Below are 44387 nucleotides of genomic sequence, written 5' to 3'. Positions count from 1 at the left end.
GGCCGATGTCGCAAATCCAAGATTCCAGACGATGAATGTCTGGATCAACGACCCAGACGATGAATGTCTGGACTGTAAGCCCGACATTTATCGTTCCCCGTGCTGGCCGTCAGCGCCAGTAGGTGGCCACTTCGTATTGCGTATAGCTTACTCAGTAGCCAGCCGCATTCCTCCTTAGCAGGCGCCACCTGTATGTCCGCTTTGAATTGAACCCTGCAGTCTTTATCGCCTTCCGGCAAATGGAGGAGCCGCCGGGTGAACAGCAATAAAGCCTGATAGTGAGACCGGTGATAGCCCATTCCTTTTTGGCGGCGGACGAAGGCTTCAAAGCTGTCCAAAAACGCAAAAAGCGCATCGTATTCTTCCTGTTCATAGTAAGTACGGAGCAGCATCGCCCGGGCATTGAGCCAAATGGGCATGGGTTAAGCATTCTTCGAAAGCAGTTGGTACGTGGAATGGATTTTCGTAAGTTTGGTACCGAATCAAAAACCTCAATTACTATGCAAACCCGAAAACTGATTTTCCCGCTTATTTTCCTGGCGGCTGGCCTTCTAACTTCCTGCGGTGGCAGCGAAAATACTTCCGCAACTACAGAATCAACGGAGACCTCCTCCTCTTCTGAAGGCACCTCTTCCGATGACCCGGCAGCTACCATGGAAAAAGCCATGAGCGATGCCATGAAGCAATTAGGCGGCGACGGAGAAACCAAAGAAGTGGTGGACTTCCGAGAGCTAAAAGCCCTTCTGCCTGAGCGCATTGCGGGCATGGACCGGACTTCGCATACCGGGGAGAAAGTGGGGGCTATGGGCTTCAAAATGTCAACGGCACAGGCAGAATATGAAAACGGAGACCAATCTCTGGACGTTTCTGTAGTCGATTTTGCAGGCGTTTCCATGATTTTGGCCAGTACTGCGGCCTGGGCCTCAGTAGAAATTGACAAGGAAACAGAGAGCGGATACGAGCGTACCACAACGATTGACGGCTACAAAGCCTTTGAAGAATACGACAGCAAGCGGAAGGCAGGGCAGATCAGCATCATTGCCGAAGACCGCTATATTATTACAATTGAAGGACGGAATATTGAAGAAGGTGCCCTGCGTGAAGCCCTCGATGCCGTAAGCATCGATAAGCTGAAAGGGCTGGAATAGAGGTGTTATTCGGACTTCGCCGCTTCCACCCGTTCCAGAATGCGGTGGAATTTTAGCAAGTGCTGCGGGTCAGCCTCATTGTAAATACAAAGGATCAACGTACTCCTCTTCCGGCGGTCTTGCGGGAAGAGGATTTTTATGGGGTTATGCACGTAGCCATTGTCTTCAAACATTAGGATTTGCTTGTTGCGCGTTGGCAGGCGGAATAACCTGAGCTCCTCGGCATCTTTAGGCAGGGGCACGTCTTCATACCCTTCTTCCGCCAGAAATTGCCGCACCATCTCATAGGTGCTTTCGAGGCGGGAGCCCCCGAAAACCGTCCGGTACTCGTATCCATCACTCTCGCCGCCCAGGTAATCGCTGCCTGACGGCGGAAAATCATCGCGCAAAGGCATGGTCGTGGCTTCTGATTGAAGTATGTTCATTGCAAAAGTACCGCTCGTAGTTGAAAGTTTCTTCAAAAAAACGAAATTTCTAACAAATTGTGTGGAATTTGTCGAGAAATAAAATTTTATGAACACGAACACCATTTTTCCCCACTTTTTAAACCTCCTCCTCGGTACCTTCTTCATCGCCATTATGGCCAGAGTCGCCATACCTGTCCCGGAAGCCCTTGGAGGCATCCCCATTACCGGTCAGAGCCTGGCTGTACTTTTGGTTGGGCTGTTACTGCCCTTCCCGTGGGGTGGGGGAGCCGTACTGTTCTACCTGCTGCTCGGTGGGGTGGGGCTGCCGGTCTTTGCAGAAGGGGGCAGCGGATGGTCTTCCTTTTCAGGTGGTAGCGGGGGCTTTCTTATCGGCTTTTTTATAGCAGCAATAGGCATGGGATTGTTGCGCCGCCTTGGATGGGGGCAGCATTTGGGCTACAGCCTTCTGGCTAATGGGCTGGGTACTGCCGTTATTGTGGGAAGCGGGTTGCTATGGCTGGCGCACCTGTATGGCTGGGGCAAGGCGCTGGAATACGGCTTTTATCCATTCTGGCCGGGCGCTATCGTGAAGATACTGCTGGGCGGCTTTATCGCCTGGAGTATGTTGCGGAATCGCAATGCCGTTTAGGCCAGGCATGAACCACATCGCCGCTCATTTGTCGATAATAAAAGGAATGAGCTATGAAATGGAAACCCCTGACTGTTGCATTGTGCTGCCTGATGTCGCTTTGCCTTTCCGCGCAGACTTTTTCGCTCAAAGGTACTATACAAGACTCGAAAACAGAGGAAGGCATCCCTTTCGCTAACCTGCTTCTCCTTACGGAAAAGACCGGCACTGCAGCTGATGCAGACGGGCATTTTCAGCTTTCCGTCGGGAAATGGCCCGCCCGGATTCGTATTTCTGCAATCGGCTACCTTACAGATACAGTGGTGGTGGAACAGGCAGATGCGCTTCAGATTACTCTTCAACCCGTACCCGCTGATCTACCCCTGGTAGAAGTTCTTGCACAGAAAAAACTCCGGCAGCTTAGCCCGGAAGACCGCCTGCCCTTTGCCTTTGCCATTTGGGATGATTACCTCTTCACCCTTAGCCGGAAACGTACGGGGAGCAATGCCTGGATTGAGGTCCGCTCCCCGGACGGGATCTTGCTCTTTGAGCAGCAACTCGATCTGCGCCGGGTCATGGATATTGAGGTCAATTGCCGCAACCGCCTCTACCTGCTGGCCAACTACCGCTACATCAACCTGGGGTATACCCGCGCGCAAATTGTACCCATGGAAACCATGAAGTACACAGATTATATCGGGGCTTACCGCGACTGCCAGTGCAGTACCGAGGAGGCGATGTACTATGAGAATGTGGCTTATCAGGGCCTGCTCAAGCGGTACTTGCGTGCCAGCCTGACCAATGGCGCGCTCGATAACTTCCGGCAAGTCCTTTATGCGGAGCAGCTGGACAATTACATGGCAGACCTCGGCCTGATTATGGAGGGCCAGTCGATCTCGAATACAGGTGATGTGTCCAGAGCGGAAAACGATTACATCCGTACCCGCCAAACAGACGCAGATTTCCTACAGCGGGTGTTTTACAAGAACCCTCAGGACAACTTCCTCTTTCTGGCCGGCGGGGAGTTAATCCTGTTCAACCACGATGAACAGCGGATTGAATATTTCGATGCTGATGGCCGGTCAAAACAGGTAATACCAGCCTATTATGTACAACACAAAGATTGGAACGGCCGGGTCATTCAGGATATAAAAACGGAAGCATTCTATGCGCTGCTGCGCGATGAGTCCGGCTATCTGCTGGCGCTCATTGACCTGAGCACGGGGCAAATAGGGGAGCCGGTGCCCCTTAATATCCTGTATTACGATGAAATAGCTATTTACAACAGCACGGCGTTCGTACTGGGTACGCCTACTGCTCATGCCTTTTCTGACGTTAAACGTCTGTATACCAAACCACTTTGGTAGCCTTCTAGTAAAACCGCACCCCAAATTCCAGCCCCAATTGCATATACCCGAGCTCAAAGGCATTGGGCCCGGTTAGTGACTCTGATTCACCGGTGAGTTGCTGGAATTGAATGCGGGGCCCTGCGAAAAAGGTCGTTCCGCTCAGGTTCATTTCCACACCTGCGCTGCCCAGTATGCTGAACTGCAGACGGTCGAAATCCACTAAAGAAATGGGCGCACTATCGCGCTCTACACCTCCATTGTCTGGTAGCTCATGACGAGACCGGTTTACAGATTGAATGTGGATTCGGGGAGCGATACCACCGGACAAGTAAAAACGGACCTGCTCACCGGGTGAAAGGTAGGTTAGCCTGAAGGGCACTTCTACAAAGCGATGCACGGTATTCTGGGTTACTGTACCAATATTTGGTGCTGGGATATCCGGATTGAAGCCACCTTGCCCGTCATGTTGATTGCCCCATCGAAGGTCGTCACCGTCAAACTTGAACCGGCGCCCGATCTCGGTATAAGCCAACCCGGACTGCAGCCGGAAATTCTGCCCCAACTGATAGCCCACCTGCATACCGGCGTGTTTGGAAAACCTCGGCCCGAAATCGTCAATAACCGGATCCTGTTCCCAGGATGCATGTGGGAATAGCTCCAGACCGAAAGAAAAACGGCTTTGTGCAGTTCCGGAAAAGCTAAAAAACAGGATACAAACAACAGGAAGGAAGGTTACAGGTCTCATATCTAGGGTATTTGATTCACTTTCAGAACCCGGCGTTTAAGACTAACGCTGCATTCAAATAAATATTTTTTGCTGTTCCACCTGTTAAAGTGGGGTGTTCTTCCAATTCATTGAGCAGATATGCGTCATAGATTTAACAAATCATAAAATCTATGCCCGCTCCGGTTACTTCGCGCAAATTTTTGCTCCTCATCCTTTTTTCAGCCACTGTTGTGCTTCATTCCCAAGCTCAGGATACCCTTCAAACGGATAGCCTGCTGCTCCATGAGCGCTATAGTTCCGTCTACAGAAAGACTGCAGAGGTTATTCCCTTGCCCTATGGTATGGAAACCAATGAAGCAATCAGCCCGCTACCAGTTGCCCATTTACAGGCGGAGGATTTTAATCAGGGCAACATACAGGATCCCATGCATTTACTGCAGGGCAGGATCGCCGGCCTCACCATTGCCCGCGCCGGCAATGACCCTAACCAGCCATTCGATGTGCGCCTGCGGGGTATTGCTGCCCTCAACGGACCCCGCTCACCGCTGATCGTCGTGGACGGTTTTCCGGCTGCGGACCTGCTCACTATTGACCCTCAGGATATTGCCTCGGTGACTGTGCTGCGGGGCAGCGCTGCCACAGCTATCTATGGGCTTAGAGGCCTGCCGGGCGTAATTCAGATTGAAACCAGGCAAGGGGAAGCTGGCAAACCGGTCATCCGCTATCAAGGCTCAGTCAGTACAGAGCTGCTGTCGCGGCAGGCAGAAATGGCAGACGTACCGACCTTCCTGGAGCTGGGAGGAGAAAACTTGGGTCATCGCACTGATTGGGTGGATGAAATCACACGTACCGGCCTGGCCCACATACACAGCTTGTCCTTATCGGGTGGAAATGGCGGCACCTCCTACCGGGCCTCGGGGCACTACCGCAATGCATCGGGCATACTGCGGGGCTCCGGCTTTCAGCGCTTTAACGGGCGGGCCAGTATACAGCAAACGGCTTTGGATGACCGGCTAAAGGTCTCGGCTACCGTAAATACGGCCAGTCAGGACAGCGATTTGGGCTTTCCGGAAGCGTTCCGGTATGCGCACATTTTTAACCCTACTGCACCGGTATTTGATCCGGCAGCGGTAGATTATGGTGGGTATTTCGAAACAGGGAAAGTGGAGGTCTTCAATCCGCTTTCTATAACAGAACAAGCTGTTCGTGAAGCAGAGCAGACGGTATGGGCCACCAACCTACATGCTGAGTTTGAGGTGGCAAGGGGACTAAGCCTGTCTGGTCGATATGCCGTGCAGCAATCGAATCGGACATTAGGAGAGGCCTATCAGAAAACAGCCTGGTACCGTGGATTTTTCGAGAATGGATTTGCGGCAAAGTCGACACAGTCCCAACGCAGTGCCCTTACAGAAGCATTGCTGAGGTATGAACGTCGGGTGTGGCAAGGTAGCGGTCTGCAAATAATTGCCGGGTACTCCCGGCAATATCTGCGGGGTGATGGTATTTTAATTGAGGGAGGAGATTTCGCAGAAGATGAAGTCGATTACAATAACCTGTCCGAATCGATAGATTTCTTTCAGGGGCTGGGTGAGGTCCGGTCCTTTGCTGGTGAGACTGCCCTGGAAGCGGGGTTCGCTATGGTGCACCTTACAGTTAAAAAGCCACTGGCTATATATGGAGCTTTGCGCTATGAGCGGTTACCATTGTTCGACCGGGAAAACGATTGGAATGCTTTTCCTTCCGTAGGAGCGTCTTACAACTTCGAAGGCCTGTTTTGGAAATCAAAGAATATAGATGCCCTGAGCTTGCGTGCAAGCTATGGTCTGACAGGAGGAACGCCCTCTGGCACACCTTTAATAACAGTGCCGAATGGGGGGTATAGTGTTGCTCCAAGTCCCTTACGCCCGGAGCGGGGCGAGACTTTCGACCTGGGGATGCATTTTAGTGTATACAGGCGCAGACTGGTGGGCAGTATCAATGCTTATCGTTCAGTCACGAGCAACTTTCTGGATTTTGTATATGCCAACGCTCCGGTGCTTTCGGGGCGTGGCAACTTATGGGAGCGCGATGCCCGGTTTGTCACTCAGGGTACCGAGGTGACACTCGAGTGGGAGGCTAAACAAAGTGGGGCAATTAGATGGCAGATGGCGGTCGTGGCAGCTACTGGTCGTACCAAGTTGGAAAACGGGCTCAACCGGGCTACCAAGGCTGGTTATTTGGGCCCGCCATTGACGTTTGGTCTTTCTTATCAAGAGCCTATACGCTTCCAAAGTGGAGCGTTGATGGGACAGATATGGGGGCCAGTCTACGCAGGCGTGGATGATGATGGTGAATATATATTTGAAGATCAAAATGGGGACGGTTCCTTTATGAATGAAGAGGAAGACTTTGCCGTATTGGGCAATGCCCAGCCCTCGTTTACATTGGGTTTAGGCAATACATTTCAGTGGGGCCGCTTTGATGTCCAGGTATTCTTCAGGGGTGTTTTCGGGCACGACTTGCTCAATGCGACCCGGGCATCTTACGGTAGCGGTGCAGTGACGAACTTGTATAATGTCGCGGTTGGAGAACCTTTTAATCGGTTCCTCAAAGAGCGGCCAATTATCAATAGCCAGCATGTGGAGTCGGCCTCTTTTCTGAGTCTTGACAACCTAACGCTTAGTTACCGGCCCGGCTTGAGACGTGCTGACGGCCGGCTTGAAGATCAGGCCTTACGGGTTTTTCTAAATACTCAGAATCTATTTACCCTAACCCGGTATACCGGTGTTGACCCCGAAGTGCGCTACGGACCACTCCGCAGTACCGGCTTTGGGAGGCATTATAGCGATGAGAATATACTGTCTTGGGGCATCGACTGGCGCAATACTTACCTGCCCGCCCGTACCTTTACGTTTGGGGTGGAATTGACGCTCTAAAAAGGCGTGCCTCACCGGGCGATGATAAACCGCTTAGCCGCACTTTCCCCTTCCGCAGTTTGAAAGGACAGGATATACACGCCCGCCGGATACGGACTGATGTTTACCTGGAGCGGGTTGTTGCCTTGTACAGGCAGTACAAATTGTTCCATGATTTGCCCCGTGGGATGAAGAATAAGGCAGGTGGCAGCCCCGGAACCACCCCAGTCAACGAATAGCTGATCCTGAGCGGGGTTAGGAAAGACCTTAAGTCGCATAGCTTTAGGTGCAGTGGACGTGCTGACTACAAAATCAGCACAAGTGCCATCATTCCCTGAATTGGCATCGGTCTTGTCGTCGGGGTGTGAGGTCCAGAAGCAAACGGGCTCCAGGTCTCCCGCATTGCCCTCGGTGTGGATCCAGAAATTGCTCAGCGTCACCTGTAAAGTGTCTCCGGGGAGAAGGTCCTGCCCTTCGAAATCATAGGCAAAGCGTGCGGGACGATTACCGGACCGAATTTTGAACCGGCTGACAGCTTCGTCACCGAAGTTTTGTACCTGGACTACAACCGAGTCAAAGTAAGTCCGGCTAAACCCTGGAAAAGCCGGATCGCCCTGCGTGTAAAGCACCGCTCCCAATTGGTACCCAACGATGCCCAGGTCCCGGTCGAGCCCAAAGTCTTCGCCTTCAAAGGTGTAGGAGGTGGAGAAAAAGGCTTCTGTGCCTCCCGTTGGCATATCGGAGCCAAATGTTTCCAGCCCGGCAAGCCCCAGGTATTCAGCCCCCACATCCACGCGCCAAAAGTCACTATCCTCATTCAGAGAGAAGCTGCCCTGCAATTGAAGGCTGTCATTGAAAATATAGGCTTGCTGGCTTTGCGTAAGCACGGCTACCTTGCCGTGTCCGGTTGAGAAATCCAAAATAGAGTCGGCTGTGAAATCAGCGGCCTGCAGGATTTCAAAATCAGGTGAAAGGGCAAAAAGAGAATCGTGCCGGTAGCCGATGATGCCGTTGTATTGATTGGGCTCGATGCGGCTGAAATGCCACTGCGGAAAGTGAGCGGTTGGAACTCCCTGTGCGGAAATCGTGTACAAGCCAGTAGGCCCGGTATAAATCAAGCGCCCATCCGAGGTGATCGTTTGATCCTGCACCTGGAATTCAAAGTAGGATTCCCATAAGGGCTGACAGGATTCCACAAAAAACGAACCACTGTTCGCATAATTGAAGCCGAAGTGAGCCTCTGTCCCAAGCAGGGCTATTTCACCGGTTGGGAAAACATCTCCTTTAGGACCGGTTAGATTATGAGAAAGATTGTGGTCACAGCGTGGTACAGAATCTTCCCATAAAGTATTGTAATGTTGGAAATACCTTACAAAAGTCACCCAACCCTGACTATCCATCCAAGCTGTGATGTGAGGGATAACGAAAGTGGAGTCTGGCAGTTCGATAATATCTGAAATATCAAGAGTACTACTACCGTTTCCGTTGCTCTCGTGTACAGCCAGAAAGAATACCTCTGGCTCTTCTGCATTTCCTACTACCAGTTTTGGACTATTAAACCCGTAGGTGGAATTAAGCAAGTGCTCCCCCCGCTGAGACACCACAAAGGTCTTAATGCTATCCGGGAATAGCTCATCGAGCGCCCATTCGACCTGAGCATTGGCTGAGGAGGCGCCAAGTGAAATGATAATGCACAGTATTAATGGCTTCATAAGATTTACCTTTGCTTTTTAAAGTAAGCCATTGTTTTCAAAATCGCTACACGAGAGTCAAGGTATGTCAGATAAGAGACCCACTATTTTTGAGCGGTTAGGTTGTTTCAACATAAAGTAAGTCTATGTAGGATGGAGCTAAATGATTGAAGTCTTTATCCATAGTGACAAGTTGCAAATCGAAAGCACTTGCTGTCGCAGCTATCCACAAATCATTTTTACCCATGTTTCTGGAGGAAAACTTAGCAGTGGGGGGTTGATCTTACCCTGGCTGTAGGCGTCAATCTCGGCGTATTTTTGAATGATCTTATCGAAGTTGATCCCGAAAATGGTTAAACGGTTCATCAGGTACTGAATTCTTCTTTTTCTTCCTTCTCCAAGGCCCACTAAAGAATAGCAGCTTCAATTTCTCCTTTAGAGACTACGGATAACGCAATTCGGTTTTGACCGTCAAAGATTTTATAATTAGCTTCGAGTCGGCGGGTTATTTTATCACTCCGGCTGTAGGTCAGGATGATGTTGAAGTCCAATAAATAGTCCATATTTCCTAGTCGAGTTGATCTAGCATTTCTTCTAGAGAGACTTCCCAAGGTTCGCTATCGGCAACAATTTCCTGTAATTCCTGGAAGTTGATCGATTTGTTACCCTGTTCTTCAAACACCTGGTCTTTAGTTACACCCATTCTGACTTGGACTTGACCCTTCAAAAACGGATCCTCTGTTTCATTGCTTTCGGGCGACTTTTCTTGCATAGAGACAGCCGTCTGATAAATCGACCATAAATGATCTATATCAGATATCTTGGTAACCAGCTTTATCAAGTCTAGCTTAATATCATTGATTTGCCCCATTGTGAAACTTTTGGTAAAATAGCATTTAACAAGATAACAAAATATGGTTACTTCTGGTTCCTGTTTGTCTACGCCTTTAGTTCATCACCTATCTTAACCTTGTAAATATGAATACATCTCGCTCCTTTTTCTTAATCCTTCTTTTTTTCGCAGTTGCTGTAACAAGTCCCGCCCAACCCGTCCCCCTAACCTTCCGGGTAGACATGAGCCAGGAAACCCTGTCGCCCAATGGCGTGCACGTTGCCGGCAACTTTCAGGCCGCTGCAGGGTACGGCGGCGACTGGATGCCTGGCGCTTCTCCTCTGGCAGACCCGGATGGAGACCAGGTGTATGAACTGACCGTAGAGGTGCCCCCCGGCACTTACCTGTACAAATTTGTCAATGGCAGCAGCTGGAATGAAAAACCGGAGCTGCCTTCCGCAGATTGCGCGATTGGCGATGGTGGCGGCAACTTCAACCGGCAGGTGACAGTAGGAGAGGCCGGGCTAAGTCTTCCGGCATTAACTTTCGACTCCTGCAATGCCACGCTGCGCCTCGCCGTCAATATGGAAATGGAAACGGTTGCTCCCGAAGGCGTCTTCGTGATGGGCGATTTCCAGGAAGCAGCTGGGCTGCCGGCGAACTGGGCCCCCACTGCTATCCCCTTACAGGATGAGGACGGGGACGGCGTATTCGAAACCCGTTTGAGCGTACCTCCCGGTGACTATCAGTATGTATTTCTCAATGGCAGCACCGTGGAGACACCTCCTTTGGATTGTACGGTGGAAGGACCGGATGGGCAGCGGGTACGTACGGTACAGGCGGAGGCTGGTGGCATCGGGCCTTTGGTGTATTGCTTCAACAGCTGCACCCTCTGTGACCCGGCTTTCTCCCTTGACTTCGAGACACACTGGTGGAACGATGCCGTCTTCTACGAAATCTTCGTCCGCAGTTTTTACGATAGCGACGGAGATGGCATAGGCGATTTTCAGGGCATTATTGAGAAACTCGACTACCTAAATGATGGCGACCCGGATACTGATTCCGACCTGGGCATTACCGGCATATGGCTGATGCCGATGATGGAATCGCCTTCCTACCACGGCTATGACGTCACAGACTACTACGCTACCGAGCCGGACTACGGCACTATGGAGGACTTCGAAGCCCTGCTGGAAGCTGCCCACGACCGGGGCATCAAAATCATCATCGACTTTGTGATGAACCATACCTCCGATCAGCACCCCTGGTTTCAGCAATCGGTCAACAGCCTGGGCGGCTACCGGGACTGGTACGTGTGGTCGGACTCAAATCCCGGCTTTATCGGCCCGTGGGGACAGACGGTCTGGCACCCGCGCAACGGCGATTACTACTATGGCCTGTTTTGGGGCGGCATGCCAGACCTCAACTACAGCCACCCCCCGGTGAAAGAGGAAATCTTTGACATCGCTGAGTTCTGGCTCAACAAAGGCGTGGATGGCTTCCGCCTGGATGCCATCAAGTACCTCGATGAGGATGGGACAATTTTGGAGAATACACCTGAAACCTTCGAGCTGCTGGAGGATTTCAGAACGTTGTACAAAAACGCAAATGCGGACGCCGTAACGGTAGGAGAGGTGTGGTCTAATACCGCTTCCATTCTTCCTTACGTCACGGAGGAGCGGCTGGATCTTTGTTTCGATTTCGACCTGGCTTACGGGATTATTGCGGGGGTCAACGGGGGTACAGCTTCGCCCATCCGACAGCAACTGGCGGTTATTCAAGAGGGGTACCCGAAGCTTCAGTACGCTACTTTTCTGACCAACCACGATATCGACCGCATCTACAGTCAGTTTGAGGCACTGGACTACAAAATGAAGCAGGCGGCATTTATTTATTTGACGCTGCCTGGCGTTCCCTTTATCTATTATGGAGAAGAAGTAGGCATGTTGGGCACCGGTGCCCATGAGAACATCCGCCGCCCTATGCAATGGACAGGAGGCGCCCATGCCGGGTTCACCAACGGAAACCCGTGGATCGGAGTGGGAGGGGGCTACACGGCCAATAACGTAGCGAATATGGAGAATAACCCTTCTTCCCTGCTCAGTACCTACCGGGAACTTGTGCACCTGCGCAATGAAGAAGAAGCCCTGCGCCGCGGCTACCTGCTGGATGTACAGTCCAGCTCAGAAGAAATTCTAAGTTATGCCCGCATTCTGGAAGAGGAGGCCCTGGTGATGGTCGCTAATATGGACTTCAATAGCTTTTTCAACACCACCTTCAATCTTCCGGTTTCTTCTCTGCCCGCCGGGGAATATCGTATTACAGAAATCCGGTCGGATACAGACATGGGTACGCTCACTGTAAACGCCACCGGGGGCATAGAAAACTGGGTGATAAGCAATGCGGTCCTTGATGCCTTGGAAACCTGGATATTCCGATTGTCGCTGGAAACGCCATCGGGTACGGCATCGATGCCCACTCCAGTTATGGATGCTAAGGTCTTTCCTAACCCGGCGGCTGAAAGGGCTACGGTCAGGTTGGACGGAAACCTGGGAACTGGACCGGTACATTTATCCCTGTTGCGGTCTAACGGGCAAGTTTTGGAAACGGCAACGTTTTCAGGAGCTTCGTACAGCCTGGACCTCAGCAGTTATCCTGCAGGCTTGTACTTCGTCCGGCTGCAGCGGGAAGGGCATACACAGGTATTGAAACTGATGGTCAGCCGCCCCTGATGTATGCCTGCGAGGCAGATTTGAGGTTGGCCAATGCGGCAAAGCCAATCGGATAGAGTATATTCGCCCAAAATTTCGCCCAAATCTGCCTATGGACAGCCCGCTTTATATCATTCGTGATCGCGGCCGTTATGGTTTCATCGACCGTATCGGGGATGTGGTTATTGAGCCGCAATATCTGGAGGTGGAGGATTTCTATAATGGCTTCGCCCGTGTCCGGTTTAACGACAAGCTGGTGCATATGGATGAGATGGGGCGCCTGCTGCTCAAGCATTGGTTCCGATTCATTGGCTTTTTTGAAGAAGGGCTGGCCCGGGTGCAATTGGTGCGCCGCTGGGGTTATATCAACCGGCGTGGCGATTTGGAAATTCCCCTTCGGTTTGATGCTGCCGGCGATTTTTCAGAAGGGCTGGCAGCAGTCGCAAGGGGCATTTATTTTGGGTTCATAGGCCCGGATGGAGAATGGGCCATTCAGCCAGAGTTTGATGCTGCTGGCCCTTTCAGTGAAGGGCTTGCTGCTGTACAAATTGGAGAAAAGTGGGGCTACATTGATAAGTCTGGCACCCTTGCGATCACCCCTCAGTACGATAGAGCAGAGGCGTTCCGTGATGGGGTTGCAGCCGTATGGGAAGGGAAGCAGTGGGGACTGATAGACACGGCAGGGCAGCTGCTTTTGGAACCGCAGTTTGATGCGCCGGAGGGTGGCCTGGCTGGTGAGTTTTTCAATGGAATGGCAACGGTCGTACAAGACGAAAAGTATGGCTTTATAAATACAGAAGGCACGCTAATGGTTCCTACCCGTTACACTTTTGCCGGTGACTTTGGGGATGACCGGGCACCGGTGGAACTGCACGGGCGGTATGGATATATTGATACGGCAGGCCATCTGGTGATTAAGGCCGGCTTTCAGGATGCCGGGGTTTTCTCTAACGGGCTGGCGCAGGTGAAGAACAAAGGCCATTGGGGCTACATCGGCACAGATGGCGTCTGGCGCATCCCACCCCGCTATCAGGCTGCATTGCCTTTTCGGGCCGGACTGGCACAGGTGGTTTATCAAAACCGCTGGCAATACCTTAACGAGCAGGGAGAAGTCATCTGGACAGAGCGTTAAACCTTAGCGATCACCGTTTTATTTCCCTTTACTTTATCACCGATATTGACCTTCACTTCCGCATCAAGCGGCAGGAAGAGGTCTACTCTTGACCCAAACTTGATGAAGCCCATTTCACTGCCCTGCGTAATGCGGTCGCCCATGCTAAGGTAATTGCGGATACGCTTCGCCATCGCCCCGGCGATTTGCCGTAGCAGGACTTCCGTTTGCCCATTCTTAATGACTACTGTGGTCCGCTCGTTTTCAGTGGAGGACTTGGGGTGCCACGCGACGAGATACTTGCCCGGGTGGTGTTTCAAATACCGAACTTCTCCACCTAGGGGATTGCGATTGACGTGTACATTGAGTGGCGACATAAAGATGGAAACCTGCAGGCGTTTGGCGTTGAAGTACTCGGTCTCTTCAGCCTCCTCAATGACCACCACCTGCCCGTCAGCGGGAGCGTAGACCAGCGTATCATCTGCCTTGGGGATCGTTCTTTTCGGATTGCGAAAAAACTGTAGAACCAAGGCAAAAAAGATAAGGGATGCGGCTGTAGCCAGCCATAAAAAACCAGGCCAGGCCAGGTAAGTGACGATATTAAGGACAGCTAAGGCGAGGCCTAAAATGATGAGCATGCGATGCCCTTCGCGGTGTATGATTGCCATGAGGTATGTTGGTTAATTTTGCTCCAAATTTAGATGGAAGATCTGATATCCTAAGCACATGGGACAGAATAATGTTCTATCGGATCCATAAGAGATAGGCTGTTGCAAAGGGTAACAGGAATATGAATGCATCAAAACGATCCAGCAGCCCGCCATGACCAGGCAGCAGCCCTCCAGAGTCTTTTATCTGTACACTTCGCTTGAGCATAGACTCCACCAAATCGCCCAGTGAGCCAAAAATCACAACGATGGCGGCCAGTACCAGCCAGTCGCGCAGTTCCAGCTCCTGGAAAGTGTAGCACAAGACAATCGCGAAGATCAATGTCAGCGCCATCCCTCCGGCTGAGCCCTCCCAGGTCTTTTTGGGAGAAATGCGCGGGAACAGGGGCGTTTTTCCCAGCCTAGAGCCTACAAAGTAAGCGCCGGAGTCATTCACCCAGTTCATTACTAAGAGGGCAAAAACCAAATTTGGATAATACAGGCCTCCGTCAAAAGCTACAAAAAGCAGCAGCGCGAAGGGGACGCCGATGTAAACCATACCCAGCATTACGAAGGCTACATTTTCAAAAGGGCGCTCCGATTTGGTATACAGCTCATAGATGAAGACCGAAAAGGTGAATGGAAAAAACAAAAGGGAGGAAATGGCGATAAAAGCTTCCCGGTTCGGTACCAGTTGCAGCTGCACGATGGTGCTCATAAAAAAAGGCACGAGCCCAAGCCCCAGTGCCAGCATGCGCCGTATCATATCCCGGCGGTGCTGCTTGGTGAGCACGAGCCCAAAGAACTCCCACAGCGCCCCTCCGGTAATAATGGCGAACAGGGCCACGAAGCTCACCGGGCCTCCATAGATGCAGCCTGTTACGACGAGGACGAAAATAATACCGGTAATGGCGCGTTGGATCAGACCATTCATGTTTTGGTATATCAGTTAGGGCTGCAGGGGCGTTTCTTCAGCCTCCGTTGGTTTTACTTTTGTTAAATAATGCTGGTAAAGATAGTAACTCAATCCCGCAATTAGTAATACGGACAGGCCGGTCGCCCACCAGTTGACGTCCTCAGTAGTTGATTCCGCCAAGGCATTTTTCTGGATGTACTGGCCTGCAATCTGCATGCCGTTGATAAAGAAGTGCGCCAGAATAGGTACCCAGAGGCTTCTGGACCAAAGGTACAAATAGCCCAGCCCTGCTCCCAGAAATAACCGTGGGAAAAAACCGGCAAACTGAAGGTGAAAAGCGCTGAAAATAAAGGCTGCCATCCAGACGGCCAATACGGGGTTCTGCCCCATTCGCTCCAATTGCTGCTGTATGATACCTCTGAACAATAACTCTTCTCCAATTGCCGGGAGAACGGCTACGACGAAAAGCGTGAGCAGGAATTCGCCCGTAGAGTTCATGACCAATATACCTTTGATCATTTCTGCTGCATCGCCCTCCATATTGTTGGCCCAGTCCGGCAAGGGCAGCTGCATATTGAGCCAGTACAGAAACTGAGAGAAAATAAAGATGCCAAAAATAAAGGCCACCGCGGCAGAAAGTATATTTACAGAAGCTCCCCGGTCCAGCCTTAAATAATTTAAGGCCCGTTGGCGGTAAACCAGATAAGCCGTTAGCGCGGATGAAACCGTGAACACGAAAAGCTGAGAAAAGAGATTGACCACCCGTACGAGGTTGCGTTCTTCCACCGGGCTTTGTTCATTAAAACCAGTAATTACGGTGTTGAGCTCCAGTCCCTGCAGTTGTGCGGCCAGGTATCCGAGCCCGCTGCCAATTCCAGCTCCCACCATCATAAAAAGGATAAGGAGCAGCAATACGCCAAGAGGCGGTAAATTTTCTGTATCCATAAGTTGGTCTCTATTCCGGTCGAAGTTAGGAAAATTGTGATAACCCAGGGGCAGGTATCCGAAACTGCAGGGTGAACTTCCCGGCAGCTTTTACCCTCAGGCAACCAAGCGAATCGAAAAACGTTCTACAAATTTACTCCTAATCCAAAAATCAAAGATGGCATGCCAACTCGTCTAAGTGTAAATATCAATAAAGTGGCGCTGATCCGAAACGCCCGGTTGGGCAACCTCCCTGATCTGGTGCAGGTCGCAAAAGACTGTGAGCGGTTCGGAGCAGAAGGCATCACTGTGCACCCCCGCCCCGATGAGCGGCACATCCGCTACAGCGATATCCCCCAACTAAAAGCAGTAAATACGACCGAATTCAATATAGAAGGCAACCCCACGGAAAAATTTATGGAGCTGGTGCAAAAGAATCAGCCTACGCAGGCCACACTCGTACCGGACAGCCCCGATGTGCTAACTTCCGATCAGGGGTGGGACACCATTAAGCACAAAGCTTTTTTGACAGACATCACGCAGCAGTTGCATGCAACCGGCGTCCGGGTATCCATCTTTGTCGACCCGGTTGCCCGGTACGTAGAAGGGGCGAAGGCGGTAGGTGCAGACCGCATCGAATTCTATACCGGAGATTATGCCAAACAGTTTGAAGCAGACCGGCAGAAAGCCGTTGCCCCTCACGTTCAGGCTGCAAAGGTGGCCCGGGAAGCCGGGCTGGGCATCAACGCCGGGCACGACCTCAATCTCGACAACCTTCGGTTTTACCAGGAAAATATCGAAGGCCTGCTCGAAGTTTCCATTGGGCACGCCCTGATAGCAGATGCGCTTTACTTTGGGCTTTCGAATACTATTCAATTGTATTTGCGGCAGTTGGGGTAGGGGGGGATTGTTTTTGGCGTTCGGTCGGTCGGCTTACCAAAAAGTGTAAAAACAGGAATTTTGGAAGCCTTCAAGGCAGCGCATTGGAAAACCATGGCGTTAAATTAACAATGGGTTAACAAAAACTTAACTCTAAAACTTTTTATGTTTAAAAAAAGCGCTACTTTAGCGCTTAACTCTACGTTTTAAAACAAAAAGTAATTAGTATGAAAAAACTCTCACTAGTGCTGGGACTGGTGGTCTTTGCCATTGGTTCCATGCTCGCACAGAGAACTGTCACTGGTACCGTCAGTGACCAAAACGGCGACCCGCTCCTGGGCGCCAGTATTCTCGTCAAAGGAACGACAACGGGTACAATCACTGACATTGACGGAGTTTACTCCATCAATGTTAAAGGTGATGATGCTATTTTTGTAGTCAGCTACACCGGCTTCGAAACAATGGAAATAGAAGTGGGTAGCCAAACTGCATTGGACATTACTATGACAGAAGGTGTGAATCTTCAGGAGGTTGTAGTGGCAGCCCTTGGTATTGAGCGTGAGGAAAAAGCACTTGGTTACTCCGTACAGGAAGTAAAAGGTGCCGAATTGGCAGAGACCAAGGAAGTCAACGTTGTGAATTCCCTCAACGGTAAAGTTGCAGGTATTCAAATCCAGGGAGCACCTTCTTCGTTGGGAGGTTCTTCCCGTATTACCATTCGGGGCTCCAACTCTTTCCTGGGTAACAATCAGCCGCTGTTTGTAGTGGACGGTATTCCACTGGACAACTCAAACTTTGCTTCCAATGATCAAATGGTTGGTTTCGGAGGAGCTACCGCTTATGATTATGGTAATACCATTCAGGATATTGACCCTGAGAGCATCGAAAGTATGACCGTTTTGAAAGGTGCTGCTGCATCTGCCCTCTACGGTCAGCGTGGTGCAAATGGTGTGATCCTGATCACTACCAAGGATGGCTCCGGCCGCAAAGGCAAAGGAATTGGCGTTGAAGTCAATTCCAGTATGACTTTTGACCAGGTGAATAACCTGATCCCTCACCAACAGGAATACGGCGGTGGTGCAATCAATCCCAATACGCCGTCTGGTTTCAATACTGTAATCCAGGATGGTCAGGAATACTTGTATCCATCTTACTCCAAAGATGGTTCCTGGGGGCCAAAGTATGATCCTAACGTACTGGTGCGCCACTGGGACAGCTGGGACCCTGCAAGCCCTCTTTATAAAGAAGTACGCCCATGGGTAGCTCCCAATGCAGGTTACGAAGACTTCTTTGAAACAGGTCAAACGCTGCAAAACAACATTGCATTGAGCGGTGCAAATGACCAGGGTAATTTCCGTCTGGGCTATACTAACCTTTCTCAAAAAGGCACAATGCCAAATGGTCGCCTCGAGCGTAACTCTGTAAACTTCAACTCCGGGTATCAGATTCATGATCGGGTGCGTGTTGAACTTGCAGGTAACTACGTGCGCACTGATGCAGAAAACAGGAACGTAACAGGATATAATAACGGCAACCCAATGCAAGCCTTCACTCAGTGGTGGCAGACGCAGCTGGACATGGATCGTTTACAGAACGATGTTCGAACTGATGGTTTCCAACAGACCTGGAACCCACGTGGCCCACAGCGTGACGGGCAGCAGTTATTGTTCTTCGACCCAACGCCTAACTTCTTCGATAACCCGTACTGGGTTCGTAACAATTACCTTCAGGAAGACGTGCGTAACCGCTTCTTTGGTAATGGTCAAATCAGCGTAGATGTCGCCGAGGGGCTTGTTGCATCTGCACGCGTAGGTACAGACTTCTACCAGTTCAGCCTTCGGGAAGGTATTCCTGTGCAGTCGGTGGAAACCTCTTACTATGGTGAAACAGAGCGCCGCTTCCAGGAAACCAATATGGAAGCTAAGTTGACCTACACCAAGAATTTTGACCGCATTTCTCTTAATGTGGTAGGTGGTGGTAACCGTATGCGTCAACTACAGCGCCGTACTTCCGCTAATACTTCTGGAGGATTGGCCATTGACGGGTTCTTTAATATTGAGAATTCACTTGGATCCCCCTTGATTTCGACTTATGAGGAGCAGTGGGGAATCAACAGCGTATTTGGCCTGGCCTCTGTTGGCTTTGACAACTGGCTCTACTTTGATGTAACAGCCCGTAATGACTGGTCATCTTCTTTGCCCGATGGAAGTAATTCCTACTTCTATCCATCAGCTTCTGTTAGTGCTGTGATTTCTGACCTCCCTATTTTTGGTGGTGCAATAGGTCCGATCTCCTTTGCAAAGGTACGGGCTAGTTTTGCACAGGTAGGTAATGATGCGAACCCTTACAGCCTTCGTAACGTGTACTTCCCACAGACACCTAACTATTTTGGGAATCCACGCTACTCAGTGCCTAATGTTCTGAATAATGCAGAGCTTCGTCCTGAGCTGACATCTGAGGTCGAGTTTGGTCTTGATTTACGCTTGTTGAATGGCCGGGTCGGATTAGATATTGCTTACTACGACCGTACAACAGAGGATCAGATCTTCACCGTGCCAGTGTCTGCAGCTACCGGGTATACCGCACAGGTGCTCAATGCTGGAGAAATGCGCAACTATGGTGTGGAGTTCCAGTTGAACGTTATTCCTGTAGAGACAGAAAACTTCCAGTGGAACATTCGCCTGAATGCGCTGCGTCAGTACAACGAAGTCGTTAACCTCGCTGAAGGCATTGAAAGCATTGCACGTGGTAACACATGGGCTGCTGATTTGCGTATCGCAGAAGGCTTACCTTACATGGCTATTTTTGGTCAGGATTATGTTTATAATGAAGACGGAGAGCGCCTAGTGGATGAAGAGGGTTTTTACCAGTTTACTTCCGGGCGGGAGTTCTTAGGTTCTGCAATTGCGGACTGGACCGGCGGTCTTCAGACTGGCTTCCGCTACAAAGGCATATTCGCCAGCGTTTTGTTTGACTTCCAGAAAGGTGGCGCCATCCATTCTACCTCTTTGCAGTGGGCGAAGTACTCTGGTATGCACCCTGAGACCGTTTCCTTTAACGGTGTAGATGACGTGCGTGCAGAGGGCCTTATTCTCCCAGGTGTGAAGGCTGATGGTACGCCAAACGATATCCCGGTTGACCCACAGGTTTACTACCAGACTTACTGGACCCGTGCTGCACCAAACGTATATGAGGCGAGCTTCCTCAAACTGCGTGATGTGCGGTTGGGGTATACCATTCCAAACCGCTTGTTTGGCAAATCACCATTCCGGGATATGACGATATCAATTTTCGGTCGGAATTTGGCTATTTTGGCTGCTGATCTGCCATACCTCGATCCACAGATCATCACAGGTGCTGGTAATGATCAGGGACTGGAAAACGCACAGGTGCCTTCTACCCGTTCTATGGGTGTCAACCTGAGCTTCAAGCTTTAATTTAACAATACCGAAACGTTTGGCAGGCAATGCTTTCGCCCGCCAGACGTTTCGTTCGGTGTTTTTAACTAAAACAAAAGTTTACAATGAAATATATCTTTCAATATAAGTACGCTTTCTTCTTAAGCGCATTGCTTTTGGGAGCTACTGCCTGTGACGATATCACAGAGCTTAACGTCGATCCCAATAATCCAACGGAGGTGCCTGCTGCCAATTTGGTCACCCAAGCAGAGTATGAACTCAATGAAAGACTTTGGGGTCGAGGCTTTAACGCCGAATGGACAATGCTGATGGTACAGCACTGGTCACAGAATGAGTACGCTGAAGACTCTCGCTATGTGGCTTCTCCGGGTTTTGTCAACAACACCTGGACGGACCTGTATGCAAATGTACTTTCTGAACTGCAGGCGGCTCATCAGATCATCGAAAACGATGAGGAAATTATTGATGAAGGTTTTCGCGCTAATCAGTTAGCCATCGTCGAGATACTCACGGTTCATGCCTTCCATAATCTCGTTGATGCCTTTGGTGATATTCCTTACACTGAAGCCCTTGATTTGATTGATCATCCGCTGCCAGCGTATGATTCTCAGGAGAGCATTTATCTCGACTTGTTAAGCCGTTTGGAAACCGCCGTAAACAGTTTCACAACTGATTCTCCTTCCTTTGGTGGTACAGAGCTGATTTACGGCGGAGATGTAACCCTTTGGCGTAAGCTGGGCAACTCTCTAATGATGCGTATGGCTATGCGAATCGTTGATGTAGATGAGTCTACTGCTAAGTCCTATATTGCAAAGGCCGCTGACCCTGCCAATGGCGGCATAATTTCCAGCAATGAAGAGAATGCCCTTTTTGAGTTTTCTGATGACCCCAACATTGCCAATCCGCTATTTGTAGATGCTACGATTAATAACCGTGATGACTTCGCAGTTTCGGAATTACTGGTAAGTACACTTCAAGACCTGGGAGACCCTCGTCTTGAGATGTATGCTGCTCCAAACAACGTAGGGGTTTACTACGGCATGCCTTACGGCCTTACCGATGGTGAAGCTTTCGCGCTGAAGGATACCACTTCTCGTCCTAATCCAATGGTTCGCCAGGCTACTGCTCCTGCTGTAATTATGGACTATGCTGAAGTGAAGTTCCTCGAGGCTGAAGCTTATCAGCGTGGTATCCTTGCTGGCGATGCTGCTGCAGCTTACGCTGAAGGTATTGAAGCCTCAATGAACTACTGGGGCATTACTGATGAAGCCGCCATTTCAGATTACGTTGCTGCGAACCCATACGATGCTGGTAACTGGAAAGAACCTTTGGGCTGGCAAAAGTGGATTGCCTTCTATATGAATGGTCCACAGGCCTGGGCAGAATGGCGCCGCCTAGACTACCCGCAGCTCGAATTACCGGCTGCAGCTACTATTGGCTCAATTCCGGTTCGTCTGCCCTATCCTAATGACGAGCAGGCGCGTAACGGAGCTTCTTTGAATGCCGTTACGGATGACATTGGAAGCCTTACGAATAAGCTTTGGTGGGATGTCAACTAACAAGGCGCTAAGAGTGCTTTCGAGCTGTTAGAACTTTACAGCTTGATAACTAAAACAACTTGGGAGGGCTTTTGTCGCGTGGCAAAAGCCCTTTCCTTTACCTTTAGACTGAGTATTAACCCAGGAAAACATGAAATGCCAATTTGCACTATTTTTAGGATTTAGCTTACTTATAGCTTTTGCAGGTTGTGATAAACAGGAAGCCTCTCCTCCTGGTGCAGGCAATAGTTTAGGTCATGGCACTAACGTTATAGTGGCATATGAAGACTCATTGGCAGGTCATCCGATTGTGGTGATCGGTAGTGAGCGCCGTGACTTCGCAATTGCTTTTTCAAGGCTTTTTCAAGGTCAGGAGCTTGCTTTCAGTCCTTTACAGGGGAGATTGCCCGTGGTCATGGAGGACAACCTGGGCAACTGGTGGAATATGTTTGGCCGAGCGGTTTACGGACCAGACCGGGGCGCTCAGTTAGATTTTATCAATTCAGGAGTAGGCTACTGGTTTGTTTTCGGCGCTACTTATCCCGGGTTGCCGGTTTATGGACTCGGAGGTCAAGGCTTAGCCATCCACCCGGATACTTCAGGAAACTGGGGTGTGCCTTCCGCCTATGTATCTCAGGGCGCGGGCTTTGATGGAATACCAGCTTTGCTGTATCCACCATTCATTAATTATCATCCATTTAACCTGGATCCGAACGAGCCTTTCTATCTGGAAAGCAATGATCTGGTCGTGGTGGTTTCTCTCAATGATGAAACAAAGGTATACCCTCACAAAATCTTGGACCGCCATGAGATCGTAAATGACAGACTGGGAGGAGTGGAAATCTCGGTGACTTACGCCCCGTTTACGGGTACAGCAAAAGTATGGAAACGCAGTGGAGAAGATGCCAGTTCGTCTTTCGGTGTTTCTGGTCGGATATACAATAGTAATATGCTGGCTTTCGACCGAGTTACTGAGACGCTTTGGCACCAAATAGAAGGTCGGGCTGTATTTGGTCAGCGCCTTGGAGAGCAGTTGGAGTTAATTCCTCATGTCGAAACGACCTGGGGTACTGTACTATGGTTTGGGCCCAACCCGACAGTAATGGATATCAATACAGGGTCTTCAAAAGATTATGGTGAATACCCATTTGGTGACTACAAAGAATCCTCTACTGTCTACTTCCCTCTGCTTTACTCCGATGACAGGCTACATCCTAAGGAGCGTATCTTTTGCGCTAGCTATGGCGGCGTGGCAAAAGCTTGGCAAATGTCAGATTTTTGAGTTAAATCCCATTTTATCTAAAACTCAATCGTATAACTATAACTTCCCCCACCCGAAGGCGCAGCAGGCTTAGCGGGCTCCTTTTTTGCTGAAGTCGTATACTGATACTGCACAGCAGTAGGCTGCGTTTCTGGCTTAGGCAAACGGAAATGCACCTTAATTGTGTTGTGAAAAACCACCTTCGTTTTCTTCCCGGGCAATTTCGGTACTTCGAACTTTAACAACTTCGTCACCCGTACTGCTTCCTCATCACAGCCCTGCCCAATGCCAGAGACGACCTGGGCTTCGGTGACCTGCCCTTCGTGGTTGATGCTGTATTTCAGCACAACGGTGCCTTCCACCTTTGCCTTCAGCGCTTCCTTTGGGTATCGCAGGTTTTGCGCAATGAACTGCCGCAGTGCCTTGGGGCCGCCCGGATATACCGGCTTTTTGATGAAATGTTTGTCTTTCTTTTCGCGTTGCATAGCTATGCTTTAAGATCAGGGGTGAACCCCGCTGAAGTGATCAATGATAAGAAAATTTGACAAATAATCTTTTTCTCCCTAAATTGATTTCACAGTTAAGCCCACTAAATGAAATTAGAGTCCTTCTTTCAGTACCTGGAATTCGAGAAGCGTTTCTCTATCCACACCATTACCGCATATCGCAAAGATTTGCTGCAATTCAAGGCGTACCTAAGCACAGCTCTGGGCATTGAGCAAATGCAGGAGGTTCGCCACAGCCATATCCGGTCGTTTATGGTGGAACTGATTACGGAAGGGCGGGAAGCCCGGACAGTTAACCGTAAGCTATCCACTATTAAGGCTTACTACCGGTTTTTGCTGCGCAGAGGTCATTTAGCGGAAGACCCCACCCTCAAAGTATCAGCCCCCAAATTGCCGAAGCGCCTGCCGGGCGCGGTGCGGAAAGATGCATTGCAGACCTTATTTAATAAGACTAAATTTCCGGAAGACTATGAAGGCAAAAGAGACCGGTTGGTCCTGGAGCTGCTGTATGCCACCGGGATGCGCCGCTCGGAGTTGATCGCGCTATGCCCGGAAGACTTCAACTGGGCGCAGCAGGAAATTCTCATCCGCGGTAAGGGGGGGAAAGAAAGGCTGGTCCCGATCGGGAAAAGCCTGGTGCTGGAAGTGCAGGATTTCCTGAAACGGCGCGAAGAGCTGCCCGGGGCTGCACAACAAAAGCCGCTGTTGCTTACCGCAAAAGGCAAGCCGATGTACCCCAAGCTGGTTTATAATATTGTACGCAAGTACCTTTCGGCTGTGAGCCCCGACGAGCGGCTTGGGCCACACGCCCTTCGCCATTCCTTCGCCACACACTTGTCTGAGAATGGCGCCGAGCTCAATGCGATAAAAGCGTTGCTCGGGCATTCCAGCCTGGCTTCCACGCAAGTATACACGCACAACTCTGTAGAGCGGCTTCGTGCCGTTTATCAACAAGCCCATCCTAATGCAAAGGGGGATGATTAGCACCTGCCCCCTGATGTACGACCATATTTAACCTCATTATCATCAAAAAGGAAAGATTATGAAAGTTCAAACAGAAGCAGTATCGTTTAAAGCCGACCAGAAACTCATCGATTTTATCGAACAGAAGCTACAGAAGATGGAAAAGTATTTCGACCGGATTATTGAAGCCAAGGTGACGCTGAAGCTGGAAAACTCCGGACAGGTCAAAGATAAGATCGCAGAGCTCAGCATTACCGTCCCCGGCGACACCTTATTCGTGCGGGAATCCGCCAAAACCTTTGAGTCTTCAGTAGACGGTGCCGCCTCCACCATGCGCCGGCAGCTGATCCGGTACAAGGACCGCCTCCGCCGTAAATCGGCTTAAGCCATAAGATCAGGCTTACTCTATTGCAGGCCTGATATAGAAAGGGTGGGAGTATTTGCGCCGCTTGGGTTAAGGCTCAAGCGGCGCAAGTCATGTAAAGGGGAACTTTTTCTGATTCTATAGACTAATGGTATTGCAGGTTGTCTGGGAATTACTAACTTTGCCGGGCAAATGAAAAAAAGTGCCAAAAAAAGCGAACGAGCTTTTTGAATATTGACAAAAGTTGTATCTTTGCAATCGCTTTGAGAAAATGATCCAAAAGCGATATTTGACAGGCTAAAAAAAAAGTGTTTTACCGCTTGTAGATTTGATTCTTTCAACTATCTTTGCGGGGCGATTTTAAGAAGGGTGCTACCAACCACTTTTTCAGTATAAAAATTGCTGCATAATGAGTCATAAGCCAGCATAGCTCAGTTGGCCAGAGCAGCTGATTTGTAATCAGCGGGTCGGGGGTTCGAATCCCTCTGCTGGCTCAAAAGCAGCAAAGTCGCTTTAAAACACAAGCTGCTTTCCGGAGGCTTTTTAAGAAGTCTTTGGGAAGCAAACGGGGGTGCGCCGGAGTTGGAGAGCCGGGCCAGACTGTAAATCTGGTGACTTTGTCTGAATAGGTTCGAATCCTATCACCCCCACCATTTCAGGTTCAACTGAAATTTTCGCCAATGCTACGAAGGTAGCTAAGGCGTTTTGCTGTTTCTGGTCCCTGCAAAGGGATTGCAGCATTTGAAAAATTAAAGAAGCGGGTGTAGCTCAGTTGGTAGAGCATCAGCCTTCCAAGCTGAGGGTCGCGGGTTCGAGTCTCGTCGCCCGCTCTAATTTTTCCCAGATTGCTGGGAAAAAATGAAGAATAGGGGAGTGCCCTTCATCAGAATAAGGTAACCTGATCTTCTTCTTCTGAAATATTGATAAGTGCCTTGCTTCGGCAGGCACAAAAAATAAGCCGGTCACGGCAAGGAGCGTCTGCCTAATACCGAAGTTACTCTGGCAAGAGTAGCAGGATGGAAGTGCAAGCTTCATGAATGTAAAAGTTAAGCCAATGTAGCTCAGGGGTAGAGCACTTCCATGGTAAGGAAGGGGTCAGGGGTTCAATTCCCCTCATTGGCTCACTTTAGTGAACGGTACTTTATTCTGATTCATTATTAAAATTTCGCATCAAAAATTTGATTACCGATGGCTAAGGAAACTTTTGAAAGAACGAAACCCCACTTGAACGTGGGTACTATCGGTCACGTTGACCACGGTAAGACGACGCTTACTGCAGCGATCACTAACGTACTTGCCGAGTCAGGTTTTGCAGAGAAGAAAGACTATGATTCTATCGACGCTGCTCCTGAAGAGAAAGAACGTGGTATTACCATTAATACGGCACACGTAGAGTACGAAACAGCAAACCGTCACTACGCTCACGTGGATTGCCCAGGTCACGCCGACTACGTAAAGAACATGGTTACTGGTGCTGCTCAGATGGACGGTGCGATCCTTGTTGTGGCTGCTACCGACGGTCCAATGCCACAGACTCGTGAGCATATCCTGCTTGCGCGTCAGGTAGGTGTACCTAACATCGTTGTCTTCATGAACAAAGTTGACCTTGTTGACGACGAGGAAATGCTTGAGCTCGTTGAGATGGAAGTTCGTGAACTGCTCGATCAGTACGAATTCGACGGCGACAACGCTTCTATCATCCAGGGTTCTGCACTGAAAGCACTCGAAGGAGATGCCGACGCTAAGCAGAAGATTCTTGACCTGATGGCTGCTGTTGACTCTGACATCCCTGAGCCAGAGCGTGCTGTAGACAAGGACTTCCTGATGCCTATCGAGGATGTATTCTCTATCACAGGTCGTGGTACTGTTGCTACAGGCCGTATCGAGCGTGGTGTTATCAATACTGGTGACCCCGTTGAGATCATCGGTATGATGGCTGACGACGCGAAGCCACTGACTTCTACCATTACAGGTGTGGAGATGTTCCGTAAGATCCTGACTCGTGGTGAAGCTGGTGACAACGCTGGTCTGCTGCTGCGTGGTATCGACAAGAACGATATCAAGCGTGGTATGGTAATCTGTAAGCCAGGTTCTGTTAAGCCTCACAAACACTTCAAGTGCGAGGTTTACGTACTGAGCAAGGAAGAAGGTGGTCGTCACACGCCATTCTTCAACGGCTACCGCCCACAGTTCTACTTCCGTACCACTGACGTAACTGGTGATGTGAATCTGCCAGACGGTGTTGAGATGGTAATGCCTGGTGACAACGTTTCACTGGAAGTGAAGCTGCTGAACACTATCGCAATGGAGAAAGGTCTGCGTTTTGCGATTCGCGAAGGCGGTCGTACCGTAGGTGCCGGTCAGGTAACTGAGATTATCGACTAAGCAACTTTCGAACGAAACTTGTACAGGCTTCATCGCCTGTCAGCAAGTCTTGAAATAAGTGAAGAAGACTGGGTTGTGATCAACTCGGTCTTCTTCCACACACGGGCATAGCTCAACTGGTAGAGCGACGGTCTCCAAAACCGTAGGCTGGGGGTTCAAGTCCTCCTGCCCGTGCAAGTGCTAAGCCGGAGGACGCAGAAATATGATCCCGGTGATGCAGCTGTTGGGAGCGATAGCGACCTTACAGATGCACGACCGGGAAGTCCTCCTGCCCGTGCAAGTGCTAAGCTGGAGGACGCAGAAATTGACCTGCTGATAAATTGCAAGAGCTTATTGCAAAAGATGCAGAAAAGAACCTGCTACCGGCGAGGCTAAATTTATTGGGCAAATTCATTTTTGAATCCCATAGATGCAGCGGATAGTTGTGCTATGGGACATCCCTGTAAATTGAAGAAATAATTTTAGACTTCAACTTAACAAGCGAGGTAAGATGGAAAGGTTGAAATTGTACATTCTAGAGAGCTATAATGAGCTTGTTACCAAGGTAACCTGGCCATCATGGTCAAACCTGCAGAGCAGCACAGTCGTCGTTTTGGTGGCTTCCATTCTGCTCGCACTGGTTATTTTCCTCATGGATGTTGTATCCAAGGGCGTACTGGACCAGATTTACAGCCTCTAATTTTTCAGGATAATCCGTAATGATGTCTGAGGACAACGAAAAGCATATTGAAGAGGAAGAAGAAATCACTAATGAACCATTAGAGTCTACGGGCCCTGATAAAAAGTGGTATTCTCTTCGTGTCATAAGTGGTAAAGAGCGCAAGATTAAGGAGCGTATTGAGCTCGAAATCGACCGTTCCAAATGGGGAGACTTCATTACGCAGGTACTGGTGCCAACCGAAAAGGTGTACAAGATTCGCGCGGGGAAGAAAGTGATCTCTGAGCGAAATATCCTTCCTGGTTATATCCTGATTGAAGCAATCCCCACCAAGTTGTCAGGCGAGATTATTCAAACCATTGCCAATATTCCTAACGTTATACACTTTTTGGGTAAAAACAACCCTATCCCCATGCGCCCTTCTGAGGCCAATCGAATGCTGGGCAAAGTGGATGAATCACAGGAAGCGGGCGAAGCGATGATTGAGCCATTTATCGTTGGCGAAACCGTGAAGATCATCGATGGTCCGTTCAGCGAGTTTGTTGGAGACATTCAGGAAGTGAATGATGAGAAGAAAAAGCTGAAGGTTATTGTTAAAATCTTCGGTCGAGGTACAGAGGTTGAGCTCAACTTCATGCAGGTAGAAAAGACCTCATAACTGAATTGTAATTTTTAAGCTACACGCTTTTGTCCCTGTTTTTCGACAGATGCAACCGGAATGCAGGAGCTTCCCCTAAGCAACGTAGCCCCAAATATTTTTAAAGCGAGATACAATGGCTAAGGAAATAGATACTTTTATCAAGCTGCAGGTTCGTGGTGGTGCTGCTAACCCTGCACCTCCGGTAGGTCCGGCTCTTGGTGCTAAGGGGGTTAACATCATGGAGTTCTGTAAGCGTTTCAACGCGGAAACACAGGACAAGCAGGGGCAGGTATTGCCAGTCGTGATCACGGTGTTCAAGGACAAGTCCTTCTCCTTTGTAATCAAAACGCCACCAGCGGCAGTACAGCTTCTTAACGCAGCTAAGCTCAAGAAGGGTTCTTCTGAGCCTAACCGTGATAAGGTAGGTACTGTAACCTGGGACGATTGCAAGGCAATTGCCGAGAATAAAATGACAGACCTTAACTGCTTCACAGTCGAGTCAGCCATGAAAATGGTTGCAGGAACTGCCCGCAGTATGGGTATTGTTGTCAAAGGCACTCCACCTTGGATGACGCCAGAAGAGGCTGCGGCTGCGGCTGAGAACTAGACAAAACATTTTTAAGCAGGGAGTTCAGGCATTACCTGGACGCTATTCACCTCAAAATATTTCACAATGGCAAAAGTTGGAAAAAAACGAGCTGCTGCTGAAGCGAAGGTCGATCGTAGCAAGAGCTACACCCTCGACGAAGCTGCCGCACTCGTAAAAGAAGTCAACACCACTAAGTTTGACGCTTCCGTTGACCTGCACATTCGCCTGGGCGTAGACCCTCGAAAAGCAGATCAGGCTATCCGTGGCACAGTTGTTCTTCCTCATGGTACGGGTAAGACCAAGCGCGTCTTGGTTTTCTGTACTCCTGATAAGGAAGAAGAAGCAAAAGCTGCCGGTGCAGACTATGCCGGACTCGATGAGCTGGTACAGAAAGTACAGGGTGGTTGGACAGACTTTGATGTTGTCGTGGCGATGCCACAGACAATGGCTCAGGTCGGTCGCCTCGGCCGTATTCTTGGTCCTCGTGGTTTGATGCCAAACCCTAAGACCGGAACGGTTACACCGGATGTTGCTGCGGCCGTTTCAGACGTAAAGGGCGGTAAGATTTCTTTCCGCGTAGATAAATATGGTATCATTCACGCTTCCATTGGCCGCGTGTCCTTTGAGCCACAAAAGCTGGCAGATAACGCAAAGGAACTTCTCGGCACACTGAGCCGCATGCGCCCGGCATCTGCTAAGGGTACTTACATGCGTAACGTGACAATGGCAAGCACGATGAGCCCCGGTATTCGGGTAGACGCCAAAAACATTGGTTAAGTAAACTTTTCAAAACCGAAGAGCAATGACTAGAGCAGAAAAGACAGCTACCATTGAGGCGTTGAAGGAGAAACTATCCGGGGTAGAATACTTTTACCTCGCAGATTCTTCTACGCTTACGGTAGAACAAATCAATAAGTTCCGCGGCATGTGCTTCGAGAAGGGCGTGGAGATGAAGGTTGTGAAAAACACCCTCATCAAAAAAGCCCTCGAAGCTGCTTCCGGGGAAAAGAATTACGAAGAACTTCATCAGGCACTCAAGGGGCATACCGCGATCCTCTTTACAGAGACGGCAAATGCACCTGCAAAACTGATTAAGGAATTCCGCAAAGACAGTGAGAAGCCAACGCTTAAAGCAGCTTATATCGAATCTGATGTTTACATCGGCGACGATCAGCTCGAAGCCCTGGCAAACCTCAAGTCGAAGGAAGATCTGTTGGCAGAAGTTATTACACTGCTACAGTCTCCTGCGAAGAATGTTATCGGCTCCCTCAAGTCCGGAGGTCAGACCATTGCAGGTCTGCTCAAGGCACTGGAAGAGCGCGCGGCGTAATTCAACCTGGCAGCCCCCGGCGGGGCCGCCCAATCCATACGGCTTCCAAGCTGTACGCACAATATATTTTTAAACGTACACTACTTCAAAAATTATCTTACAATGGCAGATCTGAAAGAATTTGCAGAACAGCTGGTCAACCTCACTGTAAAGGAGGTCAACGAACTGGCGAACATCCTGAAAGAGGAATACGGCATTGAGCCTGCTGCTGCAGCTGTTGCAGTTGCTGCAGGTGGTGGCGCAGCCGATGGCGGTGCAGCTGCTGAAGAAAAGACTGAGTTCGACGTTATCCTGAAGTCTGCTGGTGCAGGCAAACTGAAAGTCGTTAAGGAAGTGAAAGGCTTGCTTGGCGTCGGTCTGAAAGAAGCGAAAGAACTGGTTGACGGCGCTCCTGGTACCATCAAAGAAGGTGTGCCTAAGGAAGAGGCTGAGAAAATCAAAGAAGCACTGGAAGGTGCCGGTGCTGAAGTTGAGCTGAAGTAATCAGCGCATACAAAGGAAGGGGAGTAAGCAGGTTTCCCTTTTGGAAACGGCTTATTCCTCTCCCCTCAAGGCTTAGCGAGTTGGTCTCCAACTGGCTAAGCCTATCGTCGTATAGATAAGTTCACGGAAATTGAACTTTTTCCATAATTTTGGGTATTATTACAGCGGCTGCTTTTGAGAGAAAGCTCTTGACTGCCAAGAACACAAACAATATTGCCAATGACGTCAAACGGTAAGGTATTGACCGCCGAAGAGAAGAGAGTGAACTTCGGCAAAATAAAGCTTCCCTCACCATACCCCGATCTTCTTGAAATCCAGTTAAAGTCTTTTCAGGAGTTCTTCCAGTTGGAAACGACCCCTGAAAACCGTATGAACGAAGGACTTTATAAGGTTTTCCAGGAGAACTTTCCTATCACGGATGCCAGAAACATTTTCGTTCTGGAATTTCTCGATTACTTCGTTGACCCTCCCCGCTATACTATTGATGAGTGTATGCAGCGAGGGCTTACTTATAGTGTGCCGCTGAAAGCAAAGCTGCGCCTGTCTTGTAATGACGAAGAGCACGTGGATTTCCAAACTATCGTGCAGGATGTATTCCTCGGGAACATCCCTTACATGACACCTAAGGGTACCTTCGTGATCAATGGTGCTGAACGGATCATAGTGTCACAGCTTCACCGTTCGCCAGGGGTATTCTTTGGGCAAAGCTTTCACCCCAACGGAACCAAAATCTATTCTGCCCGTGTGATCCCCTTCAAGGGCGCATGGATGGAATTTGCCACAGACATCAACACGGTTATGTATGCCTACATCGACCGTAAGAAGAAGTTCCCGGTAACGACGCTGATGCGGGCAATCGGTTACGATACGGATAAAGCCATTCTCGATATCTTCGACCTTGCAGATGAAGTACCTGCTACCCGCGATGGGCTCGAAAAAGCCATCGGGCGTAAACTCGCCGCTCGGGTACTGCGAAGCTGGTCAGAGGATTTCGTAGATGAAGATACCGGCGAAGTGGTTACCATTGAGCGGAATGAAATTATCCTGGAGCGCGATATTGTACTTGATGAGGACAATATCGAACTTATCCTTAATGCAGAAACCGAAACGGTTATCCTGCAAAAGGATGAGATTGACCAGGATTACTCCATTATATATAACACACTGCAGAAAGACCCTTCCAGCTCTGAAATGGAAGCGGTGCAGTACATCTACCGACAGCTGCGCGGCACAGATCCACCCGATGAAGAAACCGCCCGCGGTATCATCGATAAGCTGTTCTTCTCCGACAAGCGTTACAACCTTGGAGAAGTGGGCCGCTACAAGATCAACCGCAAGCTGAAGCTGGATATTGACAAGGAGACCCTGGTACTGACCCGCGAAGACATCATCTCTATCGTGAAGTACTTGGTTAGCCTGATCAACCAGAAAGCAGAAATTGATGACATTGACCACCTAAGCAACCGCCGTGTACGTACGGTGGGCGAGCAGCTCTACGCGCAGTTTGGTGTAGGTCTGGCACGTATGGCCCGTACCATCCGAGAGCGTATGAACGTTCGGGATAACGAGGTCTTCACGCCAATTGATTTGATCAATGCGCGGACCTTGTCTTCTGTCATCAACTCTTTCTTTGGAACCAGCCAGTTGTCTCAGTTCCTGGACCAGACCAACCCGCTCTCTGAAATTACGCACAAGCGGCGTATTTCTGCACTCGGGCCAGGCGGTCTTTCCAGAGAGCGAGCCGGTTTTGAGGTACGTGACGTTCACTATTCTCACTACGGACGCCTATGTACTATTGAGACACCGGAAGGTCCAAATATTGGTCTGATCTCCACCCTTTGCGTCCACGCAAAGGTGAATAAGATGGGCTTCCTGGAAACCCCTTACCGGAAAGTGACTTCCGGGGCTGTAGAGGTAAAACTGGAACCCGAATACCTGTCAGCTGAGGGCGAGGACTTTAAGCGGATTGCTCAGGCCAACGCTCCAATCACGGAGAAAGGAGCCTTTGAGTCTGACCGTATTAAGTGCCGTGAACACGGTGACTTCCCCGTACTGACTCCAGATGAAATCGAGTACATGGACGTTGCGCCTAACCAGATTGTTGGGGTGTCGGCTTCCATGATCCCTTTCCTTGAGAACGATGACGCCAACCGTGCCCTCATGGGATCAAACATGCAGCGTCAGGCCGTTCCACTGCTGCGCCCGCACTCACCAGTTGTGGGTACAGGACTGGAAGGTAAAGTGGCTCGTGACTCCCGCATGCTGATCAATGCAGAGGGCGATGGCGTGGTGGAATACGTTGATGCCAATGAGATCATCATCCGCTACGACCGGACTGACGAGGAGCAATTGGTTTCTTTCGAAGACAACCGGAAGATTTATAAGCTAATCAAGTTCCGCCGGACGAACCAGGGTACAAGCATTAACCTGAAGCCGATTGTGAAGCGTGGGCAGCGCGTAACCAAAGGGCAAATCCTTTGTGACGGTTACGCTACCGAAAAGGGCGAACTGGCACTTGGCCAGAACCTGAAGGTGGCATTCATGCCTTGGAAAGGCTACAACTTTGAGGATGCAATTGTACTCTCTGAGCGTGTAGTCCGGGAGGATATCTTCACTTCCATCCACATCGAACACTTCGAGATGGATGTCCGGGATACCAAGCTTGGTGAAGAAGAACTGACCAACGATATCCCAAACGTCAGTGAAGAAGCCACTAAAGACCTTGACGAAAACGGTATCATCCGGGTTGGTGCATGGGTGCGTGAAAGCGATATCCTGATCGGTAAGATTACCCCCAAGGGAGAGTCTGATCCAACTCCGGAAGAGAAACTCCTCCGTGCGATCTTCGGTGATAAGGCCGGTGATGTGAAGGATGCCTCTATGAAAGCGCCTCCTTCTACTAAAGGTGTGATCATTGACAAGCAACTCTTCGCCCGTGCCAAGAAGGATAAAGTCCAGAAAGCACAGGAGAAAGAACTGCTCACGAAGCTGGAAGACCAGCATAAGATTGCGCTCAACGAGCTCAAGACCATCTTGATTGACAAGCTGCTGATCCTCATCAAAGGCAAGGTTTCTCAAGGCGTGAAGAGCATCTACAACGAGCCAATTATTCCTAAAGGGACCAAGTTCACACAATCTCAGTTGCGCGAAGTTGACTATACGAGCGTTGACTACACGAACTGGACAGACAATGATGACACCAACGGCCTGATAGCCAAGCTGCTGCACAACTACAGCATCAAAGTGAACGAAGAAGTTGGTCGTTACAAGCGCGAGAAGTTCAACATCAGCATTGGTGATGAGCTGCCCGCAGGCGTACTCAAGCTGGCAAAAGTCTACATGGCTAAAAAGCGTAAGCTCCGTGTAGGTGATAAACTGGCGGGCCGCCACGGTAACAAAGGTATCGTTTCCCGAATTGTGCGTATCGAGGATATGCCATTCCTGGAAGATGGTACAGCGGTTGACATCGTGCTGAACCCACTGGGTGTACCATCCCGTATGAACCTCGGACAGATTTTCGAGACCGTACTGGGCTGGGCAGGTGAGAAGCTGGACATGAAGTTTGGTACGCCTATCTTCGATGGTGCCAGCAAGGAGGAGATTGATGAGTACATTCAGCAGGCTGGATTGCCAAGCCTTGGTCAGACGTATCTGTACGATGGCGAGACTGGCGACCGTTTCCATCAGCAAGCCACAGTAGGCGTGATCTACATGCTGAAGCTGTCGCACATGGTGGATGACAAAATGCACGCACGTTCCATCGGGCCATACTCCCTCATTACGCAGCAGCCACTGGGCGGTAAAGCACAGTTTGGTGGTCAGCGTTTTGGTGAGATGGAGGTATGGGCACTTGAGGCATTCGGTGCATCCAACATACTGCAGGAGCTGCTCACGATCAAGTCGGACGACATCAACGGTCGTGCGAAGGCTTACGAGTCGATTGTGAAAGGCGACCCACTGCCGGATCCAAGCATTCCGGAGTCGTTCAATGTACTGGTGCATGAGCTTCGCGGCCTGGCACTGGATGTGAAGTTCGACTAGGTCACGCTGTTACTTGCAGCCTAACAAATAAGATTGTTTCACTGGGGCAGCCCTGGCGCTGCCCCATACCAACAATACCATATGTCCTTTAAGAAACAGAATAATATTCAGACCCAAAACTTCGACAGTATCACCATCAGTCTGTCTTCTCCAGATGAGATTCTGGAGCGTTCCTACGGTGAGGTGCTGAAGCCGGAAACGATCAACTATCGCTCCTATAAGCCGGAGCGTGATGGTCTGTTCTGCGAACGCATCTTTGGACCAGTAAAAGACTATGAGTGCTACTGTGGTAAATACAAGCGTATCCGGTACAAGGGTATCGTCTGTGACCGTTGCGGAGTTGAGGTGACGGAAAAGAAAGTCCGCCGTGAGCGCATGGGGCACATCAAGCTGGTGGTCCCTGTGGTACACATCTGGTTCTTCAAATCACTGCCCAACAAGATTGGGTATATGCTCGGGCTTTCCTCGAAAAAGCTGGAAAGCATCATTTACTACGAGCGTTATGTAGTGATTCAGCCAGGTGTGAAAGAGGAAGAAGGTGTAGCTAAAATGGACCTCCTGACGGAAGAAGAGTACCTGGAAATTCTGGATACCTTGCCGCAGGACAACCAAATGCTGGACGATGAGGATCCGAATAAGTTCATGGCTAAGATGGGGGCGGATGCTGTCCGTGACCTCTTGATGCGCCTTGATCTGGATCAGCTGTCCTTCGCACTGCGCCATCAGGCCGCTAATGAGACTTCGCAGCAGCGTAAGTCGGAGGCTCTGAAGCGTCTTCGTGTAGTAGAGGCTTTCCGGGATGGACTGACTCGTATTGAAAACCGTCCGGAATGGACTATCATTCAGTACCTGCCGGTTGTACCACCTGAACTGCGCCCTTTGGTGCCTTTGGATGGTGGCCGTTTTGCCAGTTCTGACCTTAACGACCTCTACCGTCGGGTAATTATCCGGAACAATCGTCTCAAGCGACTGCTCGAAATCAAAGCGCCGGAAGTAATCCTGCGTAACGAGAAGCGGATGTTGCAGGAGGCTGTAGACTCCCTCTTCGACAACTCCCGTAAATCCAACGCTGTGAAAGCTGAGGGCGGACGGGCATTGAAGTCGCTGAGTGATATTCTTAAAGGTAAGCAGGGGCGTTTCCGTCAAAACCTGCTAGGTAAGCGTGTGGACTACTCCGGTCGTTCGGTGATCGTTGTAGGCCCAACGCTTAAGCTTCACGAGTGCGGTATCCCTAAGGCGATGGCTGCTGAGCTGTTCAAGCCGTTTGTGATCCGTAAGCTAATCGAGCGCGGTATTGTGAAGACGGTAAAATCTGCTAAGAAACTTGTAGACCGAAAGGACCCCATCATCTGGGAAATCCTCGAAAATATATTGAAAGGGCATCCGGTTATGCTCAACCGGGCACCAACCCTGCACCGTCTTTCCATTCAGTCCTTCCAGCCTAAGCTGATTGAAGGCAAGGCGATTCAGCTGCACCCGCTGGTATGTGGTGCTTTCAACGCCGACTTTGACGGTGACCAGATGGCCGTACACGTGCCTCTGAGCCACGCCGCAATTCTGGAAGCGCAAGTGCTCATGTTGTCTTCTCACAACATGCTCAACCCGCAGAACGGGTCGCCGGTTACACTGCCTTCTCAGGATATGGTACTGGGGCTTTACTACATTACTAAAGAGCGCAGCTCCACTGAAGAGATCAAGGTAAAGGGTGAGGGTCGTCGTTTTTACTCTCCGGAAGAGGTAATGATTGCCTACAACGAAGGGCAGCTCGACCTGCACGCTTCAATTAAGGTGCGAGTGAAGGTAGAGAATGAAGAAGGTGAATTGGTCAATAAGCTTATTGATACCACCACTGGACGGGTAATGTTTAATCAAAACGTACCCAAAGGAGTGCCATTCGTCAATGTACTACTGACGAAGAAGAACTTGAAGCGGGTTATTGGTGACGTGATTGAGCGGACTGACTTTGCGGTCACGGCAGCCTTCCTTGACGCGATCAAGGAAATGGGCTTCCTCTGGGCATTCAAAGGTGGTCTGTCCTTCAACCTGGGTGACCTGATCGAGCCTTCTGTCAAAATCAACACGCTGGAAGAAGCGCAAGCTGAGGTAGATGAAGTCTGGGATAACTATAACATGGGGCTTATCACTAACAATGAGCGCTACAACCAGATTATCGATAAGTGGACCTACGCAGATAACCGCATCACGGATGTGCTGATGAAGGAGCTCGCCTCTCACAAGCAGGGCTTTAACTCCGTATTCATGATGCTGGATTCCGGTGCACGGGGTTCTAAGCAGCAGATTAAGCAGCTGTGTGGTCTGCGTGGACTGATGGCGAAGCCGCGGAAATCCGGTGATACCGGTGGAGCGGTTATCGAAAACCCAATTCTGTCTAACTTTGTAGACGGTCTGTCCGTACTCGAGTACTTTATCTCAACTCACGGTGCCCGTAAGGGTCTGGCGGATACCGCTCTGAAGACAGCCGATGCAGGTTACCTGACACGTCGTCTTGTGGATGTAGCTCAGGATGTGGTTATCCTTGAGGATGATTGTAATACGCTGCGCGGTATAGAAACTACCGCACTTCTGGACAACGACAAAGTAGTCGAGGACCTGAAATCCCGTATTGCTGGTCGCTTCACCCTGCATAATGTACTGCACCCCGAAACCGAAGAGGTGATGCTCAAGGCCGGAGAGTACATTACGGAGCCTATGGCTGCTAAAATCGAAGAGGCAGAAGTAGAGTCTGTTACAATACGTTCCGTACTGACCTGCGACACGAAGCGCGGTGTTTGTGCGAAGTGCTACGGTAAGAACCTGGCAACGGGCCGTACAGCTGAGTCAGGTGATGCCGTGGGTATCATTGCTGCACAGTCGATCGGTGAGCCGGGTACACAGCTGACGCTGCGGACCTTCCACGTAGGTGGTATCGCATCGGTTTCCAAGTCAGAATCTGAGATCGTTTCCAAGTTTGAAGGTAAGATCGAATTCGATAGTATCCGAACAACAGAAATGGTGGAAGAACCTGGTGAAGAGAAGGACATCGTTCTGTCTCGTACCGGTGAAATCCGGATCGTGGACGCCAAGTCCGGCAAGCAATTCGCTAGCCACTATGTTCCTTACGGTGCTAACCTGCACGTGAAGGAAGGCCAAAAGATCAAGAAAGGAGATATGATTGCGGACTGGGATCCATTCAACGCCGTAATTATCTCTGAATTCTCAGGTGTAGCCAAGTTCGAGTCTATTGAAGAAGGTTCAACTTATCGTGTTGAGCGGGACGATCAAACGGGCTACGCAGAGAAGGTGATCGTAGAAAGCAAGAACAAGCGTAAAATCCCAACCGTCAAAATCGTAAGTGCAGACGGTGAGGAATTACGGAGTTATAACCTGCCGGTGGGCTCTTATCTCTCTATTGATGAGGGTGATACGATCCGCGCCGGTCAGAAGATTGCCAAGATTCCACGGAAGCTGGGTAAGATTGCCGATATCACCGGTGGTCTGCCACGGGTAACAGAGCTTTTCGAGGCTCGTAACCCATCCAACCCTGCAGTGGTTTCTGAAATCGACGGTGTAGTATCCTTCGGTAAGATTAAGCGGGGTAACCGCGAGGTAATGGTCGAAGCGAAAGATGGTCAGAAGCGTAAGTACCTGATCGGTCTTTCCAAGCACATCCTGGTACAGGAAGGTGACTTCGTTCGCGCAGGCACTCCACTGTCTGATGGAGCAACTGCCCCTCGTGACATCCTGAACATTAAAGGGCCATTTGCCGTACAGTCTTATCTGGTCAACGGTGTACAGGAAGTATACCGGGCACAGGGTATCACCATCAACAACAAGCACATTGAGGTGATCGTGCGTCAGATGATGCGCCGCGTGCAAATCGAGGATCCGGGTGATACCAGCTTCCTCGAGGGCGAAGCGGTTGAGAAGTACCAATTCCTGGAGCAGAACGACTGGATTTTCGATAAGAAAGTCGTTACCGAGTCTGGCGACTCCAACAAGCTGCGCCCCGGACAACTCGTGACTTTGCGTCAGCTGCGGGAAGAAAATTCTCAGCTGCGCCGCAATGACCTCGAGCTGGTACAATACCGCGATGCAGTGCCTGCGACATCAAGCTCGCTCCTGCAGGGTATCACTAAGTCTTCACTGGGTACGGAAAGCTGGATTTCTGCCGCTTCCTTCCAGGAAACGACTAAGGTGCTCAGCACAGCAGCGATTGGTGCTAAGATGGACTTCCTTAACGGTTTGAAAGAGAACGTCATCGTAGGTAAGCGTATCCCGGCTGGTACGGGCATGCGTGAGTACGAAGATCTCTTTGTAACCACCATGGAAGCGCACGAGGCACACGAAGCACGCCGCAAGCAATTAGAAGAAGTAGCTGAAGATTAAAGAAAGATCGGAAGCTTAGGATAAAATGTAAGCCCCCTTCTGGTTATGCCGGTAGGGGGCTTTTTTATCGTTGAGTAGCAAAAGAGGATGGACTACTATATCTAGTCTGGCCCATTGATCTCCTCCAATAACTGTTGAGCTTTGTCCTGTATTTCAGAAGAAGCGCTCTGTGCGGCAACCTGTTTTAAGGCGCCCAAACCTTTAGGGTTTTCAGTAGCTAAATAGGCTAGTGCAAGGTACCATTCCATTTTAGCTTTCTGAGAATAGGGCTGCTGGGTTAAGTTTTCCAGGATGGGGATGGACTTATCATATTCACCCTTTTCAAAGTAAATAAAGGCAAGGTACTGCTGTGCATTACGGTACTGCCCTCCCTGTGCTTCCGTTACGGTAAGCAAGGCGGATTCTGCTTCGTCTAGTTTCCCTTCTCCCATTAGACGATAGCCTTTTGCTAAAGGAGATTCGTTCGTTTGCGCCCCTCTTCTGACTATTTTTAGTCCAGCAATAGGCGAGGTCGTATTTGCTACTGCCAATGCCAACTGTTGCATTTCAGCAGCTGGCGAAGCTGTTTCCTGAGCGTTAGCGATTGGTGGCGTTGCTTCCGGCTCTTGTTCGGTCGTTTCCGGAGCAGGTGCAGTTTCCTGTGAGGAAGGCTGAAGAGATTCTGACTTTTTCGGAGTATCTCCCGAAGTCTCAGTCTCGTTTAATTGAGGCACAGAAGATGGCGTTTCGGTTGCCGCATTTAAGGCTTCATTTTTCTCATCCGAGTGCCAGGACCAAATTAACAATCCGGTAAAAACGACGATCACGAAACCCCAGTTAGTCCATTTGCCCGGGAATTTGTTGGCGTTGGGTTTAGGAGAGCTATCAGATACTGCAGTGGAGGAAGAGGCTTCTTCATTCCACGCTTTCATCATTTCGTCCAGCTTTTCATCGACCATGACTTCTGCCAGCTCCTGTTCCAGGCGCACCAATTCCAGTTGGTCAGCTACGTCCTTATCGGAGTCAATGAGCTGCCGGACTTCAGCCTGTTCTGCTGCATCTAAGCTGCCTTTTAGATAGGCATCAAGCTTTTCATGTAGGGTTGCTTTATCCATAGCTCAGGCTTTTTAGAAGTGCGTTTAAGGTAGGTTGGCTGGCCAGTTTTTCTTTGAGTTTGGTCATGCAGCGATATCTGATCTTACGTACCGCTTCCTCCGCCTCAATTTCCAGCTTTTGTTTAATCTCTTTACTGTTGTAACCTTCGTAGCCCATCATGATGACTTTTTTGCACCGATCGCCAAGGAGCGCCAGCACTTTTTGCAACTGGCTTTTCCGTTCCCGGCTCATCATCCGGGTTTCCGGCGTATGCTGGTATTCGTCATCCAGGGTTTCTTCCTTATCCGTAAGGGTAGTCCGCTGGTAGAAGCTTTTTTTTAGGCCGTCGAGCCAGCAGCGGATACAAATGCCTACGAAAAAGGTACGCAAACTGCTCCTGCCTTCGAATTTGCCATTCAAAAGATGCCGGTAAAACGCTTTGAACCCTTCCTGGAAGGCATCCTGTGCATCATTTGCACTCCCTCCCTTTTGCTGGATTTTGCGTATGACCGATGCCCTCAGCTGCTGGTCTGTAAAGAAGGCTTTCAGGGCATTGGCCCTTTCCTGTTCGCTGCCCCTGATCATGTTCAGGAGCTGCTCGTCGGAGTATTGAGGTTTCGTTATGGGCATACTTCAGGATTATGGGGCGAGTATTATTGTAAATGTATTTAAAATTAAGGGAATCAATCAAATGCGGGCATGAGAAAAGAAAGAATAGGGATGGTTCTTAGCGTTTTCATCCTTATACAATATTTAGTTGCCATTGCTGAAACGGCAGGGGTTTTCAGGTGCTGTATGCTTAAATTTAAATCTTATAAACGAGAGATATTGGTTTTTACGAAGGGCGGACCATTGAATAGCTTGGAAAATATACTGCTGGAAAATAGGGCGTGTCAGGGGGACATTTAGGCCGTTGTTTCCACTAACCAGGCAGTTTAATAACCTTTTAAATTCTTTACACCGTCATGGAAAATCAAGGTTTCACTTCAGTTTCATTATTGCTGTACATTATATTATTGCTGCTTCTACCTGCAGCTGTCCAATCCCAGCAACAGAACCTTCCCGGCGAATATTACGAGGGGAGGGTTTATGTGAAAATTCAGGAGAGCGCGGGTCTTCAATGGGCTCACATGGACAGCCTGCAAGACCTGTCAGCCTACGGGTCATTTGCCGAGCTGTTCAGGGCATTTGGTGTATACCGCATTCACAAGCCATTCGGCAGGCTTCCAAGCTCTTTTTTTGACCATACTTACCAATTGTATTTTTCAGAAACCGGTCAAGAACAGGCGTTCATACAATTGCTGATGCGGGAGCCTGCAGTAGAATTTGCAGAGCAGGTGCCGGTCATGCGCTCCTTTTATACGCCCAATGATGCCTATGCAAACAACTCCAATCAGTGGTTCCTCGCTCAGATTGATGCTTACGATGCCTGGGACCTGCACCAGGAAGGAGAAGGGGTAGTTGTTGCGATAACGGATGATGCGGTGAAATGGAACCATGAGGACTTAGACGGCAACCTCTGGATAAATGAGGCAGAATACGATGGGATTGAAGGCATAGATGATGATGGTAATGGATATATAGATGACTATATCGGCTGGGATGCGGCCAACTGGGATAATGACCCTCAGCCTCCGGCTTATGCATCTTCAGCTGTTTTTTCTCATGGCACCCACTGCGCGGGGATTGCCGGTGCGGTAACTGACAATTGGGTTGGAGGCGCCTCTATTTCTTTCAATAATGCCCGGATCATGTCGTGTAAAGGGAAAACAGATGGTACAACTGGAACCGAGATTGACGAAGCGTGGGGCGCATTTGCATATGCGGTGGCAGCCGGAGCGGAAATCATCAGTTGCTCGTGGGGCGGTAGTTTTTCATTGGTGAACTCTAACCTTGTAAGCCTGGCTATTGATAATGGCGCGATAGTAGTCGCAGCTGCAGGGAATGATAATACTTCAATTCCTTCCTACCCTGCAGCCTACACTGGAGTGTTGGCTGTTGCCAATACACGTTCCGGAGATGTGCGCAACACCAGCTCCAATTATGGATATTGGGTGGATATAGCAGCCCCAGGTACGAATATCTTAAGCCCAATCGCTTTCAATCAGAGCAGCTACGACAGCTATAATGGCACTTCTATGTCCTGCCCGATGGTGGCAGGGCTGTTGGCGCATATGAAGTCTTACAAGCCCAATGCGGCAAATGAGGAAATAGTCGACTGTTTGCTGAGCAGTGCTGATAATATCGATGTTGTCAACCCTGGTTTTGTGGGTGCGCTGGGTAGCGGCCGCATCAATGCACGTGCAGCCCTGGAGTGTCTGGACGGGGGAGGCGGTGGAGGAGATTGCAATGGGATTGCCCTGGGGTTGACCATTACCCTCGACGATTATGGTGATGAAACTACCTGGGGTGTCTACCAATCTGGTAATCTGATTGTCTCTGGAGGGCCTTACGAAGAGGGTGCCGAAGGATTGGTCATACAGGAACCGGTTTGTCTTCAGGAAGGCTGTTATGACCTGGTCTTTTTCGATTCTTACGGTGATGGGATGTGCTGTGACTTTGGTGATGGGAGTTATTTCCTGACATCGCCGACCGGCGAGGTTCTGGCATCCGGAGGAAGCTTTGAGGATCAGGAAGTAAATAATTTTTGCGTAAACGGTAGCGGTGGTGGCAGCGGCTGCCCGCCCCCTAATGATTTGCATGCTTTTGAGGTGGGGTACTCTCATTTGTACCTGGACTGGACCCCGGTTGCTGGTGACGCAGAGGCTTATCGGACTCGCTTCAAAAGGGTAGGGCAATCAGTCTGGACGGAAGGCAACTGGTTTACATCATCTGCCACAATTTGGGCTAATATGCTGCCCTGCCGCGACTACGAATTTCAGGTACAGTCCCGCTGCGGTGGTATTGAAGGTGAATTCTCGAATACAGTTATTTTATCTACTCGTGGGTGTGAAGATGCGTACTGTTACTCCTACGGTACCACATGGGATGACTGGATTGCAAGGGTGCAGCTCAAGGAAATTGACCACGAAACAGGCAAATCTTATGGATTTGGCGATTACATGGACCTGTCTGCAAATCTGGAGCAGGGCGCTCAGTATCCGCTTACGCTGACACCCGAGACAGATGATAATCAACAACCGGTGTACTGGCGGGTTTGGATAGATTTTAATCAGGATGGAGATTTTCAGGATGCTGACGAATTAGTTTTTCAGCAGTCTGCAATTAATACAACACCTGTTTTCGGAACGATCAACATTCCCGGAAATGCACTTACAGGCCCAACGCGTATGCGGGTCAGTATGGACCCCAATGGTTTTGCCGAATCCTGCAGTACAGGTAGTGCCCGGGAGGTGGAAGATTATACGGTGATTGTCAATGAGGGAAGCCCGAATTCGAGCTCATGGGAGGAGACCATGGCTTCTTCAGTAGAGGTGTTTCCTAATCCGGTACGAGAAAGGGTCTATGTGAAATTACCAAAAAGGATGGACGATCCTGCGAGCTTTGCATTGCTGAACGCACAAGGGCAAGTGGTGAAGCGATGGTCCCAAATGGAGGTAAATGAAAGTCAGCAGGTTAGTTTGGACGTTAGCGAGTTATCATCGGGACTGTTTTGGCTGGAAGTAAGCTTGGCGTCGTCCCGGGCTGTGAAAAAAATAGTAATACATTAAATTCAATCAACAGAGGCTGCCTTAATGGTAGCCTCTGTTGTATATTTAAGGTACGCCCGGTATTGTTGCCGATAAGTAGAAGGGTGCCACTTACTATACTGACGATTAAGTGGTTTGCTACAGCAAACCTACTCAATGTCAGATGCTATGTTTAGCATCTGAGCAAGTTCTTTGAAAATTTCATAGATTAGCACTACCAAAGGAGGTTATGCTTT

General features: G+C 49.8%; 34 protein-coding genes and 5 tRNA genes. 27 read left to right on the top strand and 12 right to left on the bottom strand.

From position 1 onward, the window contains the following. Positions 1-44: 44 nt before the first annotated feature. Positions 45-419, bottom strand: a complete 375-nt coding sequence (locus MRY86_RS23970; RefSeq protein WP_293569962.1) for a hypothetical protein — start codon at positions 417-419, stop codon at positions 45-47. An 81-nt stretch (positions 420-500) separates the two neighbouring features. Between MRY86_RS23970 and MRY86_RS23965 the strand changes: the two genes are divergently transcribed. Continuing rightward, positions 501-1148, top strand: a complete 648-nt coding sequence (locus MRY86_RS23965; RefSeq protein WP_293571978.1) for a hypothetical protein — start codon at positions 501-503, stop codon at positions 1146-1148. A gap of 5 nt (positions 1149-1153) precedes the next feature. Here the strand turns inward: MRY86_RS23965 and MRY86_RS23960 are convergent, their stop codons facing one another. After that, positions 1154-1609 carry a hypothetical protein gene (locus MRY86_RS23960; protein WP_293569966.1) on the bottom strand — a complete coding sequence of 152 codons (456 nt, stop codon included), beginning with the start codon at positions 1607-1609 and terminating at the stop codon, positions 1154-1156. A gap of 52 nt (positions 1610-1661) precedes the next feature. On the opposite strand from MRY86_RS23960, the gene MRY86_RS23955 reads away from it, so the two are divergent. Continuing rightward, positions 1662-2204 (top strand): biotin transporter BioY, encoded by a 543-nt coding sequence (locus MRY86_RS23955; RefSeq protein ID WP_293569968.1) that lies wholly within the window; start codon positions 1662-1664, stop codon positions 2202-2204. A gap of 53 nt (positions 2205-2257) precedes the next feature. Next, the gene (locus MRY86_RS23950; protein ID WP_293569970.1) at positions 2258-3550 is read left to right on the top strand and encodes a carboxypeptidase-like regulatory domain-containing protein; all 1293 of its coding nucleotides are present in this window, start codon (positions 2258-2260) and stop codon (positions 3548-3550) included. A 4-nt stretch (positions 3551-3554) separates the two neighbouring features. Here MRY86_RS23950 and MRY86_RS23945 read toward each other — a convergent pair whose 3' ends face one another. After that, positions 3555-4277, bottom strand: a complete 723-nt coding sequence (locus MRY86_RS23945; RefSeq protein ID WP_293569972.1) for an outer membrane beta-barrel protein — start codon at positions 4275-4277, stop codon at positions 3555-3557. A 152-nt stretch (positions 4278-4429) separates the two neighbouring features. Between MRY86_RS23945 and MRY86_RS23940 the strand changes: the two genes are divergently transcribed. After that, positions 4430-7174, top strand: a complete 2745-nt coding sequence (locus MRY86_RS23940; protein ID WP_293569974.1) for a SusC/RagA family TonB-linked outer membrane protein — start codon at positions 4430-4432, stop codon at positions 7172-7174. Between the two features lie 11 nt (positions 7175-7185). On the opposite strand, the gene MRY86_RS23935 is transcribed toward MRY86_RS23940, so the two are convergent. The 3 genes from MRY86_RS23935 to MRY86_RS23925 all read right to left on the bottom strand — a co-directional run bounded on the left by MRY86_RS23935 (position 7186) and on the right by MRY86_RS23925 (position 9715). Continuing rightward, the gene (locus MRY86_RS23935) at positions 7186-8865 is read right to left on the bottom strand and encodes a T9SS type A sorting domain-containing protein (RefSeq protein ID WP_293569976.1); all 1680 of its coding nucleotides are present in this window, start codon (positions 8863-8865) and stop codon (positions 7186-7188) included. Positions 8866-9251: 386 nt separating this feature from the next. After that, positions 9252-9407 carry a hypothetical protein gene (locus tag MRY86_RS23930; protein ID WP_293569978.1) on the bottom strand — a complete coding sequence of 52 codons (156 nt, stop codon included), beginning with the start codon at positions 9405-9407 and terminating at the stop codon, positions 9252-9254. A gap of 5 nt (positions 9408-9412) precedes the next feature. Continuing rightward, the gene (locus MRY86_RS23925; protein WP_044222921.1) at positions 9413-9715 is read right to left on the bottom strand and encodes a hypothetical protein; all 303 of its coding nucleotides are present in this window, start codon (positions 9713-9715) and stop codon (positions 9413-9415) included. Between the two features lie 203 nt (positions 9716-9918). On the opposite strand from MRY86_RS23925, the gene MRY86_RS23920 reads away from it, so the two are divergent. After that, entirely contained in the window at positions 9919-12408 is a 2490-nt protein-coding gene (locus MRY86_RS23920) for an alpha-amylase family glycosyl hydrolase (RefSeq protein ID WP_293569980.1), read from the top strand. A 91-nt stretch (positions 12409-12499) separates the two neighbouring features. Continuing rightward, complete coding sequence (locus MRY86_RS23915) at positions 12500-13519, top strand: WG repeat-containing protein (protein ID WP_293569981.1); 1020 nt, start codon at positions 12500-12502, stop codon at positions 13517-13519. On the opposite strand, the gene MRY86_RS23910 is transcribed toward MRY86_RS23915, so the two are convergent. The 3 genes from MRY86_RS23910 to MRY86_RS23900 all read right to left on the bottom strand — a co-directional run bounded on the left by MRY86_RS23910 (position 13516) and on the right by MRY86_RS23900 (position 16006). After that, a complete protein-coding gene (locus MRY86_RS23910; RefSeq protein ID WP_293569982.1) occupies positions 13516-14166 on the bottom strand; it encodes a phosphatidylserine decarboxylase family protein in 651 nt (216 codons plus the stop codon). The two genes, MRY86_RS23915 and MRY86_RS23910, sit on opposite strands and share 4 nt — an antisense overlap. 76 nt (positions 14167-14242) lie before the next feature. Next, positions 14243-15079 (bottom strand): phosphatidate cytidylyltransferase, encoded by an 837-nt coding sequence (locus MRY86_RS23905; protein WP_293569984.1) that lies wholly within the window; start codon positions 15077-15079, stop codon positions 14243-14245. A gap of 15 nt (positions 15080-15094) precedes the next feature. Then, positions 15095-16006: a CPBP family intramembrane glutamic endopeptidase gene (locus tag MRY86_RS23900; RefSeq protein WP_293569986.1), complete on the bottom strand. Its 912-nt coding sequence runs from the start codon at positions 16004-16006 to the stop codon at positions 15095-15097. Positions 16007-16168: 162 nt separating this feature from the next. On the opposite strand from MRY86_RS23900, the gene MRY86_RS23895 reads away from it, so the two are divergent. The 4 genes from MRY86_RS23895 to MRY86_RS23880 all read left to right on the top strand — a co-directional run bounded on the left by MRY86_RS23895 (position 16169) and on the right by MRY86_RS23880 (position 23103). Continuing rightward, on the top strand, positions 16169-16885 hold the full coding sequence (locus MRY86_RS23895; RefSeq protein ID WP_293569988.1) for a pyridoxine 5'-phosphate synthase: 717 nt from the start codon (positions 16169-16171) through the stop codon (positions 16883-16885). 206 nt (positions 16886-17091) lie between these two features. Next, on the top strand, positions 17092-20301 hold the full coding sequence (locus MRY86_RS23890; protein WP_293569990.1) for a SusC/RagA family TonB-linked outer membrane protein: 3210 nt from the start codon (positions 17092-17094) through the stop codon (positions 20299-20301). Between the two features lie 86 nt (positions 20302-20387). After that, positions 20388-21842, top strand: a complete 1455-nt coding sequence (locus MRY86_RS23885; protein WP_293569992.1) for a SusD/RagB family nutrient-binding outer membrane lipoprotein — start codon at positions 20388-20390, stop codon at positions 21840-21842. A gap of 130 nt (positions 21843-21972) precedes the next feature. Further along, positions 21973-23103 (top strand): DUF3179 domain-containing (seleno)protein, encoded by a 1131-nt coding sequence (locus MRY86_RS23880; protein WP_293569994.1) that lies wholly within the window; start codon positions 21973-21975, stop codon positions 23101-23103. Positions 23104-23120: 17 nt separating this feature from the next. On the opposite strand, the gene MRY86_RS23875 is transcribed toward MRY86_RS23880, so the two are convergent. Further along, positions 23121-23567: an energy transducer TonB gene (locus MRY86_RS23875; protein ID WP_293569996.1), complete on the bottom strand. Its 447-nt coding sequence runs from the start codon at positions 23565-23567 to the stop codon at positions 23121-23123. Between the two features lie 108 nt (positions 23568-23675). Between MRY86_RS23875 and MRY86_RS23870 the strand changes: the two genes are divergently transcribed. The 16 genes from MRY86_RS23870 (at position 23676) to rpoC (ending at position 39427) form a co-directional block, all read left to right on the top strand. Then, positions 23676-24572, top strand: coding sequence for a tyrosine-type recombinase/integrase (locus MRY86_RS23870; protein ID WP_293569998.1), 897 nt, complete (start codon positions 23676-23678; stop codon positions 24570-24572). Between the two features lie 58 nt (positions 24573-24630). Next, positions 24631-24936: a ribosome-associated translation inhibitor RaiA gene (gene raiA, locus MRY86_RS23865; RefSeq protein WP_293571977.1), complete on the top strand. Its 306-nt coding sequence runs from the start codon at positions 24631-24633 to the stop codon at positions 24934-24936. 399 nt (positions 24937-25335) lie between these two features. After that, a tRNA-Thr gene (locus MRY86_RS23860) sits at positions 25336-25409 on the top strand. Positions 25410-25482: 73 nt separating this feature from the next. After that, positions 25483-25568: transfer RNA gene (locus MRY86_RS23855), tRNA-Tyr, on the top strand. 104 nt (positions 25569-25672) lie between these two features. Beyond that, a tRNA-Gly gene (locus MRY86_RS23850) sits at positions 25673-25745 on the top strand. Between the two features lie 220 nt (positions 25746-25965). Beyond that, a tRNA-Thr gene (locus tag MRY86_RS23845) sits at positions 25966-26037 on the top strand. Between the two features lie 66 nt (positions 26038-26103). Further along, positions 26104-27300: an elongation factor Tu gene (gene tuf, locus MRY86_RS23840; protein WP_293566224.1), complete on the top strand. Its 1197-nt coding sequence runs from the start codon at positions 26104-26106 to the stop codon at positions 27298-27300. Between the two features lie 101 nt (positions 27301-27401). Next, positions 27402-27474 (top strand) — tRNA-Trp (locus MRY86_RS23835). A gap of 316 nt (positions 27475-27790) precedes the next feature. Then, a complete protein-coding gene (secE, locus tag MRY86_RS23830) occupies positions 27791-27979 on the top strand; it encodes a preprotein translocase subunit SecE (protein ID WP_044222961.1) in 189 nt (62 codons plus the stop codon). A gap of 22 nt (positions 27980-28001) precedes the next feature. After that, positions 28002-28616 carry a transcription termination/antitermination protein NusG gene (nusG, locus tag MRY86_RS23825; RefSeq protein ID WP_293566228.1) on the top strand — a complete coding sequence of 205 codons (615 nt, stop codon included), beginning with the start codon at positions 28002-28004 and terminating at the stop codon, positions 28614-28616. A gap of 115 nt (positions 28617-28731) precedes the next feature. Next, positions 28732-29205: a 50S ribosomal protein L11 gene (rplK, locus tag MRY86_RS23820; RefSeq protein ID WP_293566230.1), complete on the top strand. Its 474-nt coding sequence runs from the start codon at positions 28732-28734 to the stop codon at positions 29203-29205. A gap of 66 nt (positions 29206-29271) precedes the next feature. After that, entirely contained in the window at positions 29272-29964 is a 693-nt protein-coding gene (rplA, locus tag MRY86_RS23815; RefSeq protein WP_293566232.1) for a 50S ribosomal protein L1, read from the top strand. 25 nt (positions 29965-29989) lie between these two features. Continuing rightward, positions 29990-30517 carry a 50S ribosomal protein L10 gene (gene rplJ / locus MRY86_RS23810; RefSeq protein ID WP_293566234.1) on the top strand — a complete coding sequence of 176 codons (528 nt, stop codon included), beginning with the start codon at positions 29990-29992 and terminating at the stop codon, positions 30515-30517. Between the two features lie 102 nt (positions 30518-30619). After that, positions 30620-31000 carry a 50S ribosomal protein L7/L12 gene (gene rplL / locus MRY86_RS23805; protein ID WP_293566235.1) on the top strand — a complete coding sequence of 127 codons (381 nt, stop codon included), beginning with the start codon at positions 30620-30622 and terminating at the stop codon, positions 30998-31000. 219 nt (positions 31001-31219) lie between these two features. Further along, positions 31220-35041 carry a DNA-directed RNA polymerase subunit beta gene (rpoB, locus tag MRY86_RS23800; RefSeq protein ID WP_293571976.1) on the top strand — a complete coding sequence of 1274 codons (3822 nt, stop codon included), beginning with the start codon at positions 31220-31222 and terminating at the stop codon, positions 35039-35041. A gap of 81 nt (positions 35042-35122) precedes the next feature. Further along, positions 35123-39427 (top strand): DNA-directed RNA polymerase subunit beta', encoded by a 4305-nt coding sequence (gene rpoC / locus MRY86_RS23795; RefSeq protein ID WP_293570191.1) that lies wholly within the window; start codon positions 35123-35125, stop codon positions 39425-39427. A 101-nt stretch (positions 39428-39528) separates the two neighbouring features. Here rpoC and MRY86_RS23790 read toward each other — a convergent pair whose 3' ends face one another. Beyond that, entirely contained in the window at positions 39529-40521 is a 993-nt protein-coding gene (locus MRY86_RS23790) for a hypothetical protein (protein WP_293570189.1), read from the bottom strand. Beyond that, positions 40514-41131, bottom strand: a complete 618-nt coding sequence (locus MRY86_RS23785; RefSeq protein ID WP_293570188.1) for an RNA polymerase sigma factor — start codon at positions 41129-41131, stop codon at positions 40514-40516. Before MRY86_RS23785 ends, MRY86_RS23790 begins: the two co-directional genes overlap by 8 nt. Positions 41132-41631: 500 nt before the next feature. On the opposite strand from MRY86_RS23785, the gene MRY86_RS23780 reads away from it, so the two are divergent. Further along, positions 41632-44172 (top strand): S8 family serine peptidase, encoded by a 2541-nt coding sequence (locus tag MRY86_RS23780; protein ID WP_293570187.1) that lies wholly within the window; start codon positions 41632-41634, stop codon positions 44170-44172. Positions 44173-44387 lie beyond the last annotated feature (215 nt).

This window comes from Phaeodactylibacter sp. (genome assembly GCF_022763345.1).
GTDB lineage: Bacteria > Bacteroidota > Bacteroidia > Chitinophagales > Saprospiraceae > Phaeodactylibacter.
This window is presented reverse-complemented; position numbering and strand designations above follow the sequence as displayed.

Coding starts and splice junctions, on each gene's coding strand:
- rpoB (WP_293571976.1), top strand. CDS start 31,220: ATGACGTCAAACGGTAAGGTATTGACCGCCGAAGAGAAGAGAGTGAAC.
- MRY86_RS23870 (WP_293569998.1), top strand. CDS start 23,676: ATGAAATTAGAGTCCTTCTTTCAGTACCTGGAATTCGAGAAGCGTTTC.
- rplL (WP_293566235.1), top strand. CDS start 30,620: ATGGCAGATCTGAAAGAATTTGCAGAACAGCTGGTCAACCTCACTGTA.
- MRY86_RS23875 (WP_293569996.1), bottom strand. CDS start 23,567: ATGCAACGCGAAAAGAAAGACAAACATTTCATCAAAAAGCCGGTATAT.
- MRY86_RS23920 (WP_293569980.1), top strand. CDS start 9,919: ATGAGCCAGGAAACCCTGTCGCCCAATGGCGTGCACGTTGCCGGCAAC.
- MRY86_RS23905 (WP_293569984.1), bottom strand. CDS start 15,079: ATGAATGGTCTGATCCAACGCGCCATTACCGGTATTATTTTCGTCCTC.
- MRY86_RS23885 (WP_293569992.1), top strand. CDS start 20,388: ATGAAATATATCTTTCAATATAAGTACGCTTTCTTCTTAAGCGCATTG.
- MRY86_RS23930 (WP_293569978.1), bottom strand. CDS start 9,407: ATGGACTATTTATTGGACTTCAACATCATCCTGACCTACAGCCGGAGT.
- MRY86_RS23915 (WP_293569981.1), top strand. CDS start 12,500: ATGGACAGCCCGCTTTATATCATTCGTGATCGCGGCCGTTATGGTTTC.
- rplJ (WP_293566234.1), top strand. CDS start 29,990: ATGACTAGAGCAGAAAAGACAGCTACCATTGAGGCGTTGAAGGAGAAA.
- MRY86_RS23880 (WP_293569994.1), top strand. CDS start 21,973: ATGAAATGCCAATTTGCACTATTTTTAGGATTTAGCTTACTTATAGCT.
- MRY86_RS23955 (WP_293569968.1), top strand. CDS start 1,662: ATGAACACGAACACCATTTTTCCCCACTTTTTAAACCTCCTCCTCGGT.
- rpoC (WP_293570191.1), top strand. CDS start 35,123: ATGTCCTTTAAGAAACAGAATAATATTCAGACCCAAAACTTCGACAGT.
- nusG (WP_293566228.1), top strand. CDS start 28,002: ATGTCTGAGGACAACGAAAAGCATATTGAAGAGGAAGAAGAAATCACT.
- MRY86_RS23900 (WP_293569986.1), bottom strand. CDS start 16,006: ATGGATACAGAAAATTTACCGCCTCTTGGCGTATTGCTGCTCCTTATC.
- MRY86_RS23790 (WP_293570189.1), bottom strand. CDS start 40,521: ATGGATAAAGCAACCCTACATGAAAAGCTTGATGCCTATCTAAAAGGC.
- MRY86_RS23970 (WP_293569962.1), bottom strand. CDS start 419: ATGCCCATTTGGCTCAATGCCCGGGCGATGCTGCTCCGTACTTACTAT.
- MRY86_RS23925 (WP_044222921.1), bottom strand. CDS start 9,715: ATGGGGCAAATCAATGATATTAAGCTAGACTTGATAAAGCTGGTTACC.
- MRY86_RS23895 (WP_293569988.1), top strand. CDS start 16,169: ATGCCAACTCGTCTAAGTGTAAATATCAATAAAGTGGCGCTGATCCGA.
- MRY86_RS23940 (WP_293569974.1), top strand. CDS start 4,430: ATGCCCGCTCCGGTTACTTCGCGCAAATTTTTGCTCCTCATCCTTTTT.
- MRY86_RS23950 (WP_293569970.1), top strand. CDS start 2,258: ATGAAATGGAAACCCCTGACTGTTGCATTGTGCTGCCTGATGTCGCTT.
- raiA (WP_293571977.1), top strand. CDS start 24,631: ATGAAAGTTCAAACAGAAGCAGTATCGTTTAAAGCCGACCAGAAACTC.
- MRY86_RS23785 (WP_293570188.1), bottom strand. CDS start 41,131: ATGCCCATAACGAAACCTCAATACTCCGACGAGCAGCTCCTGAACATG.
- rplA (WP_293566232.1), top strand. CDS start 29,272: ATGGCAAAAGTTGGAAAAAAACGAGCTGCTGCTGAAGCGAAGGTCGAT.
- MRY86_RS23945 (WP_293569972.1), bottom strand. CDS start 4,277: ATGAGACCTGTAACCTTCCTTCCTGTTGTTTGTATCCTGTTTTTTAGC.
- rplK (WP_293566230.1), top strand. CDS start 28,732: ATGGCTAAGGAAATAGATACTTTTATCAAGCTGCAGGTTCGTGGTGGT.
- MRY86_RS23890 (WP_293569990.1), top strand. CDS start 17,092: ATGAAAAAACTCTCACTAGTGCTGGGACTGGTGGTCTTTGCCATTGGT.
- MRY86_RS23965 (WP_293571978.1), top strand. CDS start 501: ATGCAAACCCGAAAACTGATTTTCCCGCTTATTTTCCTGGCGGCTGGC.
- secE (WP_044222961.1), top strand. CDS start 27,791: ATGGAAAGGTTGAAATTGTACATTCTAGAGAGCTATAATGAGCTTGTT.
- tuf (WP_293566224.1), top strand. CDS start 26,104: ATGGCTAAGGAAACTTTTGAAAGAACGAAACCCCACTTGAACGTGGGT.
- MRY86_RS23780 (WP_293570187.1), top strand. CDS start 41,632: ATGGACAGCCTGCAAGACCTGTCAGCCTACGGGTCATTTGCCGAGCTG.
- MRY86_RS23910 (WP_293569982.1), bottom strand. CDS start 14,166: ATGGCAATCATACACCGCGAAGGGCATCGCATGCTCATCATTTTAGGC.
- MRY86_RS23935 (WP_293569976.1), bottom strand. CDS start 8,865: ATGAAGCCATTAATACTGTGCATTATCATTTCACTTGGCGCCTCCTCA.